The organism is Sphingobacterium prati (genome assembly GCF_013167215.1).
In the GTDB taxonomy this organism is placed as follows: Bacteria; Bacteroidota; Bacteroidia; order Sphingobacteriales; family Sphingobacteriaceae; genus Sphingobacterium; species Sphingobacterium prati.
In genome coordinates this window covers 288358-339981 of the sequence record NZ_JABJWY010000009.1, presented here as the reverse complement: position 1 = coordinate 339981, position 51624 = coordinate 288358, and the positions used below count along the sequence as shown (strand labels likewise).

At 39.6% G+C, this 51624-nt stretch carries 31 protein-coding genes (1 of these 31 only partly in view); 15 read left to right on the top strand and 16 right to left on the bottom strand.

What is annotated here, in order from left to right:
* Nucleotides 1-602: 602 nt before the first annotated feature.
* Nucleotides 603-2726, bottom strand: a complete 2124-nt coding sequence (locus tag HPC41_RS25665; RefSeq protein ID WP_172392449.1) for an ATP-binding protein — start codon at nt 2724-2726, stop codon at nt 603-605.
* 511 nt (nt 2727-3237) lie between these two features.
* On the opposite strand from HPC41_RS25665, the gene HPC41_RS02740 reads away from it, so the two are divergent.
* Nucleotides 3238-6543: a SusC/RagA family TonB-linked outer membrane protein gene (locus tag HPC41_RS02740; protein ID WP_172392448.1), complete on the top strand. Its 3306-nt coding sequence runs from the start codon at nt 3238-3240 to the stop codon at nt 6541-6543.
* Nucleotides 6544-6556: 13 nt separating this feature from the next.
* Entirely contained in the window at nt 6557-8326 is a 1770-nt protein-coding gene (locus HPC41_RS02735) for a RagB/SusD family nutrient uptake outer membrane protein (RefSeq protein WP_172392447.1), read from the top strand.
* A gap of 99 nt (nt 8327-8425) precedes the next feature.
* Here HPC41_RS02735 and HPC41_RS02730 read toward each other — a convergent pair whose 3' ends face one another.
* Both HPC41_RS02730 and HPC41_RS02725 read right to left on the bottom strand, forming a co-directional pair.
* On the bottom strand, nt 8426-8704 hold the full coding sequence (locus HPC41_RS02730; protein ID WP_172392446.1) for a DUF4342 domain-containing protein: 279 nt from the start codon (nt 8702-8704) through the stop codon (nt 8426-8428).
* Nucleotides 8705-9045: 341 nt separating this feature from the next.
* Nucleotides 9046-11280: a glycoside hydrolase family 2 protein gene (locus tag HPC41_RS02725; RefSeq protein ID WP_172392445.1), complete on the bottom strand. Its 2235-nt coding sequence runs from the start codon at nt 11278-11280 to the stop codon at nt 9046-9048.
* Between the two features lie 424 nt (nt 11281-11704).
* Here HPC41_RS02725 and HPC41_RS02720 point away from each other — a divergent pair, with 424 nt between their 5' ends.
* The gene (locus HPC41_RS02720; RefSeq protein WP_172392444.1) at nt 11705-13303 is read left to right on the top strand and encodes a beta-N-acetylhexosaminidase; all 1599 of its coding nucleotides are present in this window, start codon (nt 11705-11707) and stop codon (nt 13301-13303) included.
* An 86-nt stretch (nt 13304-13389) separates the two neighbouring features.
* Nucleotides 13390-14895: an alpha-L-fucosidase gene (locus HPC41_RS02715; RefSeq protein ID WP_172392443.1), complete on the top strand. Its 1506-nt coding sequence runs from the start codon at nt 13390-13392 to the stop codon at nt 14893-14895.
* A 71-nt stretch (nt 14896-14966) separates the two neighbouring features.
* Here HPC41_RS02715 and HPC41_RS02710 read toward each other — a convergent pair whose 3' ends face one another.
* Together HPC41_RS02710 and HPC41_RS02705 are read right to left on the bottom strand one after the other, a co-directional pair.
* A complete protein-coding gene (locus HPC41_RS02710) occupies nt 14967-15611 on the bottom strand; it encodes an HAD family hydrolase (RefSeq protein ID WP_172392442.1) in 645 nt (214 codons plus the stop codon).
* Nucleotides 15612-15785: 174 nt separating this feature from the next.
* Complete coding sequence (locus tag HPC41_RS02705; RefSeq protein WP_172392441.1) at nt 15786-17390, bottom strand: DNA/RNA non-specific endonuclease; 1605 nt, start codon at nt 17388-17390, stop codon at nt 15786-15788.
* A gap of 375 nt (nt 17391-17765) precedes the next feature.
* On the opposite strand from HPC41_RS02705, the gene HPC41_RS02700 reads away from it, so the two are divergent.
* The 9 genes from HPC41_RS02700 to HPC41_RS02660 all read left to right on the top strand — a co-directional run bounded on the left by HPC41_RS02700 (nt 17766) and on the right by HPC41_RS02660 (nt 32611).
* Nucleotides 17766-18470, top strand: a complete 705-nt coding sequence (locus HPC41_RS02700; RefSeq protein WP_172392440.1) for a hypothetical protein — start codon at nt 17766-17768, stop codon at nt 18468-18470.
* 5 nt (nt 18471-18475) lie between these two features.
* Nucleotides 18476-20449 carry a DUF4836 family protein gene (locus HPC41_RS02695; protein WP_172392439.1) on the top strand — a complete coding sequence of 658 codons (1974 nt, stop codon included), beginning with the start codon at nt 18476-18478 and terminating at the stop codon, nt 20447-20449.
* Nucleotides 20450-20630: 181 nt separating this feature from the next.
* Nucleotides 20631-21431, top strand: a complete 801-nt coding sequence (locus HPC41_RS02690) for a tyrosine-protein phosphatase (protein ID WP_246250298.1) — start codon at nt 20631-20633, stop codon at nt 21429-21431.
* Nucleotides 21432-21640: 209 nt separating this feature from the next.
* Complete coding sequence (locus HPC41_RS02685) at nt 21641-23233, top strand: DUF3843 family protein (RefSeq protein ID WP_172392438.1); 1593 nt, start codon at nt 21641-21643, stop codon at nt 23231-23233.
* 255 nt (nt 23234-23488) lie between these two features.
* Nucleotides 23489-24043, top strand: coding sequence for an RNA polymerase sigma factor (locus tag HPC41_RS02680; protein WP_172392437.1), 555 nt, complete (start codon nt 23489-23491; stop codon nt 24041-24043).
* 55 nt (nt 24044-24098) lie between these two features.
* On the top strand, nt 24099-25055 hold the full coding sequence (locus HPC41_RS02675) for a FecR family protein (protein WP_172392436.1): 957 nt from the start codon (nt 24099-24101) through the stop codon (nt 25053-25055).
* Nucleotides 25056-25058: 3 nt separating this feature from the next.
* On the top strand, nt 25059-28424 hold the full coding sequence (locus tag HPC41_RS02670) for a SusC/RagA family TonB-linked outer membrane protein (RefSeq protein ID WP_172392435.1): 3366 nt from the start codon (nt 25059-25061) through the stop codon (nt 28422-28424).
* Nucleotides 28425-28438: 14 nt separating this feature from the next.
* Nucleotides 28439-29974, top strand: a complete 1536-nt coding sequence (locus HPC41_RS02665) for a SusD/RagB family nutrient-binding outer membrane lipoprotein (RefSeq protein WP_172392434.1) — start codon at nt 28439-28441, stop codon at nt 29972-29974.
* A gap of 165 nt (nt 29975-30139) precedes the next feature.
* Nucleotides 30140-32611, top strand: coding sequence for a phosphocholine-specific phospholipase C (locus HPC41_RS02660; protein WP_172392433.1), 2472 nt, complete (start codon nt 30140-30142; stop codon nt 32609-32611).
* Between the two features lie 112 nt (nt 32612-32723).
* Here the strand turns inward: HPC41_RS02660 and HPC41_RS02655 are convergent, their stop codons facing one another.
* From HPC41_RS02655 to HPC41_RS02605, 11 genes are all read right to left on the bottom strand, one after another.
* Nucleotides 32724-34067: a TlpA family protein disulfide reductase gene (locus tag HPC41_RS02655; protein ID WP_172392432.1), complete on the bottom strand. Its 1344-nt coding sequence runs from the start codon at nt 34065-34067 to the stop codon at nt 32724-32726.
* A gap of 11 nt (nt 34068-34078) precedes the next feature.
* Nucleotides 34079-35305: a thioredoxin family protein gene (locus HPC41_RS02650; protein ID WP_172392431.1), complete on the bottom strand. Its 1227-nt coding sequence runs from the start codon at nt 35303-35305 to the stop codon at nt 34079-34081.
* A 44-nt stretch (nt 35306-35349) separates the two neighbouring features.
* Nucleotides 35350-36843: a retropepsin-like aspartic protease gene (locus tag HPC41_RS02645; RefSeq protein WP_172392430.1), complete on the bottom strand. Its 1494-nt coding sequence runs from the start codon at nt 36841-36843 to the stop codon at nt 35350-35352.
* Nucleotides 36844-36889: 46 nt separating this feature from the next.
* Nucleotides 36890-38062 carry a TlpA family protein disulfide reductase gene (locus tag HPC41_RS02640; protein WP_172392429.1) on the bottom strand — a complete coding sequence of 391 codons (1173 nt, stop codon included), beginning with the start codon at nt 38060-38062 and terminating at the stop codon, nt 36890-36892.
* A gap of 2 nt (nt 38063-38064) precedes the next feature.
* Nucleotides 38065-39444, bottom strand: coding sequence for a TlpA family protein disulfide reductase (locus tag HPC41_RS02635; protein WP_172392428.1), 1380 nt, complete (start codon nt 39442-39444; stop codon nt 38065-38067).
* A 25-nt stretch (nt 39445-39469) separates the two neighbouring features.
* On the bottom strand, nt 39470-41023 hold the full coding sequence (locus tag HPC41_RS02630) for a PKD-like family lipoprotein (protein ID WP_172392427.1): 1554 nt from the start codon (nt 41021-41023) through the stop codon (nt 39470-39472).
* Between the two features lie 9 nt (nt 41024-41032).
* Complete coding sequence (locus HPC41_RS02625; RefSeq protein ID WP_172392426.1) at nt 41033-41800, bottom strand: DUF4843 domain-containing protein; 768 nt, start codon at nt 41798-41800, stop codon at nt 41033-41035.
* 8 nt (nt 41801-41808) lie between these two features.
* Nucleotides 41809-43263, bottom strand: a complete 1455-nt coding sequence (locus HPC41_RS02620) for a RagB/SusD family nutrient uptake outer membrane protein (protein WP_172392425.1) — start codon at nt 43261-43263, stop codon at nt 41809-41811.
* 4 nt (nt 43264-43267) lie between these two features.
* Entirely contained in the window at nt 43268-46762 is a 3495-nt protein-coding gene (locus HPC41_RS02615; protein WP_172392424.1) for a SusC/RagA family TonB-linked outer membrane protein, read from the bottom strand.
* A 164-nt stretch (nt 46763-46926) separates the two neighbouring features.
* Nucleotides 46927-48054: a FecR family protein gene (locus tag HPC41_RS02610; protein ID WP_172392423.1), complete on the bottom strand. Its 1128-nt coding sequence runs from the start codon at nt 48052-48054 to the stop codon at nt 46927-46929.
* A gap of 111 nt (nt 48055-48165) precedes the next feature.
* On the bottom strand, nt 48166-48738 hold the full coding sequence (locus tag HPC41_RS02605; protein ID WP_172392422.1) for an RNA polymerase sigma factor: 573 nt from the start codon (nt 48736-48738) through the stop codon (nt 48166-48168).
* Between the two features lie 475 nt (nt 48739-49213).
* Here HPC41_RS02605 and HPC41_RS02600 point away from each other — a divergent pair, with 475 nt between their 5' ends.
* Together HPC41_RS02600 and HPC41_RS02595 are read left to right on the top strand one after the other, a co-directional pair.
* Entirely contained in the window at nt 49214-50200 is a 987-nt protein-coding gene (locus HPC41_RS02600; protein WP_172392421.1) for a LacI family DNA-binding transcriptional regulator, read from the top strand.
* A 172-nt stretch (nt 50201-50372) separates the two neighbouring features.
* On the top strand, nt 50373-51624 hold the 5' portion of the coding sequence (locus HPC41_RS02595; protein ID WP_172392420.1) for a GH92 family glycosyl hydrolase. The gene runs 1100 nt beyond the window's last position; the window shows 1252 of its 2352 coding nt (coding positions 1-1252); its start codon is at nt 50373-50375; its stop codon lies beyond the right edge, outside the window.

Here is a 51624-nt window from a genome sequence, read left to right as displayed (position 1 = left end):
GCGTTTGCATACTTTTCACAGAAAACAATCCTGCCGACGGTAGCCGCAGACGAATCCTGACTGGGAATGGTGGTCGATTTAATTTATGAGGAAATGTTTTTTTAGCATAGATTTTCATCACTCGATACAAGACAAGAGTAGTATCTCTGCCACCTCGAAATACAGCTCTAAAAGCCTTTGGTTTAGTATTGCACGACACTGGGAGAAATTAGCGCTTTTTGTTTTCGGAGGAAAAGGTGTAAACGATTATCGTTGTTTATTAGTTCATGAGGTAGTTAATGAGATGTAGTATGATGTAAATTAGAGAATCTTAACTTCAAAAATTACATATCAGTATGACTGGATTTCCAAAGGATGAAAAAATAGTATTTGATTAAATGCAGACCTGATTATTAAGAATGTTCAAATATCTTCAAAAGAGAAAGAAGCTAGATTTCCGGTTCCATGGTCTAAGTTTTGCAGAGCTAGTATGATAAATGAATTTGATGCTGTTGTAATATTTAGCTAAACTAGATACTCGATCGACAACGGGTTCGTAAAATAGTATTGTGTAAAAGGGCGGGCTCGTTACTATAGAGGACACCTTGATATTGTCTTTGCTATTAAAGTGTGGAAATAAGCTGCAAGAAATTTGAGAGATTAAACGGCTTGATCATAAGTCCATCGAAATGATGAATCTGTCCCTCAGGCTGCTGTGTGGTTACCTGTGATTCATCTGATGTCAATGCAATTACTTTGCTGTTCGATCCTTGAACAATATTGTTGTCTTTAACCAAATTCAGTATATCCCAACCACTGGGGCCTTTCATCCGGAGGTCGGTGATAACGATATCGCTCGCATGATTTTGTAGGTATTCTATTGCGCGCTGCGAATCCTGAAAGACCTGTACATTTTTAAAATGTTGCAAAGCTTGCTTAACAAATAAGTTGTTGATCGCATTATCATCAATAACAACAATGTGTAGGTTTTCTGACAGATTGTGCGCTGTGCTAACCTCCTTCATGTTTTTCCTTTCATCAGCAATGGGAGCGATTAATGTAAAGGTTGACCCTTTACCTTGTTTACTTTCAACGCTTAAGGTTCCATTTAGTTGCTCTGCCATAAGCTTCGAAATATGTAATCCCAGTCCAAAACTATTTTTGGACTTGATGTCAGTCATGTAGTATTGCTCAAAGATATGTTCCTGATCTTTGGCGGAAATCCCTCTTCCTGTATCTGTAACCTGTATCTGCAAGCTTTTCTTCGTTTCGCGGTTGATAAGTGCTTTTATCTCTATCTTTCCTTCTTCGGTATATTTAATAGCATTACTTAAGAGATTGGACACGATCTGGCGCAAACGATATGCCCCGCTTTTAATTAAGATATCTTGCTCAATAGCAATCTGGCTGATTAACTGGAGGCCTTTTTTATCCGCCTGTGCTTTTTGCATTTTTATTAAGTTGCTAAGTAGATTGGCCGGTGAAAAATATTCTTCCTTAATTTCCAGCATGCCTGACTCTAATTTACCAAGATTAAGGATATCTTCAACAGTATCATTAATGACCTGAATATCCTGCGTAACGGAATCCAATAATGCTGGATTTATACGATTGTTGGATGTATTATTTTTTAATAAATCAATTACACTGATCAGTGAATTGACAGGTGTACGTACATCATGGCTCACATTTGCCAATATACTGGTTTTTTCCTTGGCTGTATGTAATGCATAGTCTCTCGCAGCGGTGATTTTACGCTCATAGATGATCGTATTGTAATGATATGACAATAGCAATGTCACCATAATGATCATTAAAATGATCGATGCGATTACCTGGTTGCCGAAAATAGCAGAGTTTTTCTTGTAGAGGGCGAAATCTTGTATTTCTGCAGCTCGTAATGATTCATCTTCTTGTGTTTTTATTTTAAGAAGTGCGGTACTGATTGTGTTGAAAAGCGCATAATTTGATTGGAGCAACTGGCGTTCCTTTGCCTGAAGTTCGGCAAAAGAACGACGGATTTTGCTGAAATCTTGTCTATAGAAGGATTCATTTTGTTCAATCAAGGTCTGAATCTGGCTATGAATTGCTTTGATTTGATTGACGTTAAACTGTTGTTGTAATCTATCGGATACCAAGGTGTCGTTTTTAGCTCTGAATATCCGGGTAAAAAGTTTATCTTTTTTTCTGACGATTGTATCTTTTTTGCTGACACTTAAGGCAGTATCTCTTAATATTTTATTGACAACAGAATCGGCATCTATTTGCTTTCTTGTAGGGGTTAAGGTACGACTGGTTTTGGTCAAAAGAGAAAGAGAATCTTTTGCCAGGAAAATCATATTATCAACAGTTTTCTTAATACGTGCGAATTCATCCGAGAGATGAATATTCTGCTCCAATGGGCTATTGGATGAAAGGGAAATTCCTTTTTTAGAAGAAAGGCTAGCGAGTGAATCAATGTAAAAGCGGAGGCTATCTAGATTTTTTGTATAGTTTACTAAGTTTTCAGAGCTGAAATCTACCGTATAGGAGCGAAAAGCATTACCAGCGGCATTATAGGATGCAAAGAGATCATAAAATAAACTAGTCAGCTGATTTTTTGAACTATAAGCTTTATTTAGGCGAGCTTCCGTTTTTTGATACTCAATATATTGGTAGGTAAATATCGAACCGATATATACTAATGAAAGAATCAGGAATGCAATTAAAATTGTCCTGAAAATAAATATTTTTCTATTATTTTTCACGTTTCTATTCTTTCAAAAAATAAATTGATTGCCGCCTCTTTGTTTAATATGGAAATCAAATTTAATACTAAAAAATGAAAGCAATGCAGTGAGCTTGTCGATTAAAAGCTACATTTTAAAAAAACTGGCTCAATCGATCTACGGAATAGGGCGCTTCGTCAGTATTAATTTGTGATATAGTTGCGAACCTAATGGTGTCAGCTATGCGATCAAACGCTCGATAGATAGGCAGCTGTCTTTGCAATTGCTTTTTTGACCAGAATGATCTTTGCCTTTGTGAAAATATACCCATTCTTTAGAGTAATCCTGATTAAGATGAGCTTTTATAAAAACTGGCAGTGAATTATTTCAGTAATTTCCTTATAAAATGTAAAAATAATTTGAATTTTAGATTGTTTTATTTAATTTCCTGTAATAATACACTGTCTTTTGTTATTTTTTTATAAAAGACAGGCACCAATGAACCTTTAGTAATTGTTAGTAAACTATTATCTAAACCTCCATCTTAATTATGAAAAAGAATTATCTTTTTTGCAGCAAAGCTAGGCCATTGAGTCTCCTAGGTCTTAGTCTTTTGTGCTCGTCTCCGAATTTATTTGCGAGCAATTTGAAACCGAAACAGAGCTACTTCCGCGTCGAACAAGAGCAAATTTCGGGTATTGTAAGGAATGAAAAAGGGGATCCGCTTGCGGGAGCGACCATTACCGTGAAGGGCAGTGCGCTACAAGCTTCGACTGACGCTAACGGGAGCTTTTCCATTCGTGCCAAACAGGGCGATTTTCTGGTAATCAACTATCAGGGCTACACAAGACAAGAAGTCGCTGTAGGTAGCGGAAACATGAATGTCACGATGATGAGCAATTCCGAGGCATTAGAAGAAGTGGTTATCGTAGGATACGGTAAACAAAAAAAAGGAAATCTAACGGGTGCAGTAGCAGCTGTCAATTCTGAACAATTGAAAAACATCTCACCGTCCAATCTTTCTAATACATTAGCAGGAAGAGCTGCTGGGGTAAATGTGACCAATACCTCTGGAATGGCTGGAGCTTCCTCTTCGTTACGTATCCGTGGAGCCGCTGTCGAACCCTTGTATGTGATCGATGGAGTGGTGCGCGATAAAGCCGCTTTCGATGCCCTGGAGGCCAACGAAGTCGATCAAATGAGTTTCCTGAAGGATGCTGGAACTGCCGCAGTCTATGGGACACGAGCAGGTAACGGCGTGGTCCTCGTGACGACAAAAAAAGGAACTTCTCAGGCGCCTGTATTTAATGTGCAGAGTAATTATTCCTTTAGCTCTCCCACGCAGACCTTATTGGCCAATCTGACTACCGCTACAGATGAATTAACTTATCAGAATAGGGTTTCCCAATTCCGCTGGGAACAGGGAAGCAAGAGTACTCCATGGATAGCTCCGAATGGACAGCGCGAATTTGACTACTTTAAAGACAAAAATTACAATGCCAATGATGTCATCTGGCGAAACCCTTTTAGCCATCGACAATCAATTGCTGTTAACGGTGGTGGCGACAAGATTACCTACTATGCCTTATTAAGCTACCGGAAAGAAAACGGATCTTATAAATCGTTGGATCATGAAAAATTCAATCTACGCAGCAATATTTCGGCTAAAATCAGTGATGCGTTTAGCATGGATTTTAATATCTCGGCCAACCAGACAAACTCCAACAGGTTCTTCTGGCCATTTAGTACCTCCTCCAATGACGATGATTTTGATGTTTCGGATTTTTACCGCGTTACCTTCAACTGGCCTAAGATGTATCCCTTTTATCTGACGGCAGATGGTACCCCGAGCAATACACCAACGGCTTATCCGGTGCAGACACCAATGGGAAGCTGGCAGGCCTGGAATGTAATTGACCAAGTGATCGGCGACCGGTACATTGATCGTAAGGTGCGTCAGGTAAATCCGATTATGACATTGAATTTAAAATTGGATAAACTGTTAGAGGGACTTTCTACAAAATTGGTTGGAAGTTATGTGGCAGAAGATTATATGCGCAAGCGCTATATGAGTTTTCAAAAAAACTATACATTCACCTCACTGAATCCGGATGGAAACCGTTTTATACCGGCACCTCCTTCAGAAGATAGGACCAACGTATTTACTTTCAGTCAGGCCCAACCATTTATGGATTACAATCCACAGCGAAAATGGCAATACCAGGTGGATTGGTTTTTAAACTATAACCGCAAGTTTGGCAAACATACGGTGGATGGTTTAGTCGTTTATGAGCAGTTCAAATCGGGTAATACGAACATTACATCACGGGCAGAAAATCCAATTATTCCTTTGGATCAGATGTATATCTATCCAACCGACAGGAGCATGCGATCGACAGATGCTTTTGAATTGATGGATGCGCGACGTGGAGTAATCGGTCGGGCGAACTATAACTATGCAGATAAATATATTGCAGAATTCTCCTTTCGTTACGACGGTTCGCCCTTATTTCCAAATGATAAGCGTTGGGGATTTTTTCCGTCGATGTCTCTTGGTTGGCGCATCTCGGATGAAAATTTCTTTTCTTCCATCAAGAATACGGTCAATGATTTAAAACTACGGGCATCGTATGGTAGTTCGGGCAACTTTGTGGATGTCGACGGCAATTCGATATTACCTTATTCGTATATGGAAAAATATAGTTCGATTATCACTTCGCGAACAGGAAGCAGAACACCGGTGCCGGGATATATTTTTGGTGATAGTTATTACACCGGGGTAACATACCTTGATAACCCGACCACGAATCTTACCTGGACAAAATCAAAAAGCTATAACGTAGGTATCGACTTTGGTTTTGTGCAGAATAAACTAACGGGTAGTTTAGATGGCTTTATCCGGAAGGAAACTGATATCCTTGGGACAAGAGGGATAAAGGTCCCGGATAACTATGGACGTGCGCTGGCACCGGAGAACTATGCGGCTCGAAGCTTTCGGGGGGGAGAGGTCTCTTTCAATTGGAGCGACCGGATCGGGGAGGTCTCTTATGGTCTGAACGCAAATATGGGCTATGCGAAAGACCGTTGGGATATTTTTGACGAGGAACCATCTTATGCTGCTGGTGGAAGGGAAAACTTTCGCTCTAAGGTAGGAAGGCCTGAAAATCGTATTATTGGTTTAGAAGCTTCGGGACTGGTTCGTACGCAAGCGGAAGCAGATGCCTTGAAAGAAAAAGGATTTAAGACCTATGGGCGTGATCCTTATCCAGGGATGATTCTCTATAAAGATATCCGTGGGCAGAATTACTCAGACCAGCCAGATGGCATTATCGATGACAATGATGCACAACTGCTCTCTGAGAATAATACCCCACGAATCAATTATGGATTTGGATTTAACGCTAGCTGGAAAGGTTTTTATGTGTCGGCCTTATTTCAGGGAGTATTGGCATATGACCGCGTGATTAGTAATCAGGAAGGGGCAGGTATGCGCCAACATGGGGATACCTTTAGGCCTTACTACCCAATTTGGACTTCAGATGTCTGGACTCCTGAAAATACAGCGGCCAAATACCCGCGGCCTGTAGGCTACAACTGGCAGGAGTCTGGGGCGGCCTCCTCAACATTTTGGGTCAGAAACGGGGCTTATATGCGATTACGCGATTTAAATATCTCCTACACACTGCCACAGGCCATGATGGAGAAAATCAAGATGAAGAGTGTCAACGTATTTTTAAATGGTACCAATTTATTTGTTTTTTCACCGATGAAGGAATTCCACGATCCGGAGCAGAAAATGTATGATTCTTATCCGGTAATGAAAACGTTCACCTTGGGTCTAGATGTTAAATTTTAATTGATATTTAAAGATGAAAAAGATATTTTATCCCTTAGTTGCCTTGTTGTTGACAACGGCCTCTTGTAAAAATGTGCTAGATATTGAGGATCTCAATTCGGTGAACGAAGATAAGGTATGGAATGACCCTAATCTCGTTAATGCATATCTGGCTAATTTATATACCTTATTTGCTAATTGGAACAGCGGCGCTGATAATAATTCACAACAGCTGGCCGGAATTAACTTCCCCTTAAATGCGGTTACCGTCAATAATTCCACTTATAAGGCATGGGATTATACAACCATGCGCAAGATCAATACCGCTATCCAGAAGGTATCCGAAAGTACCGGATTAAATGAATCTACTAAGAAATCCATCTTAGGTCAGGCACTTTTTATGCGTGCTTACATGTATTTCAATATGGTCAAGCATCATGGTGGGATACCTTACATCACAAAACCACAGGATCTGGAAGATGATGAATTGAAAGTTCCGCGGAACAGTACCAAGGAATGTTTTGATTTAATGATAAAAGATCTGGATGAAGCAATAACCAATCTGCCCATGACAATTGGAAAGGGAGCTGCGGATTATGGCCGTATCGATGGTAATTTCGCTTTGGCTTTTAAAGCTAAAGTCTTGTTGTATAAAGCGTCGCCGCAATTTAATCCTTCCAATCCTTATGGGAATGCCTACTGGGCGGAAGCTAATACAGTGAATAAAATGGCCTATGAGCAGCTGAAGGCCCAGGGCTATAGTCTGACTGCTGATTATTACAATATTGCATTGGTGGAAAAAGGCCCTGAGGTGGTCTTTGCAGTAATCAACTCGTATCCTAATAAAGTGGCTAACTGGGATAATGGGGTACGGCCGGGATCGGAAAGCCGTGGAACAGCAAGTGCTGTCCCAACATGGGATTTTGTAAAAGAATTCCCGATGAAAGATGGTAAGCTCTATACGGATCCTACCGGTAAATATCATAAAACAGATGAGGAGTTCCTGCAAAGTTATTGGGAGAATCGTGATCCGCGTTTTGACAAATCTATTGTCTGGAACGGAAAACTTTATGAGGTTTCGGGTAAAACTGGTAAAAGACAATATACTTCGCTGGGCATTGCGGACGCGTTGGATAATTTTGGAGAGAACCCAAAAGCTGGAACCACTTCCTCGAACAGGGATCGCTATACAGGATTTTTTATTCTGAAAAATTCAAAGCTTTCTTTACGGCAAACGCAGGTAGAGACCCAATATGATGTAGATTTTGTGCTGATGCGTTATGCAGAGGTGATATTGAATTATGCCGAGACAGCAAATGAGGCAGGTGATCTTGCCACAGCACTGGCCCTTTTAAAGCAGATCCGAATGCGTGCTGGCATCGAGCCCGGAACAGATAATAACTATGGCATTGTTGCGGGTAATAAAAACGAGATGCGGGAAGCTATATTAGCGGAACGAAATATTGAATTCTGTTTCGAAGGTCATCGCTTTTGGGATTTACGCAGATTGCGCAAACTAGCCGTACTGAATAATAAGACGAAACAGGGCGTGGAAGCAATTGCGATAAACTCCAATGGAACGGATATGGATTTAAAAGCAGCTGCGGATTTGGCTAAAACTTATCAATTGAAGGAAAATCAGTTTAAGTATACCGTGTTGCAGGTGCCAAGCACGGGTAATAAGATCAATTTGGTACCAGATACTTACTATTTCTTTCCAATCGCACAATCGGTAATAGACAAGAACCCGAATATCAAGCAAAATAAAGACTGGGGCGGTGAATTTAATCCGTCGTTGGAGTAATGTATTTTCCGATTCCGATCTTTAAGTAAGCATACATAAAAGTAGAACGGGATGCCTATTTCTGGGCGTCCCGTTTCGTGTTAAATGTGCAGGTACAGCTTATTTTAATTCAATCATTTTTTGTTTTTCTTCCTCCTGTTTGTCTTCTTCTAAGATTGCTAATTGAAGACTACAAACTAGGGTAAGAATAATCAGAACAACGATGGCGACAGGAAAGATAATACCAATGATTACTGCAAGTATTAGCGATATATTTAGGTATTCCTGTCCATTTTTTGAAGAAACCTTTAAACGTGAAGTTTTAAATGAATCAAAAAGATCTTGAAAAGCTTTTGTGATCGTTTTGCTGTTGATGCTGAATGTTGTTTTAGTTGCCATGATGTTTATTTTTTAATGTTTTTATTTCTTATTTGATAGCTCAAAGGTAGGGGAGATTTGCTGAAGGGAGGAGAGTCATTAGGCTAATCTGGACAGAATCTCGGTAAATGGAGGGCTTATGTCGGTCAGTGCCAGTTGACGATTTTTATAATGCATAGATTTTAATCGGCAAGCGAATAACTTGATATTTTTGTATAGGACCGTAAATGCCTAAACCATCGCAAAAGTGGAAAAAAGTGAATTAAATTCGATTATAGCGAACCCGAAGTTTATTAAAGCAAAAAAGAGCAAGGGTTTAAAGTTCCTTGCTCCTATTTTGGTCTATTGAATTTTGAGCAGTTTTAAAGCCCAACATGCTCAGTCTTGGATTTGGTTGGTCCAGCTGCATCCTGTTTATAAGATGGATCGTAATTCCAATGAATACGATCTGTCAATATCTTTCCGTCTTTTTGTATGATCTTAGCTTCGATCGCGTTCGCCCCCTTCGTAAGTTTGACATTCTCAAAAATGTAATGCACATCTGTTTGCCCTTTTCTAACACCTTTGATAACAGTTCCGTTAACCGTTAAGGTTGGTTCGCCTCTATTGGAATAGATGGTTACCGGGGTAATTTCATTTCCACGATTGACCATACGACGTTGGGTGACATACAATACCGGTTCTTTGCTCCAATTTGCTTTATACCAGTAGAAGCCATCTTTTTTCAATTTTCTATCAAAAGAAACCAATCCTTTATAATTTCTTGGATTAACGTTCAGTGCGGTAATCGGTGTGGCGAAATCAAAAGTATTCCACACGTATGACCCTAGGAAAATAGGGCTTTTGGAGATTACGCCCCAATGGACTTCATGGAATTTTGTCGCATATTCTTCTGGGAAAAATGATGGATTGCTCCATTGGTTGCCGAAATTGCCTACCTCTTCCGCCTGATCCTCAGGAACTGCTTCGGCACCGTATTCAGAAAAGATAATCTTGTAGTCTTTGAACTCTTTACTTATACGTTGTGCCCATGTGGCTACATCGTCATCTTTATCGGATTTGTTTTCCAGTTCACCATTATACCAGCCGAAATAGTGGTTGATCCCTTGCACATCGGCGTTGTTGTTAACCGGATGATCAATTACATTGTATCCGCTGACGGAGACGGTGTAACGATCCGGGTCTTCGGATTTAGCGAGATCATTTAGTTTGGTCGTGAGTTCTACGGTGTAAGCAGACGGGGAGTAAACTTCGTTATGCATCCCCCAGATATAGATGGAAGGGTGATTGAAATTTTGTCGGATTAATTCTTTCAACTGCTGTTGGGCGTTGTTGTCTTCAAATGTTGTCACGCGATTCACAAATGGGATTTCGGCCCAGATCACAAGCCCGATACTATCGCATTTGGAATAGAAATATGATGACTGTTGATAGTGTGCTAGACGGATGGAAGTGGCTCCCATTTCTTTGATAATGGATAGATCTTCGTCGTGGTCGGCGTTGCTCAAGGCTGCGCCTTTGCCCCAACGATCCTGATGCCGACATACACCATATAGGGGATACTTGATGTCATTTAAAAAGAAACCTTGGCCAGTACGTAATTCAAATTTGCGTATGCCTAAAGGTGTCGTTACCTCGTCAATGACCTGACCATCTTTTTTGATCTGTGTCACAACCTTGTAAAGGTAGGGATCGTCCAGTCCTTGCCATAAATGTGGGTTTTTGACCACAATTTGTTGTGATAAGACCTGACGGCCCTGTGGTGGCAATGTATATGCCGTTTGTTGTTTTGCTTTTTTGGTTCCATCTTTTTCAAAAATGGTTGTTAGCAATTCGATCGGTTGTATTTTTCCGGATTTGTTGTCAATTTTTATTTTTAATGCTATATCCGCAGTCTTTTTTGAAACATTTTGTTGCGTGATATAGACACCTTGGGAAGCAAAGTCATTCACAGCAACATGAATGTCATCGGTGACTATAAGTTCAACAGGACGATAAATACCGCCGTACATCGGGAATAAGGTGTGGTTTACCGGAATAACCTGTGGACTGGCTTCATTATTAACCTTGACCAACAGCTCGTTTTCCACTCCCAATTGAAGCATATTAGTTAATTCAAAGACAAAAGCAGAATAGCCGCCCTGATGTCGGCCAACAAAACTGTAGTTGCCATTTCGTTGCGAGTTATCGTAGGTAATATCATTTTTTCCTGCTTTGGAAGAAAGGGGTTTATTATTTAAGTAAACTTCAGTATTGGTATTCACCCCTTCAAATCGGATGAAAATACGCTTACCTTTCCAATCTGATCCTGGGACAAACGTTTTGCGGTAATAAGCATCGCCGGTATAAAAACGTTCGTTTTTTCCAAGACTTCCCGGTTTGATCTCTGCAGTCTGCATGTCTGTTGCATTCCAGGTGTGTGGTAGGGTAACCAATTGCCACTTTCCATCAAATATCTGGTTGTAGTCCAATGCTGAGATGGAAAACGGACCTTTTTTAAACGACCAGTTTGCATTGAACGGAATGACTGTTCTGGCTTGTAGATGCAGAATAGTTATTCCAATAAAGAAGAGCGTGTAAAAAATCCTTTTAATCATATGGTTTTTAACTTAGGGTATTTGTTTCGTTTTCAAATATAACCAACAAAAAGACAATCGCTAATTGTGCGGGTTTTGGTTGATGAAGGATCTTGTAATAATATTAATTTTTTAAATCTTTATTATTTCCCTGTTTAAATATGTTTCTCTATTGTTTTGTTTGTATAAAATACACTATAACGTTTTCGAGAGTTGCGCAAACGATTGACTGGATTTGACTTTCAGTAATAACTTAATAATTTCTTTACCATTGTATTACGCAGAGCTACAATTAGAATCGATTAAAGACCGTAACTATTTGGTTTTAGTATAGGGGTACAGCAAACTCAGAATCGCAGATAAGGATTTTATAAAAATGTAGCAGGATGATGCTTTAATAATTAATTTTAACACCTTCTAACCAAGGTAAAGTCTTAATTATCATATGAAACGTAAATTAGTATTTATTATAACCTACTTACTCATTCAAAATGTGACAGCTCAAATCGCGATTATTCCGCAGCCTTTAGAATGTAAAATGGGGCAGGGAGAGTTGAAGCTGGAGGGTAATTTTGGAGTCACTGGAGATGCTGTGTTTGAATCGTCTTTGCACTATCTTCGGAAGCTGATGTTGGGCCGTTTTGGAATTTCAACTTACATCTCCTTGGAAAAGGATGCAAAAATGATCGTGAAGCTTGATAGCAAATTACAGCATGAAGCATATCGTCTAAAGATTGATCGCAAAGGTATTGCAATATATGCTTCTGATAGATCGGGTATTGTCAATGCACTTGCTAGTTTGGAGCAGGTGTTTACTGGTGCTGAAAGAAAAGGCAATGCATTCTTATTACCTGTATTGAATATTGAAGACAAACCGCAGTTTGGCTGGCGAGGGTTTATGCTAGATGAATCACGTCATTTTTTTGGTAAGGAGAAAGTGAAATCTTTACTGGATTGGATGGCATTTTACAAGTTGAATAAATTCCATTGGCATTTGACAGATGAACCCGCTTGGCGCTTAAGTATACAAAAATACCCTTGGTTAACCCAAGTTGGGGGGATAGGCAATTATCTCGATCCTTATGCGCCCGTACAGTATTATGGTCAAGCTGATATCAGTGAGATCATCACCTATGCTGCTGAGCGAAATATTGAGGTCATTCCTGAAATTGATATGCCAGGACATGCAACAGCCGCAAACCGGGCTTATCCTTTTCTCTCTGGTGGGGGGAACGAAAAACATCCCGATTTTACTTTTCATCCGGCTAAAAATACAACATATACATTTTTGACTGATGTTTTGCGTGAAGTGAAAACACTGTTTCCTTCTGTCTATATTCATTTAGGAGGAGATGAGGTCGCCTTTGGCAGTGATGCCTGGGATAATGATATCAAAGTTCAGGAATTGAAAAAGACAGTAGGCTTAAAGTCCAATAAAGAAGTGGAAGAGTATTTTATCCGTCGTATGGCTGATTCTGTGGCTGGGATAAACGGAAAAATTATTGTTTGGGATGAAATGGTGGATGCCAAGTTGGCCAAAGATCAGACGGTCATGATGTGGTGGCGTCATGATAAACCAGAACAGCTAAACAAGATTTTGGATAAAGGCTATCAAGTTATACTAACGCCTAGGTTGCCAATGTATTTTGACTTTGTACAACAGGAGAATCATAAGTATGGCCGTAAATGGGGAAAAGGCTTCAATCCTTTGCAGGATGTGTTTGATTTTGCTGGAAGTCAATTGGATAGTTTGGGAAAAAGAAAAAAACAGGTCCTGGGTATTCAGGCTAATCTTTGGACTGAAACAGTGACGAATGTCAATCGTTTGGATTACCTTGTGTTTCCGAGAATAGCGGCATTGGCGGAGGCGGCATGGGTGCCGGGAACAGGTCGAAATTTTGATGAATTTGCAAAAAAATTAAAAAAGCATTTACCCTTATACCGCGATCAGGGGCTTTATTACTTTGATCCATTTAAGGATAGTAATCCAGAGCCTGCAGTTATTAAAAAATCACAAAAACAATATATAGATAATCCAAAGTGATAATCGGATGGACAACATATATCTGGTCAATAAACACGGATTTATTTGTCGTTGGGAGTAATCATTTTTAAAGAAATAACGATAGTATGAAATATAATAAAATAATCACAGCATTGATGCTCAGTAGCATATTGCTGGGAGTAAAAACTACTTCGGCACAATGGACAGGTCCTCGCAAGAAAGTAGAAAACAAAGTAGACGTAAAATATGGGCCTTTGACGCCTGCACATCGGACGGATGAAGCGATGGAACGGTTCCGAAACTATGGATTAGGACAATTTATCCATTGGGGTTTGTATGCAATTCCTGGTAACGAATGGGAAGGGGTCAGTGCACGAAAAGGAGCAGCGGCATCCGAATGGATACGTACCTGGAGTGGGCCAACAGCGCCGAAAGACTGGAAGAATACTTATGATAACCTCTACAAAAAGTTCAATCCTACAGGTTTTGATGCAAAAAGCTGGGCTAAACAGGCAAAAGAAATGGGGGCAAAGTATCTTATTTTTACAACAAAGCATCATGATGGATTTGCCCTGTGGCCATCTGAGTTTACCGATTATACTGCCAAGAAAAGCCCATATAAAAAAGATATCGTAAGACAGGTGGTAGATGCTTACACTGCAGAAGGAATCGACGTGTTTTTGTATTTTTCAATCATGGAATGGAATAATCCGAACTATATGGGCAAAGCTCCCTCTACTCCTGAAGAAAAGGCTAAATTCGATAAGTTTTTGGAATACACACGCAATCAGTTGCTGGAACTGCTACAAAACTACCCACAAATAAAAGGTTTTTGGTTTGATGGTACCTGGGATCAATCCTGGATTCAAGCGTATGATTTTACGTATAAATTAGAGAAAGAGTTACGTGAAAAACACCCGGGATTGATTATTGGAAGCAGATTTAGAAATGACGAATTTGGAAAGCGGCATTTCGACTCCAATGGTGATATGTTAGGTGACTATGAACAAGGTTGGGAACGAAAAATGCCGAAGGAGTTTGAATGGTTGGAAGGACGCGACTGGGATTGTGTCATGACGATTCCACCGAATGGTTGGGGCTATATGAAAGACTGGTCTGGGATTTATACCAAGACCTCAGATGATCTCATCGATATGTTGATGAACTGCGTTGCGATGAATGGTAATTTTGTGCTAAACTTTGGCCCTGACGGAAATGGACGGATGCATCCTGGAGAAGACAAGCTGGCTAAAGAAATTGGTGACTGGATCAAAGTAAATGGAGAAGCGGTATATGGAGTCCGACATGCCGCACTTGCGCCATCCAAATTAGGATATTTTACAAAAAAGGAGGACAATCTTTACCTTACGGTTTTTAATCGGCCAGTAAACAATATTGTGCGTATTGCTGTTCCTAAAAATGCAGCCGAAGTTCCGGTTTCAGCAACTATTCTTCAAAATGGACAATCTTTGGAGCTAGGCCATACGGATATCGGATTAGACTTGGATAAAAATACCTATTACGATATCGTACTTCCTAACTCTTTTGTTTCGAATAAAGCTTTTGTAATCAAAATGAAATTGGGAAAACCAAAGTCACAAAGTGAAAAATTGATGGATGCAAAAATGTAGCAATAGCTTACACGTTAAATCTAAAAAAGCAGAACTTAAATCACTCTTGGAATTAAGCTCTGCTTTTTCTTTTAGACAAGACTTAGTAGCTCACCAGGAGCGTGAATAATATGTTTTGCGTTATGTTGTCTCAGTTCGTTCTCGTCGCGAAATCCCCATGTCACACCCACTGCGGTCACAGCAGCATTATTGGCTGTATCCATATCAACAGAGGAATCGCCGACATACCAGCAGTCTTCTTTTGCTATACCAAGTGTCCTGAGGGTATCCAGGACAATGTCGGGATCGGGTTTGGCCGGATGTCCCGTGCGATGGCCAAGGATCAGGTCAAAAGTGATAGTGGGAAAATACTGCTTAATCAGTGGGATAACCGCTTCATGATATTTATTGGATGCTACTGAGATTAGATAGCCTTCGGATTTGAGTGTTTGTAGTAGCGAGACAATCCCTTCATAAGGTTTTGTATGGGATATTTTCTGCTGTTCGTAGTAGCTTTTAAAAGCCGCTAGCAGCGGTGTTACTATTTCCGACGTTCGCGCATGTTCGGGAAGTGCCCGCTCGATCAGCTTTTGTACACCATTACCCACAAATTTTTTGTAGGCTGATAGCGGATGTATGGGATAGCCGTATTGTTGAAGGATCGCATTGCAGCTGTCGCCTAGGTCTTGTAATGTATCCAACAGTGTTCCATCCAAATCAAATATTATTAGCTTCATGTGCTAAAGCTAATAAAAAAATATGAGGGTTTTAAAAGACTAGTTCCTGATTAAATGGTGTTTTTAGTGGCGTTTCAAATGTTTTGGAAGGTGCTAGCTTTGCCATGCGTAGGACGATGTAGTTCTTTGAGATTCTTAATCAGTAGAGCAAAATAGAATGAAATTGACGATGACTTATTTCCAAATACGAGTGTCTATAGTTCCTTTTTTTGTGTTATCTAAGTCTGGGAAGAACGTAAATCCTGTCGTTTTTTCCAACTCACTTACCGTAAGTCTATACGTGTCAAAAGTACTTCCGGAGGGGGGCGTTGCATTGTCTATCTTATAGGCGATCGTGTAGTATTCGGTTCCTTTTTTCATCGCCAATGCTTTGAAATAATATTTTGGCTTTGCAATATCTTTCCCATCATTATCCCTGGCAAAATCAAGGAGGTTGTCCGTCTCGCTAGTCGGCATTGCTCCTGTTACAACGTACATGGTATCACATTGTGCAGTCCAGGTTCTCACTTTAGTTTCCAAGTTTGCCCAAATACCTTGGTTGAGACGGGATGCTTGTGCGGTCATATTGGTAAAATAAAATGTTGTTTTATTATGAATTATATTCAAGTTGCGGTCCGCGCTAGGGAGTTGATGGCCACGGTCATAACCTGCTGGTTGGAATCCTTTAAACAGCAAGGGTTGGAATGCTGTTGACACAGCGGGATCATACCCCCATGCATCTGTTCGATTGCCGGAACCCAAAATGCCATTATACAATGGATAGGCGACCCAATAAGCCATCTTGAGTTTTTTACTGTATAACATGGCATAGTTTCTTTCTGTCTTTGCATCGGGAAGAAAGTGTTGTATAAAAACTTCATCATTATTCAGATTATTCATTTTGGGGATTTCCGGATAAGTTTGTGAATTGCCAGTTTCAGCACTTAGTTTACCATTGTCAATGCTAACATTAAAACGATAAAGATTCCCGCCGATCAGTTTTTTTAGCTGCTCATTTTGTGGTGTTGTCCAGGTATAACGATCACCATTCGGAGCTATAAATTTAATTGCCTTTTGGGTGATGTCTTCTCCCGGAAGCAATATGAATTCTATTGTGGCGGTTTGTTTGCTGCTCACCATTACTTTTGCTTGAATATCTTTTTTCTCATTTGGATTGATATTCAATTTTCCTGTTGAAAGGTCAAATCCTGCTGTTGTATGTACCGATGGAATGCTGACTGTAATCTGACCGGCTTCCAAAGCGGCCGTATTGGAAACGGAAAGCTGAATGGAAATCTTGCTTAATTGTCTTACAAAATTAAGGGGGATGGTATTGTTCGTCTTGCTGATGTTTTTTGCGTTGCTCGCATACATGAGATCCAATGCCGATAGGTTTGTTTGATCACTTACATCGATGGGGTATTTAAAATCGCTGATGGATATGTAAGGATAATAGGCAATGAAATCTACTTGTTCATTGGGTAAATAACTGGGTGATTTACTTTGAAACATGTTGCCGTTAATGGTAAACAGACGGTTGTTGACTCCATTCACAATTGAGGAAAAGCTTAATGGCTGACGGGAATTGACCATAAAGACACCAATTTGATCATTTTTATTCCAAGATGTTGTTGTCGGGTTCGTATTGATTTGCCCAACGATGGTAGGCGTAAATTGTACTGGGGCCTGCTCAATTCTGACTCCATTTTTTTGACATGAATTGAATGTGAGCAATGCCATCATAAAATAAACTATTCGGCACATGCTGTGCTGTGGAATAGTCATTGACTTGTAAATCATATGGATCGTTAGTGTTTGTGAATAAAGAGTTGGCAAAAATACTCAAGAAAAGTAAAATTAAGGGGAAGCAAAGCTTACTTTTGGATAAATAAAGTATTTTGATTGTGCATGGCTTTGATTTTCAATATAATTATTAATCGTGTTTTTTAATTTAATCCATACCAATGCTAAAGACTAAGGTGATGCTGAGTTATCGCTGATTATTGTATTAGTGTGAGCAAAGCAGAACGTTGAAAAAGAATTTATTTTTCTTAGAAATTAGGTCATAATGGACTTTTTGTTGAAATTTTCCTAATTCAAAGAAAATAGCACAATGTTTGCTAGTAATGCCCGAACATATAGTGATTTGATAATATTAACCGCTACTGAAAAGCAATGAAGGAAGTATTTAAATTAGGAGTTGGCGTGAACAGGCTTTGTCTGGCTTTGTGTGCGATTGTAATGACATTTACGCTGTCCAGTTGTTTTGACTTTGTCGAACAGATTGATCTTAAGCCTAACGGTTCGGGACATATTGCAGCAACATTGAACCTAAGTAAAAGTAAAACAAAAGTTTCATCCTTGATGAAGATGAAAAGTATTAAAGGGATACAGATACCAACGCAAGCTGAAATGGAAAAGGAGATTCGGGCTGCGGTTCAGTTGCTAAAGCAGACAAAAGGTATCTCTAATGTCCAGTATCAAACAGATTTTACAAACTTTATTGTCAATATTTCGTGTGACTTTAGTCAGATCGAGTCGTTAAACGCTTTTTCTGATATATTGGCTAATCGGTTTAGGACGAAAATCTCAAACTCAAATAGATACTACTATAATGCGCAGACCAACATATTTGAACGCAAATTTGTGACCTCGAGTGATTGGAAGGCTAAATTTAATCAATTGGGAAGCGATAACACGACACAGTTTGCAGATGCTTTTTATACCCAGATCATTCGTTTTGAAAAGCCGATTGCGTCGCAGGTGAATAATAAAGCAAAAGTTGCCGCAAACAAGAAGGGCGTACTGTTAAAGTTATTATTTACTGATCTGGTCTATGGTAAATCTACTTTGGCAAATAAAATTACATTAACAAAATAACCTATATGAAATCAAAAATTTTATTGTCCGGATTGATATGTTTCTCCTTAATGGGGAGCGTGAAGTCTCAGGATCTAATTAAGCTCATTCCAGAAAACGCTGAAATGATAGCAGCTTTTAATGTAAAGGAAATTGTTCAGAAAGCGAATGCAAACAAATTGAACGAGTTGCTTCAGAAGGCAGGCCTCTTCAAGCAAATTGAAAAGTCGGGTGCTTCAGTTGGAAATGATATCAAAAATTTAGGCATTGATCTTACGCAGACGTCGTATTTCTATAGCAGAAAGACAGATAGTGTGAGTTTTATCGAGTTTATATTTCCACTGTCCAATAAGGGGCAATTTGAGAAGTTATTACATGATGCCGGGGAACCTAAACCTCTTGCCAATGGCTATTCGAGTATTGGACTGAAACCTGGCAGTATGTTGGTTTACAACGAACGAATAGCACGTTTTATTTCTTCGACGATGAGTACAACCTTCTTTGATAATGATTCAGTTGCAAGTCGGTACGGGATCAAGAAGATAGCCTATATGGCCCCTGCGGCTGATGCATATTCTCCAGAGATAGATTCTGCGGCGGCAGTTGCAGATTCGGCAGCAGTGGCCGTAGAGTGGGAAGAGGATGAAAAGAGAATAGATCCACCGAGCCCGCCGACAATTATAGAGAGCGTGCCCGATACGCTCGTGGCAAGTGTGGAGGAAGCTGTGCCAGTGCCAATGGATGTCGCTCCACCGGAAATGCATGACCCAAGTTATTATGATTCGCTTTATACAGCCTATGAGGATCAAAATCGAAAAAATGATTCCATACGCAATGCGCTTCGTGATAAATGGTTGACAGGAGAAGCTACGCGTTTGCTTTCTGCTTCTTATAAACCCCTCTCTGTTTCGGATCAGAATAAGGTGCTCAAAAACCTGGGATTGATTCGTCTTTACGTACCTCATGTTGAAGAACTTTACCGCGGCCTTATGCCTTATAAATCGATTCCTTATCTCTACATGGGTATTAATATGGATAAGTTCAAAACCGGATATCAGGACGGAATACTCGATCTATCGCAGGACGGAAACGTCTTGAAATTAAAAGGATCGATGGGCTTAGATAAAGATCTGGCCGACTTGTCCAAACGGCTTTATGCCAGAAAGCCAAACGGAAAATTCAGTAAATATTTGACGGATAAAACGCTTGGATTCTTTAACATTAATATCAATTCAGAAGCCTATTTACGTGATATGCCTAGTTATATGGCAAAATACTATGGCGGTTTATTAGGCCCTCAGCAAGATTTGGTGGAATGGGGTTTAATGGCACTTGAAGTTGCACTAGATGAGAAAGCAATTGCAAAGGTGATGCCGGGGGATCATCTTTTTGTGGTCAATGGTTTGCGCAAATTCCGCAAGGAATATATTGATTATAGTTATGATGATGATTATAACGCAACGGAAGTAAAGAAAACAAAGGATGAAACCTTACCGGTATTTATCTGGATGTTTACTTCGAAGGATCAACGTCTGATCAAAAAAGGACTGGATCTTGCGATTGCCAAAACCTTAGGTAAAACACAAGATGGTATCTATGCATTTGCGTCGAAAAAAGCAATGGATTTCCCGATGTACGTGCTGCTGAAAGATGATTTGGTGATGGTAAGTAATGATTCTTTATCGCTACATGATATCCGTCAAAATAAGATGACTGCCCCTGCGAATAAAGATTTTATTAAGTTGATGAAACAAAATAAAATGTCAGCAGCTTTTGACCTGCAAAAGTTGCCAGCCATGCTCCAGGAGATGGGTGTTAGTCCCGGAAGACAATGGGACAAAACTGTTGCACAACTGAATCAATATGGCAGTACGGCGATCACTTCGAAAGGAATTGTGGGGAACCGTATGGAGGCCGAAATGTCTTCAAAACTTCCGCAGACAAAAGAGGGGGCAATTAGCTACATGATCGACCAAATTTTATTAGAGATCGGAAAATAAGTATGGTACGAAGCATAAAACAATTTAATTGCAAAATTGTTTTATGCAATGTTTGTAATATTATGGTTATATTTTTATAATGTTAATATAATATTATGTGTTTTTAGAGGGATAATGGTACTTTTGTGGTTTGTTATTTATGATAACAGACAATTAAACGATTTATACTTAATAATATAATATGGGGATATTTTCAAAACTGTTTGGAAACAAAACTCAAGATTCAAAAATAAAGGTTGTTGGGGCACTTGCCTTTTTAGAAGTGGATATGCACAACCATATCCTCCCGGGAATAGATGACGGAAGTCAGTCCATTGAACAATCAATTGATTTATTGAAGGGCTTGGGAAGAATGGGATTTGAAAAATTTATTTGTACACCGCATATTATGGAAGGTGTGCATCCGAATTCAATACAAACAATTGAAGATGCCAAAGCCAAGTTGGTGAATGGTATAAAACACCTACCTAATATTCCTGAGATTTATCCTGCCGCTGAGCATATGATAGACGATGGAATTGCACGTTTGATCGATACCAATGAGCTTTGTGTGATGCCGGGGGGATATGTACTTATTGAAATGTCTTATCTGCAGGAATCTAAGGCTTTATTCCAAACCATTTTGGATATTCAAAATTTGGGTTATCAGCCAATATTGGCTCATCCGGAACGCTATAACTATTACCATTATAATTTCAATATGTACAAACAGATCAAAGATGCTGGTTGTATGTTGCAATTGAACCTCCTTTCGATCAGTAGATACTATGGCGTTGAAGTGAAATCTGCAGCGTTGACAATGATTAAATCTGGTATGTATGATTTTGTAGGAACGGATCTTCATCACAATCGTCATTTGGTCGCGCTTGAGGAAATCGTTGCGAAATATCCTATACGCGATTTGCTAAAAACCTGTAATATTTTGAATCCTACACTTCAGGATCATTTGGGTAGCAATGAGAATGTTATTGCCGCTGGATAAAGGAATAAAAATTTACGATACAGAGATGCCCAAAAGGCATCTTTTTTTGTTTCTGTCGAACGCAGCCATATGCTTATGGGGCGAATAATCAGTAGCTCTTTATCCTTTACTGGTGGGACGGATAGGCCGAAATTATTTTCGTTAAAGCATGTGTTTTGCAGTCATAAAATTTCGAAAATTTGGCTACTTTTGGATTTAGCATTTTTCATATGAGAGGAAACAGAATTTTTATTCAAGATTGGATTGCACACCATACCTACCAAAAAGCAAATGATATTGATAGTTATTATTTAAAAGTTGCGAATCAGATCAACGATAATTTATCAACTTTATGGTTTGAAGAACCAGAGACTAATGATCTTATCCAGACTGATGCCTTAAAAACATTAAGTATTTATCTGACCTGTTATCTGGAAGATGTTATTGCCAATACAGGGATATTTGCAGCTTTTAGAACTATTCACAAAGAGCTGTACAATCAATTTTTACCTTTCTACAAGGACGAGAATCTGTTGGACTACTTTCCCGAGGATATTAATAGTGAAGACGTTGCTGTGTTGACTTGGTTATTTTTTAGTGAACGCAACCCACACTTGTTTATCGATCCTCATGGCCGTTTGATACAGTTGATCACGGAATTGGCTTACGCTATTTTGGAGGAACATTATGAAGTGGCGCCAGAAAATCCCAAGTTAAAATTGGAATATTCACTGCATGAAAATGCGAATTACTTTGATGTTCGTAATTTTATAGAGAAACTTGTCGCCACAAATTATCTGACTGCAGGTGAGTATAATACCAACCTCAATCATCTTATGCAAGTTGCAGAATTGGGAAGATATCAACATGATCAGGCACAATTGCAGCAAATGGTCTACCGTGTTCGAGATAATCATTTTAACAATTATAGACTGCATTTATTTGCTCTTAAGTCATCTGAATTTGTTGCCGAAGTTGTGGGTAAAGGACATGCACTGTATAGTGCTGTTAAAACTCTGGGCAACCGAATCCATAGTTTTTTTGACTATGTAAAAATGGATGAACAATTTGTCCACGTAAAACATATTGGTACAAAAACAGAATTCAAAATTTTTAAGGATTCTATTCAAGAGTTTGTAGAACCATCAGAAGTATTATCGTTTTATATGGAAATCGTTCCTTGGAAAGATGCTTGGAATCTCTCCGGAATTATGACGGTGGTCAACCCTGAAGAGGTAAATTTTGATTTACCGGAACAATATGAGATGACCTACCGTATTGAAGCGATGAACGGTAAGGACAAGAGCCTGAAAAAAACAGAAAAGCAACTCAAAGATATGGGTAGAATATTCCAGTCTGAGCAAAAGGCTGCTGTAGCTTTTATGGAGGGGCGAGCAGTGAAGGAATTTGCGAGTGAATTCTTTCAAACATATCAGCAAAAATTCCCAAGCAAAGAAGAGTCACCACTTCCGGAATCGAAATTGGACCTTACGGCAGATGCTAAAGTAACGGTTTTCTTCAATCCAAAAACAGGATTAGAGGTATTTGGCGGAATAGAAGAGTTCTTTCCATTGGTGCATAATCCATTTATAGAAAAAGAAGAGAAAGGAACGAAAGCAGATGTCCCATTTGCCCGTTATTTCTTGAATCTATTGGTCGAAGACTTTTTCCCTAGTGAATTGCCAAAGTATTACGCTAATCTATTCAAAACGGAGGTAGATAAACAATTCTTCTTTCCGCTCGAAGAAGAAGTACTGGATTTTTTCCTGCGTTTTTATAAAAGGGGCAGTTACTTCCTAGGACCATTCCCACTAATAAAATAGCTATTCTTTATTTAACAAGCATACCATTTCCTTAAATCCCATTACAGCGAGCTATTTTCTGAATTTATTGTATCAATACATCTGGTAACTTTCTCAGCATGTATTGCCCCGCAGGTTAATTTAATGTAAATTAATCATAGCTAAATTGTTATAACTGCTTGCGGGAAGATGGAGCTTTGATCTGTGCTATACTTTCATTAAAGTATTTTAAAAAATTCTACCTAAACTTGTAGGGTCAATTATAAGTGGTGAAGGATGCCTATTGAAAACAAAACCATTCCGGATTTTAAAAATTTCTTTTTGTCTTATAAAGACAAAGTATATAAATATGCCTTTTTACATCTGAAAGAGGAAGGCATTGCTGCTGATTTAGTTCAAGAGACATTTTCGCGTATTTGGAACAAATGGAGCGAATTAGATCACAACAAAAATCCCCAGTCTTACTTATATACGATCGCAAAGAATCTCGTATTTGATGAACTAAGGAAGCAAAAGGTACGATTTCAATTTAATCTTGATGGGATTGACGCCTCCAATCTGGTGGACAATTCAAATGAAGAATCCATTCGTTTTAAAGACCTTGAGCGCGTCTATCGCGAAGCCATAGCGAAACTACCTAAAGCACGACTGGAGATCTTCTTGTTGAGCAAGGAAGAGTTTTTGGATAATCATGAAATTGCGGTCCGGCTTGGCATTTCTGTCAATACCGTAAGAGATCAATTGGTCAAGGGTAATAAATTTGTACGCCAGTATATTCTCGATAATTTTGAGATTTCAATAGCGCTATTGATTTTCTTAACTATTTTTTAGCGCGTCGTCGTCTTATCGTTCCTCTGGCACGTATATGTAATTAAAGACGGTATAGATGAACGATCCAAAAATAGCTTCGCTGTATAAAAAATACGTACTGGGTGAACTGAACGCTCAGGAAAAAGCCATATTCCTCGATCTGCTTACATCGTGTGAAATCGATGAGTTGCCGAATTTGGAAGAAATAATCGCCTTGGACGAAAGGGGATTTAATTTGGATACATCGACTTCCGATCATATTTTTTATGCCATTACGGGAACGGAATTAAACCCAAGAGTTTTACCTATTTGGAAACGGACAAAGCTTCTTGTGAGCATTGCTGCGATATTGTTAATGGTTGGTTTTATCTTTTTGTTTTCGTTGGTATTCAGGCCGGTGCATAGGGATTCAACTTTTACCACTATCCAATATTTTAATCCTACCAAGTTTGTCAAACGTGTTATTTTAAAGGACGGTACAAAAATTTCTTTGCGTCAGGGCGCTCGTGTTGCGGTAATATCCGATTTTGATAGAGATAGTCTACGAAAAGTAGTGTTGTCCGGTGAGGCTTTTTTTGAGGTCGCCAAAGATCCTAATAAAGCTTTTCTCGTTGTCAATTCAGGTGATTTTGATGTCAGGGTTTTAGGAACTGCCTTCAATTTGGCATGTACAGCACAACAAACACGTTTAGTTTTAAATCATGGCAAAGTTCAGGTTAAACACGGGGATCAACATTCTGTCATCAGCCCTGGGCAACAGGTGGATTATGATCCCCGCCAAAAACAATTTAGCGTCGTTGCTATTGATACCTCAGCGGCCTCCAATTGGAAAAGTGACTTCTTATCTTTCAATGAAGTTCCACTTTCGCAGATCGTGGATGATCTAAATAACCTTTATCCAGCCTATAATCTGGAGCTGATCGATTCCTTTCAAACAAAGAGCTTTACAGGCTATCTACCGGCAAGTGATCTCGAAAAATCGCTGAAAATACTTAACACCGCATTCAATCAAACAATTATCCATAAAAAGTAATCTATGAAAAGAACCAATTACTATTTAAAAATTATGGGGGGAGCACTGCTATTTCACTCTTTAGCGCTTCAGACCATGGCTTCTCAGTTTACTACTGGCGAAGGAATCGGAACTATCCTCACTAAAATGGAGAAGAAGTTCAATGTCAAATTTGGGTATGATGCCGCTATATCTAGTCAAAAAATCAATGCAATGGCTGATGTTGATCACCTCAAAAAAGATCAGATCGTTCAGTTTATACAGACGATTTCCAATGGAAATCTGGAAGTCAAGAAAATTGATGACAAGCTGTATGTTATTTCGAAAAGTAATAATGGTGTTGCCAGGAGAGATGTAATTGTTCCAATCGGTGTTCAAAAAGAGCTTCATGGTAAAGTTGTCGATCAGGAAACCGGCCAACCTGTTGTTGGAGTTACGGTGCGGGTGAAGGGCCTAGCTACAGCAGCAACAAGTGATGAACACGGTAATTTCAAGTTGCCAGGGACTTCGGAAGGGGTTGTCTTGCAGATTTCCTATATCGGTTATGAGACTAAAGAAGTCTCAGCTACGCATGCTGGATTAATTAAATTATCGAAGTCTTCCGAAGCTTTGGAGGAAGTTGTAGTCACGGCCCTGGGTATTAAACGGGAGCAAAAATCGCTAGGGTATGCAACGCAAAGTATCAAAGGGGGGGATTTGACCCGGGTAAAAGGAGTCGATGTCGGAACGACATTAACTGGACGCGTCTCAGGTGTCCGCGTGTTGAATAGCACAGAATTTAATAGTACGCCAGAAATTCAGGTTCGGGGCCTGACGCCGATCTTGGTTATAGATGGTGTTGCCTATGAAAATATGACATTGCGCGATGTTCCTGTTGATAACATTGAGGACATGACAGTTTTAAAAGGTGCGACGGCAACAGCATTGTATGGGAGTATCGGAGCGGGGGGAGCCATCATGATTACCACAAAGAAAGGGCTTGGTGAAAAAGGAACCGAAATTACTGTAAACAGTAATAATATGTTTTTTTCCGGTTACTTAGCGCTCCCAAAGGTCCAGAGTAGCTATTCTTCAGGTGAGTCCGGAAAGTTTAACAATAATGACTATGTATGGGGAGATAAATTGGACATTGGCCGGAAGGCAAAACAATGGAATCCTTTGACAAAGCAATTGGAGGAAATGGAATTGCTGTCCAGAGGAAAAGATAATTTTCATAATTTTTTGGAACCCGGATTTATTTCCAATAATACGGTAAGTTTTACAAATCAAGGTGAGTTTGGGAGTATCCGAACCTCAATAAATCATATTTATAACAAAGGCCAATATCCCAACCAAAAATTAAATATGACAAACTTGTCGGTTTCTGGGCAGACGAAAATAAGCAATAAGTTTGATCTTGAAACCAGGCTGGCCTACAATAGGAATTCATCTTCAAACAATTTTGGCTCAGGGTATGGAGATCAGGGATATATCTACAATATCCTTGTCTGGACGGGGCCGGAGTATGATCTTAAGCAATATAAAGATTATTGGGTAATCCCTGATCAGAAACAAAATTGGATGTATAATGGATGGTATGATAATCCTTACTTAATTGCGTACGAGAAGATCACGCCAAGCTTGAGTAATAAATTAAATGCCGCCGTTACACTGAATTATAAAGTGGGGGATTGGGGTAAATTGATGTTTAGAACGGGTTATGACTATTTAAGCGAGTCTAAAATACAGCAGAATCCGATTGGTATTTATGGCACTCGTGGTGGCTTTAAAGATTTTGGAGGATTTGACAGTAAAGGGAAGTATATGAAGGCTAAATATGATGGTTTTAGCTCTAATAATGATTTGATTTTTACGGGTAAAAAGACATTTGGCGATTTTACTTTGGATGGATTGGCGGGGGGCGCGGTTTTTTACCGTCAAAATAATAGCTTGATATCCAGAACAATGAATGGACTGTCTATTCCTGGGTATTATTCATTGAGAAACTCCATTGATCCGGTCAACTCCATTGAGTCTCGCGTGAAGGAGATGCGTAATGCAATCTATGGAAGGTTATCTATCTCATGGAAAAATGCAATATTTTTGGAGGCAACTGGACGTAATGACTGGTCATCGACTTTGTCCAAAGAGCATCGTTCTTATTTCTACCCTTCTTTGTCTGGAAGCGTTATTGTCTCCGATCTATTGGACAATAAACCCCAGTGGTTGGATATGTTGAAACTCCGCGGTTCCTGGGCTGTAACGAAGACGGTCCCAGACCCCTACGAAATCAATCAAGTCTTTCGGGTAAACAACAATGTGTGGGACGGTGCGCCAACAGCAACATATGCGGTTACCAATCCTGATTATCAATTTGATATTAAGGATTTTTCCATTTCCCCTACACAGCGTGATCTTACAGAGATCGGATTTGATTTTGCTGTTCTTAAAAACAGGTTATATGGTAATTATACTCGTTACTATCGTTTGTTACATAATCAGGCAATTTATAATAACATATCTTCCTTTACAGGTTTCAGATACCGATTAATCAATACACATGAAGAACGGATGACCAAAGGTCATGAAATCACATTAGGCGGTATTCCGATCAATCGCAATCAATTTAAGTGGGACGTCAGTTTGAATCTTTCTCAAAATTTGGAATATTTTCACACATTGGATCCCCGCTACTCAGGTGATGCATTGTATATACAAAAGGGGCTAAGAACCGATTATATCCTTTCAAAAGATTGGGAACGGTCACCAGATGGACAAATAATCCTTAATAAATCAGGTATGCCTATTTCTGCAAATTATGCAGCGCAATTGATCGGGTATTCTGCGCCGAAATGGTTTTGGGGATTGACAAATCAATTCAGCTATAAGGATTTCTCATTATCATTTAGCTTAGATGGAAGGGTCAAAGGGATGTCCTATTCAACGATGAACGCTCGTTTATGGCAAACAGGTGCACATCCGGATTCTGATAATGAATATCGCTATGAAGAAGTGGTCAATGGGAATAAAACTTTTATAGCCCCAGGCGTGAAAGTCGTCTCCGGAACAGTCAAGTATGATAATTATGGTCAAATTTTAGAGGATACCCGTGTGTTTGAAAAGAATGATAAAGTGGTGTCTTATGAGTCTTATTGGAAATCAGCTTATTCGGGAAGACAAAACTACTGGGATGAGACTTTTGTCAAATTACGCGAGTTATCTATCAATTATACGGTGCCCACTGCCTTTGCTCAAAAGATCAAAGCCAAAAAGGCCAGTATCGGCGTCACTGGGCAAAACTTATTTTTATGGACAAAGGAATATAGGTTTTCTGATCCCGATCGAGGACAGGAAGACTTGAGTTCTCCATCAATGCGTTACATTGGCTTTAATTTGAACGTGACCTTTTAAATTTATTGAATACAATGAAAAATAGATTCAACAACTATACATGGGGAATAGCCGTGGCCTTATTATTTGCTACAATGGGCTGTTCCAAATTTGAAGAGATAAATACAGATCCTGAGATGCCCAAAGTCGTTAATTCGTCGATGATATCCGAACGGATCATTTTAGGATTGGCAAATCCCCCTTCCCAAAAATCGTTTATGCAACCTTATATGTTGACCAAGCAGGTCGCGTGGACTGAACTTCCAGAGGGCTATCAATACAATAATCTTGGTGAAGAGGAATCCTCACTCACGGGCCTGAATGATGCGCAGTATATGGTGGACTTTGCCACAACTGACGGCTTGGCAAAATCTTATGCAGGCATCATGCATTTGGCACGTGCAATACGTTTTTTTGAGGGTACAATGAAGCTGGGCGATATACCCTATCGGGAAGCACTGCAAGGTGAATCCGAAAAAGTATACTTTCCTAAATATGATCTGCAGAAGGATGTCTTTTTGGGGATATTGGCTGAATTAGAAAAAGCGGATCAGTTGTTTCAGGCCGGAGATAAATTCACCGGAGATCCGGTTTATGCTGGTAACACTTTGCAATGGCGGAAATTTACCAATACCTTTGCATTAAATGTGCTCATTCAACTCAGCCGCAAGGCTGCTGATCCTGATTTGAAGGTGAAAGAACGCTTCAAAAAAATCGTTGATAGCGGCGTTTTGTTTGCTTCAAACGCTGATAATTTTCAATTGATACGTGCGGATAAAAGTGGCCAGACTTATCCTTTTTACAAAGTGAGCAATAGTTTTGTAATTTATCCGATGGTGTCTTCGGAAATAATAAATCCATTGAAACAAAAAAAAGATCGACGTCTTTTCTATTATGCGGCACCGTCTGCTTTAAAAGTTGCTAATGGTAAACAGCAAAATGACTTCGACGCTTACGTTGGTGTAGATCCTTCGTTGCCTTTCGGTGATATTGCAGATATCGTTGTAACGAAAGACTTTTCGAAATTAAATGATCGCTATTCTGAACTCGTCACTGGAGAGCCAACACAACAATATTCCTATGCACAATTCTGTTTTATTATGGCAGAAGCGACCGCACGTGGATGGATCGGTGGCGCTGCTGTGGATTGGTATAAAAGAGGGATTGAGGCATCTATGAAATTCGCGGCGGATAATACACCAAATCAAGATCAGTATACTCATAAAATGTTTATGGATGCAACTTATATTAGCGCGGCAATTGCAACATATGGACAGGAATTTCCCCAAGAAATCGAAAAGCAAATTGCGGAAATTATTTTGCAGAAATATCTGGCTAGCTATCTTCAATTGAGCTACACGCCTTACTATGATTATCGTCGCACCGGCTACCCTGTCTGGAAGGTCAATCCAAGTTCGAGCATGAACTCGGAAGCTACAGACAAAATCCCGGTTAGGTGGAAATATAAAGATCGAGAGTATAACTATAACTCTGAAAATGTGAAAGAGGCTGTCAAGCGGCAATTTAACGGAGTAGACGATCCAAATCAATCCATGTGGCTTCTTAAATAATATTTAATGCATTGATCTATTGATTTAATGTGAAAAAGCTATCCCCGTGCACCTTATCAATCGTGTGCGGGGATTTTTGTTAAAAACGTTACATAAAAAGCGCTGGCGAATGAATATATTCGTTGGTATACCATTTGAATTTATAAGAGAGACAAGAAATATTTTATGGATAGTAGAAGAGATTTTATCAAGAAGGCGTCTTTGTTGGCTGGTATTTTTGGTTTACAGAATGCTGTTCCAGATGCGATACAACGTGCGCTAGCAATTGAACCGGTTGCAGGGAGCTCATTTTTAGATGCTGAACATATTGTTTTATTAATGCAGGAAAACCGTTCATTTGACCATAGTTTTGGCACGTTGCGCGGTGTGCGAGGATTCAATGATCCAAGGGCAATTCAATTGCCTAGCGGCAATCCGGTATGGCTGCAAGCATCGGCCTCAGGCAAGACTTATTCGCCTTTTCGATTAGATATAAAAAACTCCAATGCCGCCTGGACAGGAAATCTTCCTCATTCTTGGGAAAATCAAATGGCAGCACGTAACAAAGGTAAACATGATAACTGGATTGAAGCAAAACGCCCGGGAGGGAAAGTGCTGAGTGAAATTCCGTTGACCATGGGTTACTATACCCGTGAAGATATTCCTTTCTATTATGCGCTGGCTGATGCATTTACGATCTGTGACCAGCACTTTTGTTCTTCCATCACAGGAACGACGACCAACCGGCATTTTTTCTGGACAGGAACTTGTGTACCCCATAAAGGTGCAAAACCTTTGATCCGCAACTCAGATATTTATTTTAACCGTTGGGCACATTGGAAAACCTTTCCTGAACGTCTGCAGGAAGCCGGTATTCCCTGGAAGGTATACCAGAATGAAGTCAGTATGGAGAGTGGCCTGAATGGGGAAGAATGGCTGGGCAATTTTACAGACAATAACCTGGAATGGTTTTCGCAATATCATATAGAATTTAAGAAGAGCCATCTGGAATTTATGCGCAAGCGTATTTCTGAACTGCCTGCTGAGATCCAGGAGCTTGAAAAAACATTGGCGAATAATGGAACTGAAAGCGTCCAGAAAACCCAAAATAAGCTTAAGCAGAAACAAGAGCAGTTGCGAAGCTATAGGAAGCAGCTAGAACGGTTGACCGAGCAGGCGTTTCAAAAGCTCCCAAAGGAGCAAATCGCATTGCATGAACGTGCTTTCCAGACAAATGAGGATGACGCGTTTTATCGTGAGACGACTTCAGTATTACACGAAGGAGAACAGATTACTGTACCAAAAGGGGATGTATTACATCAGTTTCGGAAAGATGTAAAGTCTGGGAATTTACCTACTGTATCTTGGCTGGTTGCACCACAATGTTTTTCTGATCACCCGAGTGCACCGATGTACGGGGCTTGGTATGTGTCCGAAATTCTGAATATTCTGACTGAAAATCCTGAAGTTTGGAAGAAAACAATTTTTGTGCTCAATTATGATGAGAATGACGGTTATTTCGATCATATTCCACCGTTTGTAGCTCCTAATCCGGCAGATGCCCGGTCCGGAAAAACTTCAGCAGGATTGGATTATAGCGATGAATATGTGAGTTTGGAACAGGAACTTGCCAGTGGCGAGAAACAGGAGCATGCCACCGAGGGGCCGGTTGGTCTGGGCTATCGGGTGCCATTGATCATCGCATCTCCATGGAGCAAAGGTGGCTGGGTTAATTCGGAGGTGTGCGACATCACTTCGACCATTCAATTTATGGAGTATTTCTTCGACAAGAAGCTTGGTAAGGATGTGAAAGAACATAACATCAGTTCGTGGCGCCGTGCCATTACGGGAGATCTGACTTCGGTATTTCGGAAAGCAGAAGGTGGTGTTCATGTGGAGTTGCCTTTCTTGAACCGTAACCAACAGATTTATGCAATTGATCAGGCCAAATCCAAACCTCTACCAAATAACTTCCATGTATGGACTGCTGATGAAATGCAAGCCTTACAAAATACAGGAAAGGCTGCACAATTGGCAAGACAGGAAAAAGGCCAAAAAAACTCCAATGCGCTGGCTTATGAGTTATATGCAAGCGAATCTGTTGATAAGGACAGCGTAAAACTGACGATGTCCGCTGGGAATAAGCTATTCGGAACGAAATCCTTAAGCAGTCCTTTTAATGTGTATAGTGGACCGAGCTATAAAGATGGTGTCAGTTTCTGGCCTTTTGCGGTGATTGCAGGTGAAGAATTGAGTTTTGACTGGAATCGTGCTGACTTTAAAGATGGATATTATGATTTAACCGTATACGGGCCAAATGGATTTATGCGTAGCTTTAAAGGGGATAGGGAATCTTTGTCCCTGGTCGCAACTTATGAGATCGGGAAAAAAGGTATTCCCACGGGAAACCTGATCTTGGAAGCGAGCAATAAAGGAGACAAGGTGCTTCATGTGCAGGTGAAAGATAATGCTTACAGTTCCTGGAAGAAAAATACCGTATTGGGTGCTGGTAAATCTATCAAGTGGGTTGTAGAATCCCAGAAAATAAGTGGTTGGTATGATATTACTTTGCAGATTGTCGGAAGTAAATTTGTTCGCCAATTTGCCGGTCGTGTAGAAACGGGCAGCCATTCGAAGACTGATCCACAATTGGGATAATAATCACCAGATATAAGTTGCTGCTATGAATTTGGCTAACCCATTTCTAATATAGAGAAAGCCCCTAGTTTTATAATTGGGGGCTTTTGTGTTTTGAGTTGATATTCGGTTTTTATTTTTTAATCCAATCTTCAAGCAAAGTTTTTAATTTTGGATCGCTTGGTCTTGGACTATCTGCTGTGATTAAGTTCCCAGCTTTGTCAATCAGCAAATAACGTGGAATAGAATTGACTTTGTAAGCATTTGAAAGTTCGTTGTCAGAACCAGCATGCAGCTGGATACCTTTTAACTTTTTCTCTTTCACGTAGCTGTCCCATTTGGGTTTGTCTTGATCTACTGATACACCGACAAAGGCTACAGGTTTTCCATTGAATTCTTCATTTAATTTCTCCCAATGTGACTCTTCGGCACGACAAGGACCACACCAGGTCGCCCACATGTCAATCAAAACAACTTTGCCTTTAAGATCTGCAAGACTTGTTTTCTTTCCATTTATATCAGGATAATTAAATTGAAATGCAGGAACACCTGTTTTGGTTTCGACCAGTCGTGCTTCTACAGCTTTTGATCGTTCGAGTTGTTCGGGTAGCGTAAAATATTTTTTATATTTTTCATTCATTTCTTGAAAGTCACTATACGAACGTGCTCCCTCAAGTCGTTGCAATACATACTGTGCTTTAAGTACGTCTGGACCTATTGCCGCTACTTGTTGATCAAATGTTGGTTTGGAGGAAAGATCCAGCTTCCGGTAAATTATATTACTCATAAAGCGATCGCCGTAAGGAAATTTTAATAATTCCGTTGTTAGGTAACGGTCAGCATTGAATTGTGTATAAAAGTCGCTCATTTCCTCTTTGCTTGGGTGTGCGCTACATGGCATATATAGGTAGGATATGGCATAATAAGCGAAATCGTAATCCACGAGTTCAGGGAAAAATTTGTCGAAATTCGGATTCCCGGTCTTGACGCTCTTTTTGATACCGTCTAATTTTCCTTTGAACTGCTCAACTTCGGGAAAGAAATCGACATAGGTACTTATTCCTCCTGGTGTTGTACCTTTATCGTGGAATGTTTTTGCTTGTTTGTCCCAAGCGTAGAGCGTCTCATTTTCAGGGCTATTTTTACCCGTAAGCTCATAGTCATTTTGTGTCAGTTTGAGATTCAGATTTTCATTGCCTTTGAAATAGAAACGAAAGAGGCCTTGCTGATTTTGGGCATTACCACTGCCGAGTGCATATAAACCTTCATACTCAGGTGTAAAGCGGAACGCGAATCGTCCTAACACATCGGGAGTGGATGTTGCTATCTCCTTTAACCGTCCGTTCAATACTTTAAATAGGCCGACACGTTTTACTTTTGTGGCATCTGTCGTTCCGGTAATGTTGCTTTGCTGTTGTGCAAATACGACAACTGAGCAAGCCAGGGTGGTGAGCAATAAAATGGTTTTTCTAATCATGATATAGAGCGTTAACTTAATTTAAATGGAATAATTTTCTTAATATCCTTGGCCTTATATAAGCTGGTGTCTTTTTTTGCAATGGCTTCTTTTAAATCCAGCAGGTCCTTTTTATCTATTGTTAGAAACGGAGATGCTAAATCTGATTTTAATAGCTTTTCCATCCATTTGGAAGCCTGATCAAAATCTTTTAAATAGTAATGTAACAGGGTCAGCCGATAACTGTCCACAGGATCCAATCTTTTTCGTTGTTCTTCTGCTAGATATTCCGCCCGTATAGATTTCAGGATTGTCGGATTTTTTGACTGATCCAGAATGACTGTTCCGAAGGCGTTGCTCCGTTCGTCCCAAGTAGGATAGAGTTTATATTGGTCAATCAGCGTAAAATAGGTTGCTGCATCTTGGGAGCCAGTATAATAATCGGTAACGAATCCAGGCAAAAATACATCCCATAATTTATCATTGAATGTGGGACGTATATAGGCCAACATGATTTTCAAGCTATCTAGCTGCTGTGCTGTCCCATATTGTTTACTTTTTGCTTTGGCAATTGTTGAAATTTTGTTGCGGAGTAGATTCCCACCATATAGTTTAATCAATTTTGGCAGATTGTCATAAGCCCAATTATTATATTTTGTGAAGGAAGTAACACTATTTGCCAAAAAAGCAGTCTCAGCGAACAGATCCTTTTGTTGCCCGAGATAACTTTCGAGTTCCGTAAAATTATGCTTTTCACCTGTTTTGATAAAACGCTCACTGTAAGCGGCGGGATAGCTATTGTCCAACGTATTGTTAAATGCGAGGTATTGTCCAGATTTATTGCGCTGGACAGCATCCTTTAATAGGGGAACAAATCGGTCTACGCCAAAGAAACCAGATTCGGTCATTAGCGTTCTACCTTCGGGGCTTACGATAACATAGGTTGGAAATCCCGGAGCACCATATTTTCGTGCTAATTTCTTTCCGTCCGTTTCTTTCATCACATCTGTTTTGTACAGAATATAATTATCATTGAGTTCTTTAGTAACAGCCGGATCCGGAAATACTTGCTTGTCCATTTCCGCGCAGGGCATACAGCCAACAAAGTACAGATCTATCAGAATGAGTTTGTTTTCCTTTTTTGCCTGTGCTTGGCATTCCGCATAAGTCCTGAGGATTTTTTTTTCCTGGGCAATAGCCTCCATTGAAATGAATACGCCGTAATAGGCTATGATAATATAAAAAATAAGCTTTTTCATATGATTTGTTTTGAGAATTGAGGGTATTATATGTTTTAGCGTGATTAGATATTTACGGTATGATCATCAGTCGTTGTAATGGAAATGGATTCTCCCGTTGCTTTTAATCGAATCTCATCTATGAGGGATGGATTTTTTTTCAATTGATCGACCGTATAACTGTCTATGCGTTGGATCAATGTGCCTGTTTTCAGACCACTTGGTGCGTCGGCAGCACCTACAGCGCCAAGTGCTTTCAGCTTCCCGGTATTATCCCAGCCAAACTGATAATTCTTAATTAAAAAATCCTGCGGATGGTCATGTAAACTATTGGGGGAGAAATATACCTCGCCTTCTGCCAGATTTATGGTGATATTATAGCGGCTTAGTAGGCGAACCCCAATTGAACCATCAAAGCCAGGCTGCCAATGTTCATTGCCTGCACTGCCGCCCATTAGTGTTACAGGTAAGCCCTGCATAGGGGGGAGGGGAGAAATGGCAAATTGGTAGCTTTTGCCTACAAAGGTGGGCGAGGAAACACCCATGCTTACGGTTGCGGCCTGCGCCTCGGCTTTGAATCCGCTAACAAGCAGTTTGTTTTGACATACAAAGGGACGGAAGCAGATCAGGTCGTATGAAGCGCCTGTATCGAAAACGAAATGTCCAGAGTAACTCTTATCCTTGACAATCTCAAGCTGCCCGGATAGTATCATTACCCCCGCAGGCATTGTAATCGGTACGGCAGTTCCCTTACCCTTGTATTGAAAATCGCCAAAATCGTACAATGAAATCGTATTTTTATCGTAATCGATGTGTGTGATAAATTGGCGTATCAGGGTATTACCAATAATGCCATCACCTTCTTTGCCCATTTCAGGAAAGATCGCAATACCCTGCCCTGCCAGTTTAAGCGTGTCCAATAGAATACTATTGTTGTCAGATACCTGAATTTTTGTGTTACCGCCGACGACAGAAGCGTTGTTTTCACGCGTTACCTTTAGGCCAATATCATCGGCAAGTTGCTGGTTTACCGCCATTCCGTCTGCCCCAGTGTCAAACAGGAGTCTTAATGGCCTTTCATATCCATTGATTTTGACCTGCAGGTAAATGGAGCCATTCTTGTTTTCAAAAGGAATAACCGCCCGTAATTTGGGAGCGTTCTCTCTTTTTAACCCATATAGTTGATCAAAAAGACTGAAATATATTAATTTCCCCTTATGATCAACTAGCGCTTGATTGCTTGTTGTCTTGCCCTTTGTATCGGTAACCTCTATTTGAAGTAATGTTCCTTTTTTAGTTTTCTTGTCCGATAGAATATTGGCTGCTTTTAGGGGATAATTTTTGATAATTTGGTTTAAGCGGAAGCTGGCTCCAGCACCAGTATGTCCAGCTATGGAAAAATTTGGCGCCAGCTCAGCGCTTATGAAAGAGCTGTCTTTTTGTTCAAAGCAAGTGAGTAGTTTGGCCGGCAATTGGGTTGCGAGCTGAGCTTTTGACCACGATGCTAAGGCTGTTAACAGCAAGAGAGCTCCGGCTTTTATAATGGATTTATAAGTCATGGCAATACAGAATAAATTAGCGTATTTAGTGAAGGATGTAAAAGGATTAGAAGCCGTAGATCTTTTTCAGCGTAATGTCAATGTCGTCTGTTGCCGAGGCTACAACGCGCAAAATGATTTTTCCATTTTCATCCAAGAGGATTTTTGTTGGAAAACCACTGATCTGATATGCTTTCACAATATCCATTTGCTCTTTGTTCTCGTTGTTTAGCACATTTGTCCAAGACAAGTTGAGTTCTTCTATGGCTTTGCGCCAGCTCGCTTTGGATTCCTCCAGTGTTTTGCCCCTTTCTTGGGCAATACCGATGATTTCAAAGCCTTTATTTTTGTAGCGATTGTAAAGTTGCTGGAGGTGCGGCATACTTGCACGACAAGGGCCACACCAGCTGCCCCAAAAATCAAGTAGAATGATACGCCCTTGCATCTTTTCTAATTGAAAAGGCGTTCCGCTAGCGGTGATTCGTGAAAACAGTGGTGCGGTTTTCCCTTTCGCAGTCACGCTTTCTTTTGCGATTGTCGAAGCTACTGTTGTCCCCATTTCTGTTGATTTGTAGTTGGGATCAAGACGGTTAAATGCTAATTTATAGTCTTCGGAAGTATAGCTAGACTTCATTCTGTATAGCAAAAACAGACTGACATAGGATTTAGGATGATCTTCTATAAATTTTTTCTGAAGAGCGATTTCCTTTTTGCCCAATTGGCTAAGTTGCTCGAGTATGATTTTGCCCTCTGTAGGTTCTGAGCTTATCTTTCCTTGGAGAATAGGTCTGTATAATGTATTTTTTTGCTTTACAAATCCCGCTGTCGACTGACGCAGGTTATTATATTCATTGTTTTCTTTCCCGCCTTTAACCTGCGCTAAATCAAGTTCCTCGGCATTGGCGTTTATAAAGATGTCATCTTCAGAAATAAAAATATTGAGCGGATAGCGCATGGCTTGTTTTATTGCGCTGGCGTTTGGTTCTTTGCCAATAGTCCTTAAGGTAGCATCAACTACCCGTGCTTGTTTTGGGATCTTGATTTCAAATGATCCATCATTTATTGGAGTTGCAAAACCGACCCTTTTGCCTTGACCATCAATAAAAGAAACGCTTAACTTCGTAGCGGGCTCTGCCGCAGATGATGTAATTTTTCCTTTGATTATAACGCTATCCCCCTGCGCAAACAGAAGCGAGGGAGATAACGTTAAAAATAGGAAGTAAATCCAAAGTTTGTTCATACCTATTTCGTTGCTAATACTTTTTCCAGGAGTTGTTTTAATTCTGGGTTCGATGGACGCGGTGAATCTATGGTGACAACTTTTCCCTGTCTGTCAAAAACCATAAAGCGCGGAATACCCGTAATTTTGTAATATTTGGCAAAATCTCCCCATCCGGAAGCAAAAAGTTGTAAGCCACCAAGTTGCTCATCCTTAATCATTTTTAGCCACTTCGTTTTATCTTTTTCTTCATCAACCGAGATACTTACCACCTGAACATCTGTACCGTGCATTTCTTTTTCAAGTTTTTTGAGATGCGGTATTTCTGCTTTACAGGGGCCACACCAGGTTGCCCATACGTCGATTAAAACCACTTTTCCCTTTAAATCGGCAAATTTTATGGTTTTCCCGTTATTGTCAGGAAAAGAAAAGTTAAGCCCTTGGTCTCCACTTTTTAGCTGAGCCATGTCATTCATGATGCCAATAGCACGTTTCTTTTGACTTGCAGTCATAAAATATGACTGGTACTTATCCGCGGCTTCCTTATAACTGGCATAATCTTTTTGTCTTGCTAGATAATTCAGTATAGCATCACCCTTTAAAGTGTCATTGGGAAGGAAATCCAGATCTTGCTGGAGACCAATGATGCCTTTTCCCGGAGGAATATTCGCCGTACGACGAGATACAAATGAGATGGCGTTCAAAGTGCGGTTTGCCCAAGGAGTTTGATAGACTAATGCTGCGTTTTTTGCGAAATTGGCTAACGTCAGGCTTTTGTAGTAATCCGTATATTCTTCTACTGCAGGATGTGCTGAACGTGGCGTATTGAGGAAGTTCGTCGCGTTGGCGGCAAGATCCCATTGGATATAATCCTGCAGTTTGCTGTCAAACCTGGGGTTTCCACTTTTATTATTTTTAGTGAAGGTATTTGCTTTGGCAACAGCATGCTCCAGGTCGGGGAAGAAATCGACAAAAGTACTTTGAGCTTTCATCCAGTAGAATGCCTTTTGTTCTACTGGACTTATTTCGTCGTGCCAACGGCTGAGAATCTGATTTTCTTTGCTGTTATTCGTTCCGGTCAATTGGTAATTTTTTTCGGAGATGGTAAACTCAAGTTGGTCGCCCGGCTTGAAATAAAAGATATTATTATCGGTTTGACTGCCTGTTGTTCCCGAACCAATGGCGTAAAATCCTTCGTATTCGGGGTAGAACGTGAAACCAAACTTTTTATCCAATTGAGGTTGAGCTGAAGCAATCTCAACCATATCACCTTCTAAAACCTTAAAAAGCTTAACCGGTTTGACAAATTCCTTGTCAAATATGCCTTTGATTTGAACTGGTGATTGAGCGAAAATTGTACTAATCGCGAATATTGTTAATGAAGTTAAGATATGTTTTTTCATTTAGTATTTTATAAGTAATTGTGGACTAATAAGACCAGGGATAAGTATAATCGGAGACGGATGGCGCAATGTAGATGAGTGATCGTGCTATTCCGGTCCCTTCGAGCGTCTGTACAGGATTTGAATCTAAATTACCCGAGTTTTTTGTAAACATTTTAATTTTATAATTCGACCCGATTTTTGTTCCAATGACGACGAAATTGAAAGCATATCCCGATTCTGAGTATTTTAGATGTTTGATAAAAGTAACCTGTTCACCTCCAGCGGTGCTAAACTGCAATTGTTCAAAACCATTGCTAAGATTTCTACTATATACTTGGTTGTTGTTGACAAAGTAGAGGAGATTTTCGTCTTCGAATAATAAAGTATGCAGGCTCGCTTCGTATAATTTAGAGGAAGGTCCTATGCTATCTTTTTTTATTTTTAGGACAAACTTGTTCTTTTCTAGCGTACAGAGGGATTTTAAACTAGGGTCAGTTTTGTCCTGCAATATTGCATAACCAACCGTTTTGTAGTAATAATCGGGGGCCGGTAAATAAATATTAGACTTCATTCCCAAAAACAACGCTTTTTGATTGTTATTTGTCGTGCTGAAATCATTGGTAGCATCATTTGAAAATATGGTCATACTGGAGCCGGATCCATTTGCGAGCGTGACGAAATTTCCGCCTAGGTTATCAAATAGAATAGGGTCATTGCTAGCACCAGAGATCATAAATTTTGATAATTCATAGGCGCTATTCTTTCCATCAATCATCGCTTTGTTTCCAAACTGACCAGTATTAGCGCTCATAGCATAGATATTATATAGCTGTCCATTATTAAGAATATAATTAGCGCTACTTCCTACAAAAGCTCCCGTAGTTCCGGATATCGTTTGTGGCCCTCCTAAGAATAAATTCTGCTTATCCCTTATTTTCTTTAGATTATTGACATTAATAGCTTGTATATCTTTTTCTGTTACAAGAAATAATGCCCGGGTATTAGAATAAGAGCTGGGGTTTAACACATTGCTTTTGTAACTGGAAGAAAAGCTGATGAAATTTGCCTTTCCTGCTATTTTTTGATTATTTGCAGTACTGTATACATTTTCGATTTTTCCATTTACCACATTATTTTGCGGGGTTAGGTGTAGATCTAAATCCGAGTTATTACCATCGTCTTTTAGGACATACCAACCCCGCGTAAACTGTGTACTTACAGTTACGGTGGCATTCTTGTATTGGGTATAGCCTGTTTTTTTGTTTTTCACAATACAAACGACAACCCAGTCCTTGGCATCCTCGGTGATATAATAGCTTAGATTTTGGTTACGGGAGATTGTGTCCAATGGTTCGCTTCTACCTTGTACATTTGTTTCGTAAAATCCCCATCTATATTCTAACTCACCTTCTTTATTTGATTTTGCAGAGGGGGATATTTTTAAAGTATCTTTTAGTGAAATGACTGTGTATTTTGACTCAATTCCTTCAATATCAATGTGCTCCTTTTCGCTATAGTCATAGTTGCTTTTATCTTTTGAACAGGATAAAACCAATAGAAATCCTAGGAGTAATAGGTAAATATTTATCTTTTTCATCGCTTCTGATTAATTAGGGAAAGTAATGAGATCACCGTTTTCAGCGCGTAAGGGCGCATCAGGATGTTGCTTATTGTAATCTATCACAGCCATCCCAAGGACAGATTTATAATAGTTCATTTGATCTAGAGGTAGGGTCGCTATAAAGTTTTGATCCCAACGCTGAGCCGTAACCTCGATCATAAATTCATGTTTTCGAACGCTGTATGCTCCGAAATAATAGGTGGAATAGGAGGCTGTCCAAGCATTTGGTTGGCTTAGGCGATCAGTAAACTGTAGCTTTCGCCAGGATTTGGTGGGTTCACCGATAGCAAAGTTAGCGTTAGCGACAATGGAAATACCGAGATTGACGGTCTTACTTTTTAATTCGCCATCTCTTAAAATAACGATCGGTACCCTTGCGTGTACAGAGTCGGATTTGATAACGTAGAGATCAGCGACAGCAGGATCATCAAATGGGATAAAGTGTTTTCCCGGGACTGCATTTTCTATGCCCTGCAATTGGACTTGTTGAAGCTGATATTTTCGGTCTTTTTTTGATGTTTCGCCCACGGTGTAGATATCAAAATATACGGTATCTTGCTTCGTGTCCTGTGATTCGTAGAAGAATGTTTCAGATTTTAACGAGTCGGTATATTCATTGAGTTTGAGCGTCGAAATGGGTGGCCCAAATTGGACTCTTGGAATATCATCAAATATATAATATTGGTCTTTTTTGCAGCTAATGAACGAGATGCATGCGATACCAACTATAATTAATATAAAATATGGTTTCATAATGGAGGTTAATTAATGGATTCAACTGTTGGCATGGGCAAGAGGTAATTGACCACTGCATTTGAAGGGGCAAATAATATTTGCGGTTTTGGGATATTCAGTCTTTTGTAAGCGTAATACGCCTGTCCTTCCCCATAGAATTCCTTTCGATATTCCTTGATAATCTCGCTCTGTAGGGTTGGCAGGTCTGCGGGTATTGATAGTCCGGAGATATTACGGTTCGCTCTAAAGGTTTTTAGATATTCCAAGCCTTCAGTGAAAGGAGCTGTTTCAGCCAATATCAAATAAAGTTCACTGGTGCGTATCATTGGCAGTTGTTTGTAATCGGTTAAAACAGTCACATTGTCGGCCGTAACCCAAAACTTTTTAATCACATTGTATCTGGAACCGTTGGTCAATGTAACAATATTCCAAAGTGAAGATTCTCTAAAATCAGTTCCGGTATTGCCGTATAGTTGATTTGTGATGGTTGTTGCAGATGTACCTTTGCGATAAGTTGCGTTGCCAAAGTTATCTGTATAGGTTGTTGCTAAATCAAAAGCGTACAGTCCGAATATCTGTTCAGAAGTGAGGATATAGTTGGTTGTGGTAAAGTCTTTCCCAGTGGCTAACTTGAATTTAACTTCTCCATCCGCATCTTTTGCGTCAATCACCTCCTTAGCGGCTTTATACGCATTGTCTTTGTCTCTATACCATAAACTTGCACGAGATTCTAACGCTTTCATCGCATAATAGTTCATGCGCATATTGCGATAGGACATGAAATCATCTAGTGGCTTGTAGTTGCTTGCGAATCCATTGGGATTTCTAACATCGTTCATCGAATAGGACAGCATGGGGTCAAATTCTTTGATAAGCTCTTCGGCTTGTTTTAGATCTGTGAAAATTTTGCTTTTATATTCTTCATAAGAAATATGTTGATGGATTTCTCTGTTAAATTCAGTTACATAGGCGAGCTGATTTCCGATCTCAGGTTCAGTTGGTATAGGGCCATAAAGGCGCATCAGATCAAAATGGATGTAGGCACGTAAGCCTAGGCATTCTGCTTTAATGACCTGATATACTCCTTCTGTCTTAAAGATGGATTTATTGGATTCTAGATTCTGAAGAATAGCATTTATTGCGGCAATTGTTGCATATTGTTTGGCAAATATCGCATTGAATTGATCAATTACGCGATTGTCAGAATAATTGAAAAGTCCGAGCTGTTGTTCCAGGGAATTCGTCGTTATATCCCAGCTCGAGATTAAACTTTCTATTGTGCCAAAAGTTAAGGCTTTCCCATAGGTTGTATTACTTTTTGCCGAAATATAAACGCCAGCCAAAGCATCTTTAAACCCCTGTTCTGAATCGAATAATTTATCCGCTGGTATTTGGGTTCGAGGTAAGACATCCAGAAATTTATTGCATGAACCTAAAAATAGGAAACTTACTAAACTCGTTAATATGATATATTTTTTCATTTTATTAAAATGTTGCGTTGAGACTAAAAGTTACCTGCCTTGAAAATGGATAATTTGTTCCTCGTTCTTGGCGAATACTCGAAATGATAAATGGATCAGATACATCCAGCCCTATATTGACGTTTTCGAACCCAATTTTCTTGACCCAATTCATGTAACGGAAATCATACTGGAAGTTGAAACTTCTCGCATAAATGGTGTTTTCATCTTGGACAAATCGCGAAGTTTTATAGGTTGGATTTGTGTTTAAGAGTCCTTTGAATGGTGCATAATCGCCGGGATTTTGCCATCGGCCAGTATAGACGCGTTCATCTACATTATATTTGTAACTGCTGGTTTCAACTCGTTCAGCCAAGGTTCTATTGTATGCCTGACCGCCAAAGCGATAACCCAGCGATGCTGTAAATGTAAATCCTTTGTAGCGTAACATTGTGTTGAAATTACCCCAAACTTTAGGATCTGTGTTTCCGACAGCAGTTACATCTTTTGACGCCCAGGTGTAAGTTGGTGTACCGTCAGCAGCGAGATAAAGCTCTTTTCCTGTGCTCGGGTCTATCCCGAGGGATGGAACTACCCAAATGGCGTTACTCGAATATCCCTCGATGTACATTTTGTTGGCATTATAGAGATCCCCCTGAAGTGTTTTTTGCGCGTCTTTTAAAGCTTGTGAGGTTTCAAGTACCTTATTTTTGTTATGCAATACCGAACCCGATACTGACCAGGTTAAACCGGTGGGCTTTTTCATCAGATAGACTGTTGCATATAACTCGAATCCTTTATTCCGTAATTTTCCGATGTTGGCTGTATAATAGCCTACACCACTGGATGCGGGGGTATTAATGGAGGAAACAAGGTCATTGGTGTTTTCAATATAATAGTTCGCCTGTAAAGTTAAATAACGGTCGAAAAGGTCGACATCTGTCCCAATATTGTATTTAAGCACTTGTTGCCATTTTAGATCCGGATTTCCGAGCCCCATGACATAAGCTCCCAGCCAATTATAATATCTATCGGAAGTGTAATAACCGTAAGTGGTCAAAGCCTGGTACGTATTGAATTTTGTAGACCCGGATGTCCCTACCGATCCACGCAATTTAAGGCGGTTGACGATTTCATTCTTTTTAAAGAACTTTTCTTCGTGTAAATTCCAACCCAGACCTGCTGACCAAAAAGGAGCGAAACGTTTATTGGCGCCAAACTGGGAAGAACCATCCATACGGAACGTTCCGTCGACAAAATAACGATTGTCATAATTATAATTTGCATTTCCAACAAAGCCAACGGTTCGATAGTAGTACTCATTACCTGAAGGTTTTCCATCCTTCATATATTGCAATGCCATCGATGGAAAATCTAGATCACTGTTTGGAAAACCTTCTGCGGCGTTTGTCAGTTGCGAGGTGTTATCCTGGAAAATATTTGCCTCGGTTCCGACAAAAATCTGATGTTTTTCTTTTATTTTTTTGCTGTAGGATAGATTTAAAGCTCCTTCATACTTCATTCCTCGATTGAGACCAATCCAATAAGCTCCTTTTCTAAAGACATCAACTCCAGTATAATTGGCAAAGTCAGTATGCTCTGCCGGTTTGAACGCATCTGACTGTTTATCCGATTTCGTAAAGCTGAATTTACCAATTAATCTTAATCCTTCTTGAATCGACCATTCTACAGCGGTCTGATTGGTAATATCTGTTTGTTCTCCTTTGTCAAATGTTTTTAGGCTAGCATTATACAAGGGGTTCGTTGGCAGGGTGGTCCATATATTTGAATAATCAGTTGTGCCCGGATCTCCCAATACTTTATTTACATTTCCATCTTTATCATAAGGGCGCCAATACGGATTGAGGTCAAAATAATCGCTGAATGATCCATATGGTGACTGTTGATTCTTAATATTATTAATGTTTAAATAGTTCCTAAATATTAAATTTTTGTAAGTATAAGATAGGGTGATAGATCCATTCAGTGTATTTCTAGAAGAGCCTTTCATTACACCGGCTGTATTGTTGTTTTGAATACCTGCTGAATATCGGAATTGGTTATCACCGCCTTCCAGTCTTAAATTACTTCTTAATGCATAGGAGGTGCGCAGTGGAATAGCCATCCAGTCCGTTTCTACGCCGCTATTAACTTCATCTAACAGAAAATTATAGTAACGTTTATTCGGAATGTCGGTACTTGCGTTCGGTGAGTCATAAAGGCCGGTAATACGTTCTAGCTCCAGTTTGTCTCTTGCATTAAGGAGGTGGTAAGCCGATAAGTCGGCATTTTCAACCTTTAGCTCTGATCCAAAACTTAGGCGTAATTTGCCCGGTCTCGGAAGTTTTGTTGTAATGACGATGACACCGTTAGCACCTCGGGAACCGTAAAGCGCAGTGGCGGCAGCATCTTTCAAGAGAGTAATCGATGCAACATCGTTTTCATTAATATCTATCAGTGCCTGAAGCGATGTCTGGAAGCCGTCTAAAACAATCAGCGGTGTGTTAAGCTGACTTGCAGATTCGCTCTGAATTTCATTCACATTGGGGATACTGGAGTTTCCACGCATCTGAATTTCTGGAAGTCGATTCGGATCATTACCGAAAAGATTATTCTCAATAATATTAAACGATGGATCGATATTCCGTAAGGATGTCACGAGATTTCTAGCACCGTATTGCCTGAGTTCTTTTGTTGTAATTGTACGTGATGCTCCCGTAAAACTTTTGTCCTCCTTCTTAAAAATACCTGTAGAAACAACCGCTTCCTCAAGAGCATTTTCCTGTTTTTTTAAGCGGATAACCATCTTATCTGGATTTAAGCTCGCTTTAATTTCCTGTCTTTCGTAGCCTAAGGAAGTTATGACCAGAATTTCGTTTAGTGAAGATATTGGCAATATGAAGCTTCCATCAGCCTGGCTCATTACACCTTTTCGTATGTTGTCTTTGAGGCGAATTGATGCTCCCGAAATTGGCTTTCCTTCGTTGTCGATGACTCGTCCTTTTACATATTGCTGCTGCATAGCCAATACGATCCTATCAACGTTGGGTGTTGCTATGGTAATTTGTTTGGGGTGCATCGCATTCTTTTTGATAACTACTGTTTTATCAAAAAAGTCATAAGACAGATTGGCTTTACCAAGGATTACATTTAATGCCTGTTTGAAGGGCATTTCTTTGATTTCCGCCGATAAATCAATGATCTGGTTTATCTCATTTTTCTTGTAAAAAAATGAATAACCACTTTGTTTTTCAAGGTTTTTCAGAATCGATTCCAAACTAGATTTCTGCTTTTTTAAGCTAATCTGTTGGGCATAGGTATGTGCGTCTACTTGTGACAGTCCTAAACCGATCAGTAGGGTGATTAAGTTGATCCTCATGAGAGATCTGGATAAGGCGCGCGCAAAAAGAGGCGTTGGTTTTTCATAAGTTCGTTGCACACCGGACGCTGTGTTAGCATCCAAGTGAGAAGCATGAAAATCTTTCTCCTTCTTAATGAACGGAGTTAAGGTAAATTTCATTAAATTCGTTTGGTTTTAACGTGTTAATAATTTAGAAGTTAGACGATACTTTAATACCAATAAGTTGGACGGGTTCTGCGCCAACAGGATCCGTCTTTTATTGCTATTAGTAGGCTCTTATTAGGGTGGGAATTTCTCGCTTTTCATTTCATTAATAAGTTTGGTTATGTAATGATTAAGTTAATTCTATTGTTTTTCCCAACAACTGCTTTGGTCTTGATGTCTGCATAATTCAACAGCGCGATGAGCTTGTCCAGGCTTAAATTTCGGGGGATTTTTCCACTATATTGATTAGCATTGCTTTTCGCATTATAAGTGACATCAATATCGTACCATCTCGCGATGTCTTTAAATACTGCTGCTGTATTGGTGCCATCAAAGCAAAATTGGCCGTTTTTCCAACCAATTACCTGATCTATATTGACGGTCTTCGACTTGAGTTTTCCATCCTCGGAAAATGCTTGCTCATTAGGTCTTAGCTTAACAGCACTGTTTTGTTCGGAAACAATAACTGAACCTTCCTGTAGACTGGTACGTACCACTTCCTCTTCCGAATAGGCATTAATATTGAATTTTGTGCCCAGTACTTTCGTCTGTTGATTTTTTGACTTAACAATGAAACTTTTATGGTCTTTTGTTTTTGTTACCTGAAAATAGGCTTCACCTTCCAACTCAACAATACGGTCTGCAGATTCAAATGAAGAAGGATAGGTTAGCTTTGAATCAGCATTTAGGCTAACCAAGGTGCCATCTGCTAGGACGAGCTCATATGTAGCACCCTTTGGTGTTTTTAATATGTTTTGCTGGCTAGCGATTTTTCCGGTTTTGGCATTTCGATAACTGACTTTTCCCTGGGCATCTTTTGTTAGAATTGTTCCTCCGACCTGGATACGTTGATTTAATGATAATTCATCTAGATTGATCTGCTTCCCGTCGGCCAGCGTGATAATTGCTTTTTCACTTCCTGGGGGAATCGACGCCAATAACTTATTCGAAGCAATGGGTTCGGCTGCGGGCCAGAATTTATAAGCGAAAAAACCGATCAGCAGTATGGCAGCAGCTGTACTGGCAAGCTGGATGTACTTTATAGTACTGGATTTTTTTTCTATTACGCCAATTTCAATGAGCAAACGATTTTTTACATTCTTTTGGATGTCCGAAAACTGCTCTTCGGGTATTTGATCGGCCGATTGCTGATCAAACCAATCAAAAAGCTGTTTACGTTCCTCAATATTTTCGGATCGGCTCAGAAAACTGCTTATCAGTTTATATAATTCTTTCACTTGCTTCATAAATCGCAACGTTATACTGGTTGGTTATAATACAAGTGATGTAAAAGAAGAGGAGCTTCTACTCAAAAAGTAAAAAAAAGTTTTTTTATTGAAATTGATGATTACGGACGCCTAAAAGAATAGAGTAAAGTGGAATAGATGACTTGTTGCTGTGCGTAAATGGCGAATAGCCTTGTTGATATGTTTTTCTACAGTGGATTCGCTAATTTCCAATTTTATAGCAATCTCTTTGTTACTCATATAATATTCCCGGCTCAATTTGAATACTTCCCGACATTTTTGAGGAAGATTTTCTACTTCTTTGACAACTATATCGATAATATAACGGTAATAGAGTCGATCTTCGATGTTTATGGATTGATCTTCAAATTCCAGATGTTCAAAGTCTTGGTAGGCCTGTATTTTCATTTCTTTGCGGTAATGGGCAAGCACCAAATACCGGCAGGAGCTAAATAAATACGCTGGAAGAGACTCTATTTCTTCAATTAACGCTCTATTTTTCCATACTGAAATAAAGAGGTCATGCAGGATATCTTCGGCTATTTCACGGCTGTTGATCTTTTTTGCAATAAAACAAGTTAGATCGGGGGCAAATAAATCATATAATAACGAAAAAGCACGCTGATCCCCTTGTTGTATAAGGGGGAGGAGATCTTGGTATTGATATGATCCAGTGTTTTTCATAAGGAACTAGTCGCCAGTAAATTTAAAAAAAAATTAACATTTTCATTATAATATTGATAAAGTAGCTCTGATTTTGTGTTCATTTTTAGACTTTTATTAAAATTCAACAAAAATTTAGATTTTTTAATTTGGATTAACCAATAACTCGTCATCGGTGAATAGGCTCCCAGTAGGTTTGAAAAATGGATTAAGTGTACACTAAGTATTGGTATAGTATCGCAGTGAAGCTACTTTAGCTAACGTAAAATGTTGTTATGCCGGAGCGATAAAAGTTTGGTAAATATGACTATGATCATCAAGGGTTCCCCATTATGTAGAAGGTTCTTTGTTGTCGCACGATGTTTTGGGAACAACGAAATGTTTAAAAAAGTATCCAGTTAATTCACGCAAACGATTATGTTGATATTCATTTGCCCCAATGGGAGCGTATTCTTCATTTTATTTTCTAATTTCACTTAATTTTATGAAATAGCTCATGGCCAAATCTATTAAAGAAATTGCACAGGAACTGAATGTATCCAAATCTACCGTTTCATTGGTGATCAACCATAAAGCCGAGCAGGCTCGTATCAGTAAGGAGCTTGAGAGGCGTGTGCTGGATTATGTTGAGAAAGTCGGGTACAAACCCAATTCGCTTGCAAAAAGCTTAGCGACAGGTCGTTCAAATACCATTGGACTGATTGTAGAAAATATTGGCGATTCTTTTTTTGGCCCTTTTGCGCTATATGTGGAAGAACTTTTGCGTAAGAAGAATTATCATGTGCTCTATAGTAGCACTTTGGGAGATCCCCAAAATGCACGGGATATCATTGATTTTATGCTTGAAAAAAAAGTTGAAGGCATACTCTTGGCACCGACCGTAAACTTGGACGAGCATCAACGAAAAGTCCTAGAATATAAAGTTCCTTTGGTTGTTTTCGACCGAAATTCACCGGAAGTAGCGACTCATTATGTGCATATTGACAACGGTGAGAGTAGCAGAAAGGCCTGTTTGCATTTGCACGAAATCGGATGTAAAAACTTTGGATTGATCACCATTGATTCGGATCAGCCTCAGATGCTGGCACGTAAAAATGCCTATTTGCAGTTTTGTGAAGAAACAAGCATGCAAGCAAGAATATTACATTTGTCCTATCAAAACCTGCGGCAGAAGGGTATGGCCTCTTTGCAGAATTGGGTGTCTAAAAATACCGAATTGGATGGTTTATTTTTTACGACCAATTATCTGTGTATCCTTGGTTTGAAATCGCTCCGGAGCGAGGAAGGGAAGAATTTTGATTTCCCATTGTTTTCTTTTGACGATCATGAATTGTTTGATCTATTGAATCCTAAGATCTCCTGTATCCGCCAGCCACTGGAACCGCTAGCAAAAACATGTGTAAAGGTCTTGCTAAAAGAAATAGACCGTGGCATTTCCATTCCCAGGGAATATGTGATTTCAACAGACTTGATTAAAAGATAATAATATGCTGCTTGGAGCTTTTATCCACTTCGGGATTGCCCCTATGAACGTAAGCCCAATTGTAAAAATCATAAGACGGTCACCTTAGAAAGTATCGAGTTTTTTTAAATTCATATTCTTTTTTATATCTTTACTAATACGTTTTAGTAGAAATATTTATATATCCTAAATAATGAAGAAATCGTTAAGTGTTTTTTTCGGGTCAATATTGTCCTTGGGTTTGTTTTGCGCAAAACCGGTTTTGGCTCAGAAGTTTAGAGGACAGCAACTAGAAGCTGTAGACCTGGTAAATCCTTTGATGGGTACTGAATCCAAATTTGAGCTTTCCAATGGTAATACTTATCCTTCCATTGCGAGGCCATGGGGGATGAATATGTGGACGCCACAGACAGGTAAAAATGGCGATGGCTGGCAGTATCAATATACCGCTGATAAGATCCGTGGGCTAAAGCAAACGCATCAGCCTTCTCCATGGATGAATGACTATGGTGTTTTTTCGATTATGCCTGTGACTGGAAAACCTGTTTTTGATCAGGATGAACGTGCGAGTTGGTTTTCGCATAAAGCGGAAATTGTTAAACCCTATTATTATTCCGTTTATTTGGCCGATCACGATGTGACTGCTGAGATGACGCCCACTGAACGCGCGGCGATGTTTCGTATCTCTTTCAATAAAACGGATGATGCCTATATCGTTTTGGATGCTTATGAGAAAGGTTCAGAAGTTCAGATCATCCCTGAAAAAAATATGATTATTGGTTACTCGTCGAAATACGCGCGTGGACCGCTGCCCGAAAATTTTAAGAATTATTTTGTACTTGTTTTCGATCAGCCTTTTGCTAGCGTTGCGACTTGGGAAGGAAAGGAAAAGAAAGATGGGCAGCTTCAAATCAAAGGTGACCATACTGGTGCGATCGTCGGTTTTAAAGTGAAGGATAAATCAAAACCTGTTCAGGTGAAGGTTGCATCCTCTTTTATCAGTGCTGAACAAGCCTTATTAAACTTAAACGAACTTGGCAATAAGTCTTTTGATCAAATTAAAGAAGATGGTCGCCAAATTTGGAATACTACCCTAGGTAAAATTAAGGTGGAAGGAGACGATATCGATCAGTTGCGTACATTTTACTCGACAATGTACCGTACGTTATTTTTTCCGAATAAATTATACGAGATCGATGCAGCGGGTAAGGTTGTCCATTACAGCCCTTACAATGGTAAGACACTTCCTGGGTATTTATTCGGCGGAACAGGTTTTTGGGACACATTTAGAGCCCTGTATCCTTTCTTAAATTTCATGTACCCTTCTATTAATAAAGAAATGCAGGAGGGTTTGCTCAATGCTTATCTGGAAGGTGGATTTCTACCTGAATGGAGTAGCCCGGGCTATGCTGATATCATGGTGGGTAACAACTCCGCTTCGGTCG

What these genes read in the sequence shown, in the direction of transcription:
- HPC41_RS02635 (WP_172392428.1), bottom strand. Translation starts at nt 39,444, where the DNA reads ATGAAAAAACATATCTTAACTTCATTAACAATATTCGCGATTAGTACA.
- HPC41_RS02615 (WP_172392424.1), bottom strand. Translation starts at nt 46,762, where the DNA reads ATGAAATTTACCTTAACTCCGTTCATTAAGAAGGAGAAAGATTTTCAT.
- HPC41_RS02655 (WP_172392432.1), bottom strand. Translation starts at nt 34,067, where the DNA reads ATGATTAGAAAAACCATTTTATTGCTCACCACCCTGGCTTGCTCAGTT.
- HPC41_RS02740 (WP_172392448.1), top strand. Translation starts at nt 3,238, where the DNA reads ATGAAAAAGAATTATCTTTTTTGCAGCAAAGCTAGGCCATTGAGTCTC.
- HPC41_RS02695 (WP_172392439.1), top strand. Translation starts at nt 18,476, where the DNA reads ATGAAATCAAAAATTTTATTGTCCGGATTGATATGTTTCTCCTTAATG.
- HPC41_RS02640 (WP_172392429.1), bottom strand. Translation starts at nt 38,062, where the DNA reads ATGAACAAACTTTGGATTTACTTCCTATTTTTAACGTTATCTCCCTCG.
- HPC41_RS02630 (WP_172392427.1), bottom strand. Translation starts at nt 41,023, where the DNA reads ATGAAAAAGATAAATATTTACCTATTACTCCTAGGATTTCTATTGGTT.
- HPC41_RS02725 (WP_172392445.1), bottom strand. Translation starts at nt 11,280, where the DNA reads ATGATTAAAAGGATTTTTTACACGCTCTTCTTTATTGGAATAACTATT.
- HPC41_RS02730 (WP_172392446.1), bottom strand. Translation starts at nt 8,704, where the DNA reads ATGGCAACTAAAACAACATTCAGCATCAACAGCAAAACGATCACAAAA.
- HPC41_RS02670 (WP_172392435.1), top strand. Translation starts at nt 25,059, where the DNA reads ATGAAAAGAACCAATTACTATTTAAAAATTATGGGGGGAGCACTGCTA.
- HPC41_RS02625 (WP_172392426.1), bottom strand. Translation starts at nt 41,800, where the DNA reads ATGAAACCATATTTTATATTAATTATAGTTGGTATCGCATGCATCTCG.
- HPC41_RS02665 (WP_172392434.1), top strand. Translation starts at nt 28,439, where the DNA reads ATGAAAAATAGATTCAACAACTATACATGGGGAATAGCCGTGGCCTTA.
- HPC41_RS02705 (WP_172392441.1), bottom strand. Translation starts at nt 17,390, where the DNA reads ATGATTTACAAGTCAATGACTATTCCACAGCACAGCATGTGCCGAATA.
- HPC41_RS02735 (WP_172392447.1), top strand. Translation starts at nt 6,557, where the DNA reads ATGAAAAAGATATTTTATCCCTTAGTTGCCTTGTTGTTGACAACGGCC.
- HPC41_RS02685 (WP_172392438.1), top strand. Translation starts at nt 21,641, where the DNA reads ATGAGAGGAAACAGAATTTTTATTCAAGATTGGATTGCACACCATACC.
- HPC41_RS02605 (WP_172392422.1), bottom strand. Translation starts at nt 48,738, where the DNA reads ATGAAAAACACTGGATCATATCAATACCAAGATCTCCTCCCCCTTATA.
- HPC41_RS02690 (WP_246250298.1), top strand. Translation starts at nt 20,631, where the DNA reads ATGGGGATATTTTCAAAACTGTTTGGAAACAAAACTCAAGATTCAAAA.
- HPC41_RS02620 (WP_172392425.1), bottom strand. Translation starts at nt 43,263, where the DNA reads ATGAAAAAATATATCATATTAACGAGTTTAGTAAGTTTCCTATTTTTA.
- HPC41_RS02715 (WP_172392443.1), top strand. Translation starts at nt 13,390, where the DNA reads ATGAAATATAATAAAATAATCACAGCATTGATGCTCAGTAGCATATTG.
- HPC41_RS02650 (WP_172392431.1), bottom strand. Translation starts at nt 35,305, where the DNA reads ATGAAAAAGCTTATTTTTTATATTATCATAGCCTATTACGGCGTATTC.
- HPC41_RS02645 (WP_172392430.1), bottom strand. Translation starts at nt 36,843, where the DNA reads ATGACTTATAAATCCATTATAAAAGCCGGAGCTCTCTTGCTGTTAACA.
- HPC41_RS02610 (WP_172392423.1), bottom strand. Translation starts at nt 48,054, where the DNA reads ATGAAGCAAGTGAAAGAATTATATAAACTGATAAGCAGTTTTCTGAGC.
- HPC41_RS02720 (WP_172392444.1), top strand. Translation starts at nt 11,705, where the DNA reads ATGAAACGTAAATTAGTATTTATTATAACCTACTTACTCATTCAAAAT.
- HPC41_RS02660 (WP_172392433.1), top strand. Translation starts at nt 30,140, where the DNA reads ATGGATAGTAGAAGAGATTTTATCAAGAAGGCGTCTTTGTTGGCTGGT.
- HPC41_RS02680 (WP_172392437.1), top strand. Translation starts at nt 23,489, where the DNA reads ATGCCTATTGAAAACAAAACCATTCCGGATTTTAAAAATTTCTTTTTG.
- HPC41_RS02700 (WP_172392440.1), top strand. Translation starts at nt 17,766, where the DNA reads ATGAAGGAAGTATTTAAATTAGGAGTTGGCGTGAACAGGCTTTGTCTG.
- HPC41_RS02710 (WP_172392442.1), bottom strand. Translation starts at nt 15,611, where the DNA reads ATGAAGCTAATAATATTTGATTTGGATGGAACACTGTTGGATACATTA.
- HPC41_RS02600 (WP_172392421.1), top strand. Translation starts at nt 49,214, where the DNA reads ATGGCCAAATCTATTAAAGAAATTGCACAGGAACTGAATGTATCCAAA.
- HPC41_RS02675 (WP_172392436.1), top strand. Translation starts at nt 24,099, where the DNA reads ATGAACGATCCAAAAATAGCTTCGCTGTATAAAAAATACGTACTGGGT.